The organism is Vibrio sp. 2130-1 (assembly GCF_033339515.1).
In genome coordinates this window covers 1-50,943 of record NZ_JAWOUT010000022.1, presented here as the reverse complement: position 1 = coordinate 50,943, position 50,943 = coordinate 1, and the positions used below count along the sequence as shown (strand labels likewise).

General features: G+C 44.9%; 47 protein-coding genes and 6 tRNA genes. 22 read left to right on the top strand and 31 right to left on the bottom strand.

Annotated elements, in window-relative coordinates; all coding sequences use genetic code 11:
- Positions 1-507: 507 nt before the first annotated feature.
- The 14 genes from R7Q09_RS22185 to R7Q09_RS22120 all read right to left on the bottom strand — a co-directional run bounded on the left by R7Q09_RS22185 (position 508) and on the right by R7Q09_RS22120 (position 15,128).
- Positions 508-1,662, bottom strand: coding sequence for a flagellin (locus R7Q09_RS22185; RefSeq protein WP_005382038.1), 1,155 nt, complete (start codon positions 1,660-1,662; stop codon positions 508-510).
- A gap of 427 nt (positions 1,663-2,089) precedes the next feature.
- Complete coding sequence (flgL, locus tag R7Q09_RS22180) at positions 2,090-3,283, bottom strand: flagellar hook-associated protein FlgL (RefSeq protein WP_005382037.1); 1,194 nt, start codon at positions 3,281-3,283, stop codon at positions 2,090-2,092.
- A 13-nt stretch (positions 3,284-3,296) separates the two neighbouring features.
- Entirely contained in the window at positions 3,297-5,237 is a 1,941-nt protein-coding gene (flgK, locus tag R7Q09_RS22175) for a flagellar hook-associated protein FlgK (protein ID WP_213898983.1), read from the bottom strand.
- A gap of 160 nt (positions 5,238-5,397) precedes the next feature.
- Positions 5,398-6,324 (bottom strand): flagellar assembly peptidoglycan hydrolase FlgJ, encoded by a 927-nt coding sequence (gene flgJ, locus R7Q09_RS22170; protein ID WP_053807678.1) that lies wholly within the window; start codon positions 6,322-6,324, stop codon positions 5,398-5,400.
- A 16-nt stretch (positions 6,325-6,340) separates the two neighbouring features.
- Entirely contained in the window at positions 6,341-7,432 is a 1,092-nt protein-coding gene (locus R7Q09_RS22165) for a flagellar basal body P-ring protein FlgI (protein ID WP_005393118.1), read from the bottom strand.
- A 43-nt stretch (positions 7,433-7,475) separates the two neighbouring features.
- A complete protein-coding gene (gene flgH, locus R7Q09_RS22160) occupies positions 7,476-8,255 on the bottom strand; it encodes a flagellar basal body L-ring protein FlgH (protein ID WP_005382033.1) in 780 nt (259 codons plus the stop codon).
- Between the two features lie 30 nt (positions 8,256-8,285).
- Positions 8,286-9,074, bottom strand: a complete 789-nt coding sequence (gene flgG / locus R7Q09_RS22155) for a flagellar basal-body rod protein FlgG (RefSeq protein ID WP_005382032.1) — start codon at positions 9,072-9,074, stop codon at positions 8,286-8,288.
- A gap of 18 nt (positions 9,075-9,092) precedes the next feature.
- Positions 9,093-9,842, bottom strand: a complete 750-nt coding sequence (gene flgF, locus R7Q09_RS22150) for a flagellar basal-body rod protein FlgF (RefSeq protein WP_005382031.1) — start codon at positions 9,840-9,842, stop codon at positions 9,093-9,095.
- A gap of 330 nt (positions 9,843-10,172) precedes the next feature.
- Positions 10,173-11,486, bottom strand: a complete 1,314-nt coding sequence (gene flgE, locus R7Q09_RS22145; protein WP_005382030.1) for a flagellar hook protein FlgE — start codon at positions 11,484-11,486, stop codon at positions 10,173-10,175.
- 30 nt (positions 11,487-11,516) lie between these two features.
- Positions 11,517-12,227: a flagellar hook assembly protein FlgD gene (gene flgD / locus R7Q09_RS22140; RefSeq protein WP_005382029.1), complete on the bottom strand. Its 711-nt coding sequence runs from the start codon at positions 12,225-12,227 to the stop codon at positions 11,517-11,519.
- A gap of 17 nt (positions 12,228-12,244) precedes the next feature.
- Positions 12,245-12,658: a flagellar basal body rod protein FlgC gene (gene flgC / locus R7Q09_RS22135; RefSeq protein ID WP_005393132.1), complete on the bottom strand. Its 414-nt coding sequence runs from the start codon at positions 12,656-12,658 to the stop codon at positions 12,245-12,247.
- 5 nt (positions 12,659-12,663) lie between these two features.
- Positions 12,664-13,059: a flagellar basal body rod protein FlgB gene (flgB, locus tag R7Q09_RS22130; protein ID WP_005382026.1), complete on the bottom strand. Its 396-nt coding sequence runs from the start codon at positions 13,057-13,059 to the stop codon at positions 12,664-12,666.
- Positions 13,060-13,362: 303 nt separating this feature from the next.
- Positions 13,363-14,190 carry a CheR family methyltransferase gene (locus tag R7Q09_RS22125; protein ID WP_005382024.1) on the bottom strand — a complete coding sequence of 276 codons (828 nt, stop codon included), beginning with the start codon at positions 14,188-14,190 and terminating at the stop codon, positions 13,363-13,365.
- A gap of 11 nt (positions 14,191-14,201) precedes the next feature.
- Entirely contained in the window at positions 14,202-15,128 is a 927-nt protein-coding gene (locus tag R7Q09_RS22120; protein WP_005382022.1) for a chemotaxis protein CheV, read from the bottom strand.
- Between the two features lie 76 nt (positions 15,129-15,204).
- On the opposite strand from R7Q09_RS22120, the gene flgA reads away from it, so the two are divergent.
- From flgA to R7Q09_RS22105, 3 genes are all read left to right on the top strand, one after another.
- On the top strand, positions 15,205-15,951 hold the full coding sequence (flgA, locus tag R7Q09_RS22115; protein WP_005382020.1) for a flagellar basal body P-ring formation chaperone FlgA: 747 nt from the start codon (positions 15,205-15,207) through the stop codon (positions 15,949-15,951).
- Between the two features lie 116 nt (positions 15,952-16,067).
- Positions 16,068-16,382 carry a flagellar biosynthesis anti-sigma factor FlgM gene (gene flgM / locus R7Q09_RS22110; RefSeq protein WP_005382018.1) on the top strand — a complete coding sequence of 105 codons (315 nt, stop codon included), beginning with the start codon at positions 16,068-16,070 and terminating at the stop codon, positions 16,380-16,382.
- A 27-nt stretch (positions 16,383-16,409) separates the two neighbouring features.
- Positions 16,410-16,835 carry a flagella synthesis protein FlgN gene (locus tag R7Q09_RS22105; protein ID WP_005382015.1) on the top strand — a complete coding sequence of 142 codons (426 nt, stop codon included), beginning with the start codon at positions 16,410-16,412 and terminating at the stop codon, positions 16,833-16,835.
- 103 nt (positions 16,836-16,938) lie between these two features.
- On the opposite strand, the gene flgP is transcribed toward R7Q09_RS22105, so the two are convergent.
- Both flgP and R7Q09_RS22095 read right to left on the bottom strand, forming a co-directional pair.
- Positions 16,939-17,370, bottom strand: a complete 432-nt coding sequence (flgP, locus tag R7Q09_RS22100) for an LPP20 family lipoprotein (RefSeq protein ID WP_213898982.1) — start codon at positions 17,368-17,370, stop codon at positions 16,939-16,941.
- A gap of 9 nt (positions 17,371-17,379) precedes the next feature.
- Positions 17,380-18,018, bottom strand: a complete 639-nt coding sequence (locus R7Q09_RS22095; protein WP_005382013.1) for a FlgO family outer membrane protein — start codon at positions 18,016-18,018, stop codon at positions 17,380-17,382.
- A gap of 169 nt (positions 18,019-18,187) precedes the next feature.
- Between R7Q09_RS22095 and R7Q09_RS22090 the strand changes: the two genes are divergently transcribed.
- The 3 genes from R7Q09_RS22090 (at position 18,188) to R7Q09_RS22080 (ending at position 20,359) form a co-directional block, all read left to right on the top strand.
- Positions 18,188-19,321, top strand: coding sequence for a flagellar assembly protein FlgT (locus R7Q09_RS22090; protein WP_213898981.1), 1,134 nt, complete (start codon positions 18,188-18,190; stop codon positions 19,319-19,321).
- A 175-nt stretch (positions 19,322-19,496) separates the two neighbouring features.
- Positions 19,497-19,573 (top strand) — tRNA-Arg (locus R7Q09_RS22085).
- Between the two features lie 279 nt (positions 19,574-19,852).
- On the top strand, positions 19,853-20,359 hold the full coding sequence (locus R7Q09_RS22080) for a hypothetical protein (RefSeq protein ID WP_005382011.1): 507 nt from the start codon (positions 19,853-19,855) through the stop codon (positions 20,357-20,359).
- Between the two features lie 114 nt (positions 20,360-20,473).
- Here R7Q09_RS22080 and R7Q09_RS22075 read toward each other — a convergent pair whose 3' ends face one another.
- From R7Q09_RS22075 to chiP, 4 genes are all read right to left on the bottom strand, one after another.
- Entirely contained in the window at positions 20,474-21,436 is a 963-nt protein-coding gene (locus R7Q09_RS22075; protein ID WP_005382010.1) for an OmpA family protein, read from the bottom strand.
- 642 nt (positions 21,437-22,078) lie between these two features.
- Complete coding sequence (gene gltX / locus R7Q09_RS22070) at positions 22,079-23,506, bottom strand: glutamate--tRNA ligase (RefSeq protein WP_318071206.1); 1,428 nt, start codon at positions 23,504-23,506, stop codon at positions 22,079-22,081.
- 177 nt (positions 23,507-23,683) lie between these two features.
- A complete protein-coding gene (locus R7Q09_RS22065; RefSeq protein WP_199267687.1) occupies positions 23,684-24,280 on the bottom strand; it encodes a DUF2057 domain-containing protein in 597 nt (198 codons plus the stop codon).
- A gap of 123 nt (positions 24,281-24,403) precedes the next feature.
- Positions 24,404-25,525 carry a chitoporin gene (chiP, locus tag R7Q09_RS22060; protein WP_005382007.1) on the bottom strand — a complete coding sequence of 374 codons (1,122 nt, stop codon included), beginning with the start codon at positions 25,523-25,525 and terminating at the stop codon, positions 24,404-24,406.
- Between the two features lie 478 nt (positions 25,526-26,003).
- Here chiP and R7Q09_RS22055 point away from each other — a divergent pair, with 478 nt between their 5' ends.
- Together R7Q09_RS22055 and R7Q09_RS22050 are read left to right on the top strand one after the other, a co-directional pair.
- Positions 26,004-28,700, top strand: coding sequence for a heavy metal translocating P-type ATPase (locus R7Q09_RS22055; RefSeq protein WP_262681805.1), 2,697 nt, complete (start codon positions 26,004-26,006; stop codon positions 28,698-28,700).
- Between the two features lie 21 nt (positions 28,701-28,721).
- Positions 28,722-29,171, top strand: coding sequence for a DUF411 domain-containing protein (locus R7Q09_RS22050; RefSeq protein WP_151514570.1), 450 nt, complete (start codon positions 28,722-28,724; stop codon positions 29,169-29,171).
- 65 nt (positions 29,172-29,236) lie between these two features.
- Here the strand turns inward: R7Q09_RS22050 and R7Q09_RS22045 are convergent, their stop codons facing one another.
- Together R7Q09_RS22045 and R7Q09_RS22040 are read right to left on the bottom strand one after the other, a co-directional pair.
- Positions 29,237-29,929, bottom strand: coding sequence for an oligogalacturonate-specific porin KdgM family protein (locus R7Q09_RS22045; RefSeq protein WP_005382004.1), 693 nt, complete (start codon positions 29,927-29,929; stop codon positions 29,237-29,239).
- Positions 29,930-30,368: 439 nt separating this feature from the next.
- Positions 30,369-33,020, bottom strand: a complete 2,652-nt coding sequence (locus R7Q09_RS22040) for a beta-N-acetylhexosaminidase (RefSeq protein ID WP_318071205.1) — start codon at positions 33,018-33,020, stop codon at positions 30,369-30,371.
- Positions 33,021-33,514: 494 nt separating this feature from the next.
- Here R7Q09_RS22040 and R7Q09_RS22035 point away from each other — a divergent pair, with 494 nt between their 5' ends.
- Positions 33,515-34,387, top strand: coding sequence for a TraB/GumN family protein (locus R7Q09_RS22035; protein ID WP_318071204.1), 873 nt, complete (start codon positions 33,515-33,517; stop codon positions 34,385-34,387).
- A gap of 152 nt (positions 34,388-34,539) precedes the next feature.
- Positions 34,540-34,923 carry a hypothetical protein gene (locus R7Q09_RS22030; RefSeq protein WP_005384085.1) on the top strand — a complete coding sequence of 128 codons (384 nt, stop codon included), beginning with the start codon at positions 34,540-34,542 and terminating at the stop codon, positions 34,921-34,923.
- A gap of 320 nt (positions 34,924-35,243) precedes the next feature.
- On the opposite strand, the gene R7Q09_RS22025 is transcribed toward R7Q09_RS22030, so the two are convergent.
- A tRNA-Pro gene (locus tag R7Q09_RS22025) sits at positions 35,244-35,320 on the bottom strand.
- Positions 35,321-35,579: 259 nt separating this feature from the next.
- Between R7Q09_RS22025 and R7Q09_RS22020 the strand changes: the two genes are divergently transcribed.
- The 3 genes from R7Q09_RS22020 to rluF all read left to right on the top strand — a co-directional run bounded on the left by R7Q09_RS22020 (position 35,580) and on the right by rluF (position 37,686).
- Positions 35,580-35,720: a DUF3149 domain-containing protein gene (locus R7Q09_RS22020; protein ID WP_005382236.1), complete on the top strand. Its 141-nt coding sequence runs from the start codon at positions 35,580-35,582 to the stop codon at positions 35,718-35,720.
- 132 nt (positions 35,721-35,852) lie between these two features.
- On the top strand, positions 35,853-36,434 hold the full coding sequence (gene smrA, locus R7Q09_RS22015; protein ID WP_005382233.1) for a DNA endonuclease SmrA: 582 nt from the start codon (positions 35,853-35,855) through the stop codon (positions 36,432-36,434).
- A 94-nt stretch (positions 36,435-36,528) separates the two neighbouring features.
- On the top strand, positions 36,529-37,686 hold the full coding sequence (rluF, locus tag R7Q09_RS22010) for a 23S rRNA pseudouridine(2604) synthase RluF (protein WP_262607118.1): 1,158 nt from the start codon (positions 36,529-36,531) through the stop codon (positions 37,684-37,686).
- Positions 37,687-37,750: 64 nt separating this feature from the next.
- On the opposite strand, the gene ybaK is transcribed toward rluF, so the two are convergent.
- The 8 genes from ybaK to hemA all read right to left on the bottom strand — a co-directional run bounded on the left by ybaK (position 37,751) and on the right by hemA (position 45,606).
- Entirely contained in the window at positions 37,751-38,224 is a 474-nt protein-coding gene (gene ybaK / locus R7Q09_RS22005) for a Cys-tRNA(Pro) deacylase (protein ID WP_154204786.1), read from the bottom strand.
- A 102-nt stretch (positions 38,225-38,326) separates the two neighbouring features.
- Positions 38,327-40,009: a bifunctional UDP-sugar hydrolase/5'-nucleotidase UshA gene (ushA, locus tag R7Q09_RS22000; protein ID WP_182016993.1), complete on the bottom strand. Its 1,683-nt coding sequence runs from the start codon at positions 40,007-40,009 to the stop codon at positions 38,327-38,329.
- A 220-nt stretch (positions 40,010-40,229) separates the two neighbouring features.
- Positions 40,230-41,081 (bottom strand): 3-deoxy-8-phosphooctulonate synthase, encoded by an 852-nt coding sequence (kdsA, locus tag R7Q09_RS21995; RefSeq protein WP_005384095.1) that lies wholly within the window; start codon positions 41,079-41,081, stop codon positions 40,230-40,232.
- A 53-nt stretch (positions 41,082-41,134) separates the two neighbouring features.
- On the bottom strand, positions 41,135-41,944 hold the full coding sequence (locus R7Q09_RS21990; RefSeq protein WP_005384098.1) for a SirB1 family protein: 810 nt from the start codon (positions 41,942-41,944) through the stop codon (positions 41,135-41,137).
- A 5-nt stretch (positions 41,945-41,949) separates the two neighbouring features.
- Positions 41,950-42,333: a SirB2 family protein gene (locus R7Q09_RS21985; RefSeq protein ID WP_005382225.1), complete on the bottom strand. Its 384-nt coding sequence runs from the start codon at positions 42,331-42,333 to the stop codon at positions 41,950-41,952.
- A gap of 40 nt (positions 42,334-42,373) precedes the next feature.
- The gene (gene prmC / locus R7Q09_RS21980) at positions 42,374-43,228 is read right to left on the bottom strand and encodes a peptide chain release factor N(5)-glutamine methyltransferase (RefSeq protein ID WP_042524123.1); all 855 of its coding nucleotides are present in this window, start codon (positions 43,226-43,228) and stop codon (positions 42,374-42,376) included.
- 3 nt (positions 43,229-43,231) lie between these two features.
- A complete protein-coding gene (gene prfA / locus R7Q09_RS21975) occupies positions 43,232-44,320 on the bottom strand; it encodes a peptide chain release factor 1 (protein ID WP_005382222.1) in 1,089 nt (362 codons plus the stop codon).
- Positions 44,321-44,349: 29 nt separating this feature from the next.
- Complete coding sequence (gene hemA / locus R7Q09_RS21970) at positions 44,350-45,606, bottom strand: glutamyl-tRNA reductase (RefSeq protein WP_017819987.1); 1,257 nt, start codon at positions 45,604-45,606, stop codon at positions 44,350-44,352.
- Between the two features lie 134 nt (positions 45,607-45,740).
- On the opposite strand from hemA, the gene lolB reads away from it, so the two are divergent.
- The 9 genes from lolB to R7Q09_RS21925 all read left to right on the top strand — a co-directional run bounded on the left by lolB (position 45,741) and on the right by R7Q09_RS21925 (position 50,817).
- Positions 45,741-46,379 carry a lipoprotein insertase outer membrane protein LolB gene (lolB, locus tag R7Q09_RS21965; protein WP_213867397.1) on the top strand — a complete coding sequence of 213 codons (639 nt, stop codon included), beginning with the start codon at positions 45,741-45,743 and terminating at the stop codon, positions 46,377-46,379.
- Positions 46,376-47,248, top strand: coding sequence for a 4-(cytidine 5'-diphospho)-2-C-methyl-D-erythritol kinase (gene ispE, locus R7Q09_RS21960; protein WP_021034139.1), 873 nt, complete (start codon positions 46,376-46,378; stop codon positions 47,246-47,248). The genes lolB and ispE overlap by 4 nt, the downstream gene beginning before the upstream one ends.
- Before the next feature lie 27 nt (positions 47,249-47,275).
- The gene (locus tag R7Q09_RS21955) at positions 47,276-48,220 is read left to right on the top strand and encodes a ribose-phosphate pyrophosphokinase (protein ID WP_005393176.1); all 945 of its coding nucleotides are present in this window, start codon (positions 47,276-47,278) and stop codon (positions 48,218-48,220) included.
- A 151-nt stretch (positions 48,221-48,371) separates the two neighbouring features.
- On the top strand, positions 48,372-48,962 hold the full coding sequence (gene pth, locus R7Q09_RS21950; RefSeq protein ID WP_042524127.1) for an aminoacyl-tRNA hydrolase: 591 nt from the start codon (positions 48,372-48,374) through the stop codon (positions 48,960-48,962).
- A 10-nt stretch (positions 48,963-48,972) separates the two neighbouring features.
- The gene (gene ychF, locus R7Q09_RS21945) at positions 48,973-50,064 is read left to right on the top strand and encodes a redox-regulated ATPase YchF (protein ID WP_005393178.1); all 1,092 of its coding nucleotides are present in this window, start codon (positions 48,973-48,975) and stop codon (positions 50,062-50,064) included.
- Between the two features lie 284 nt (positions 50,065-50,348).
- Positions 50,349-50,425: transfer RNA gene (locus tag R7Q09_RS21940), tRNA-Met, on the top strand.
- Positions 50,426-50,471: 46 nt separating this feature from the next.
- Positions 50,472-50,556: transfer RNA gene (locus R7Q09_RS21935), tRNA-Leu, on the top strand.
- 32 nt (positions 50,557-50,588) lie between these two features.
- A tRNA-Gln gene (locus tag R7Q09_RS21930) sits at positions 50,589-50,663 on the top strand.
- 77 nt (positions 50,664-50,740) lie between these two features.
- Positions 50,741-50,817, top strand: a tRNA-Met gene (locus R7Q09_RS21925).
- Positions 50,818-50,943 lie beyond the last annotated feature (126 nt).

Here is a 50,943-nt window from a genome sequence, read left to right as displayed (position 1 = left end):
TGGTGATTTCTCCAATTGATTTTCCGGTGTAGCGGTTTCCGACGTCTCGGAAAACCAAGTAGTTCTCTCAAAGTTACCTCTATTAACGACACCAAATTCAGAAGCTTTAGAAAAAAGTTTAAAAAAATAACATTGCGAGATTTAGCTAATAAAATTGAAGAAAAGTAAGAAAAAGTGCTCAAGTTTCCACAAATCGAGCCGAGAGGGCTAAATTGTATAGAAAACCAGCAAAAGGAAACAATTAAAGGTAAGTTCGCAGACGATAGACGTGAAAATTAGAAAAGAAAAAGCCCCTTTTCCTTTGAGAGAACTGGGGCTAGGTTGGTCGCCAGAGCCTATGTGGAGATCAAGAGAAATGAACACATTTCCGGCATACCGAGTGCAACTTTACATTGAAAATGATTGGCAGGTGAGAGATGAGAGAGCCGCTCATTCTATTGTAAAGTTGCTTGCCAAAAGCCTGCATTCCCATCCACGTCTGAATGTATTGAGTACAGGCTAAGTAAACTACTGCAATAGTGACATTGCAGAGTTTGGCAACTGTTTCGCTTGAGCAAGAATCGATGTACCTGCTTGTTGCAAAATTTGTGCTTTGGTCATTTGCGTGGTTTCTTTCGCAAAATCTGTATCTTTAATTCGGCTGTTCGATGCGTCAACGTTTTCTTGGATATTCGCCAAGTTGTTGATGCTGTGACTCAAACGGTTTTGCTTCGCACCTAAGTCTGCACGTTGCGAGTCTACGTATTTCAGTGCCGAATCCAGCACAGAAATCGCGTTTTGAGAACCTTGTACCGTGGTCATATCAATATCTTGTACTGACGTTCTGATAGGTTCATCACTCAGGCCAAGCTCAGATGCTAATCCACCAGAAATAGAAATCTCACCCTGAACGTTTGGATGCGCGACAAAAACTTGCAACTTGCCATCTTCACTTACAGACGCATTAATCATATCAGACTGACCATTAATGTAAGTGGCAAGCTCTTCGATGTCGTCGCCCGCTTTGGCATTAATGTTGATTTCTAGATCATCAACATTGCCGTCTTCGTCTTCACCCATACCTGGTAGCGTGATCTTCAAGTCAGATTTAGCTGGGTCAACGCTCCAGTTTTTATCTTTACCATTTTCAGATAAGAAGGTCACACCGCCCATGCGAGTATCGTCCGCACGAATGCTGGTGAGTCCCATGATCATGGCTTCACCTGAGCTCGCACCAATCTGGAATGCTGCTTCACCGAATGAGCCATTCAATAGACGACGACCACCAAATGAAGTGGTTTCTGCAATACGGTTTAGCTCGTCAATCAATGCCATTGACTCTTCGTTGATCGCCTGACGCTCAGCCGGAGAGTTAGTACCGTTCGATGATTGAATCGCAAGGTCACGCATTCGTTGCATGACAGAGGTTGCCTCATTCATCGCACCTTCAGCGGTTTGTGCAATCGAGATACCATCGTTCGCGTTACGCATTGCGACATCTAGGCCACGAGACTGTGCAGTTAAGCGGTTAGAGATCTGTAGACCTGCCGCATCATCTTTTGCACTGTTAATCTTATGTCCTGAAGATAAGCGCTCCATCGACGTGTTTAATTCATCAGTCGCTTTGTTTAAGTAACGCTGCGCGGTCATCGCGGAGACGTTAGTACTAACTGTTACAGCCATTTTGCTCTCCTGTTGAGTTCGCAAGCTTTTGCGAAGCGGCCAGCTTTACTCTCATTTGGATAAGCACTGACCGTAAAAGTTACTTGCTAAATCTGCCTTAAACGCAGGGTTTAGAATCTCTAAATCTGTTCTGATATTTTCAATACAATTTGTGTGCCAACTTTCGTAAATTATTTAACCACTTTTAAAAGAATCAAATAAACAATAAGTTAGCTTTATCATTAAGCTATTTCCGGTTTGTCAGACTCATCTTAGCCCAAGGGTATTGAACGCTGCCCTGTTGCCGCCCGACTTGCCTCCCGTATCATTGCCGCTTTGGGTAAAATCGTGCCGCATGACATCTCAGACTCTCAGGTTACGTCGACTTATCGCGCTTAAGGCTTTGCACATAAGGCATCAAAATCAGACAATGTGTATGAGTGTCATACTAGATGTAGTTAAACAACGTTAGATCTTTGGTCTTACCGAATGCTTGTTGCGATGCCTGTAACGCTCGCGAGTTTTCACTGAACTCGATCACGGCTTTGGAGTAATCCAAATCCTCAAAGTTGCTCTTCGCTTTTGCCAGAGACAAATTAAAGTCTTCATGATTTTGCTCTTGGATATCCAGCGTACTCAATCGAGCACCGGCATCTGTACGCGCTTTATTCAAATGGATAAAAGCAGCGTGGAATTCTTCTGTCATTTGGTGCAATTTGGCGGTCGCTGACGTATCCGAAACCGATTTGTCTGACCATGCCATTGCATCCTTGAAGGTATCGAAAATGCTGAACTCTGCCCGCTTTTCGATCTCAATGCTGTCACCAGGCGTAATTTGGCCTTTTACGTGCACTTTCAGGCCTTTGTATTCAATCCCTTTCTCTGGAGAAAACTCATCGGCATCCACTACTTTGCCGTTACGCTCTAATTGGTAACCAAATTTGCCGTTATTCATATCGACAAATGTCACGCGATACGCCGCATCATCCTTAGCGTCAACGTTAGTAGCTTTGTTTAGCAACAGCTCAGAGCCATTTTGTAGATCGTAATTCGGCTGATAGTCGCCAAATGGGTTTGGTATCTCCATAAACAGCTTGCTGCCAGGATCGTTCATTGGCATCTCAAGCATGCTGGAGACTTTCATTTTGCGCTGATAATCGTCCCCAGCGTATTGCACGCTACCGTCTTTATCGCGATAAAATGGTTGGCTTTTTGGCTTAGTGCCAGCAAACACGTAGTTACCAGATTCATCTTGCGAGTTCACCAAGTTAAGGAAGTTGTTCGCAATCTCTTCTAGCTCACGCTTCTTTGCTTGTCGGTCTTCCGCAGAAAACGCACCGTTAATCATCTCCATCGTTAAGCGCTTCGACTCGTCGGCAAAATTCTCCGCATTGGCGATATTAACTTCGTGGTTTTCTAGACGATTACGCACCAACACTATCGAGCTAAGATATTGTTGTAGCTGTTCTTGTTGCTGACTAATGTTTTGGATGTAATGCGCAGCGAGGGGGTCGTCACTAGGTTTCAGTAACTTTTTCCCTGAAGCAAGCTGCTCTTGGTTGTGGTGAACCTTATTCTCTTGACGACGCAGATCATTTTGTACGGACTGATAGTTATGGAAACTAGAAATTCGGGTTAGCACTTATCTCTTCTCCTTACCTCAGTTGTAAAATGGTATTGAAGGTATCATTCGCCGCTTGCATCACACGTGATGAAGCCATGTACGCTTGTTGAAACTTCATCATGTTGGCCGCTTCTTCATCGAGGTTAACACCAGAAATAGAAGCAACGCGCTCTTGCGCCGCTTCATGCTCTAAACGAGCGACAGAGGCTAAACGGTTTGCTGTAGAAGATTTCAGTCCAACTTCAGTATTGAGGTTATGATAAACATCGATCAAGGTACTGGATTTTCCATCCATCATCTTGTCTGTTTGGATCTTCTGCATTTTTCTCAAGTTGCCGTTACCACCTTCAGAAGGCACCAAGTTTGCGGTGAATTTATCATTCATCAGAGCGCCTTCGCTCAACTCAAACACGGTTGCATCGCCGTTTTTATACAGCGGATGGCTTTTCGGCACTGAGATTTCAATCATCGGGTTATCTTTATCTAACGGGTATGAGTATTTGTCCGATAGTAAATTACCCTTGTTATCCGTGATCTTTAACCACGGCTTATCATGCTTCTCGTCGGCTGGTTGTACGGTAACCTCAAACTCTTTAACATCCCCCGCCTCACGAATTTTAAACTTGGCGTTACCTTGTGCAAAAGTGGTTGAGGCTTCATAACTTTGTGCGGCAATAGCTTTTGCGTCATTGGTTTCCATCTTTATGATGGCTGCACCACTTCTCGTTGGGCGGAGCAATACGCGCTCACCGGCGCCAAGGCCTTCACCAATTTGCACTTTCATACCATCCAGAACAAATGACGAATCCGAACGGTCGATGTTCAACGACATTTGCTCACCTTTCGGTGTTGTCACGCTGTATTGATCGCCATCATAACGCAGCGAATATTCACCACCTTTGATCGCGGAAATATCCTCAATGTAAACCGCAACATCAGCTTGGGAGTCAGGCGCAGCAAAAACTCGAGATTTTGCCACCAGCTCAGAGTTCGCGTCGGTAAATACGTCTTTACCTATCTTACCGTTGAGATCCAGACCTTGAGATTGCAGCTGATTAATTTTGTAGGAGAAGCCCGTTGCTAAACGGCCCATTTCATCTTGCAGTTGTGGGATGTGTTTGTCGCGCATTTCAAGTAAAGCGCCGATTTTGCCATCCATATCATCAGACTTGATCGCTTTAATGCCATTCCCTTCCACCATTGCTAATCGTCTTTGATGAACATCCGGATAGCCATCGATCATTTTGAGCTGGCTTGCTTCCGTGCCAGAAACAAGAGTGTGTCCATTGCCGATATGAACATTAAACCCTTCCGCATTTTTGCGTGGGGTTACGGTAACTTTGGTGTACTCTGACAGCTCAGTAACCAGCTTTTCATGCTGATCCATCAGGTCATTATGTGGACCGGGAGTACGCATCATCAGTCGATGAATATCGCGAATTTCCAACGCAAGTTGATTAACGCGCTCAATGCCCATATCCAATTTTTTATTGGTGACATCAGATTGCAGTCGCACGGTTTCGTGGAAATCATTTAATGTATCAGAGAAGATTTTCGCCTTTTCCAATACCACTTTTCGTGCCCCTAAATCGTTCGGGGTATCTGCCATGGTTTTTACCGCATCGAACCACTCATTCAGGTTCTCGGGAATTTTCTTCGATGCCACAGAGCTCAACATGCTAGAAAGCATATCAAGATTATCTTGGGTATCCGTTTTGTTGGCATTGTTGGTCGACGACAGGTTCAGTTCATTCACGGCAAACTGATCCCACGAGCGGCGAACATTTTCCACATGCACACCCATGCCGTAGGTAGAACCACCGAACATGCGCGGATCATTCGTGCCTTGGATAACAGACTGACGGCTATAACCCTCTGTATTAACATTAGAAATGTTATGACCAGTGGTGTTTAATTGTCTCTGAGCAGTAAGCACACTTTGAGTACCTACATTCAGAAGATCTGACGCCATACATGCCCCCAAAAACGAAATATAAATCGGCAAAACCGATCACCTAGACACATTAAAAGCAAAAGATGTGCCAAGTGATAGAAAGGCGTAGATGTTCAGATAAAGTGAAGGCTTGCACTATGGCAAGCCTTCGAGAACGTCATAAATTGTCGCAGAGACATTACATACTTTCGATTTTATCCTTCACCTGCAGGACTTTATCTGCGTAATTCGGATCGGTCGCGTAACCCGCACTGTGGATACCGCGAATAAACGACTCTGAATTCCCGCGTTGCTGCAATGCTGTATCGTAACGTGGGTTGTCATTCAAAAATCGTACAAAGTCATTAAAGCTGTCTTCGTAACTTGAGTAGGAGCGAAACGCTGCCGTCTCTTTCACTGGCGTGTTATCGTGGAACTCTAAAGTTTGAGTCGTCACTTTGTCACCCTGCCAGCTTCGATCTGCTTTGATATTAAATAAGTTGTTGCTGCTGCCACGCGCGTTCTTCACGACCTTTTGTCCCCACCCCGTTTCCAAAGCGGCTTGCGCAAGTAGCAAAGATGGCTCGACACCTAGGGCTTTCGCAGCTTTCTCCGCGTATGGCTTCATCGAGTTAACAAAGGATTCTGGTGAATCGAATCGAGTGGGTTCATTGCTTGGTCGAGATAATTGACCAGATTCAATCAAGCGCTGTTCAATCTCGCGCGCTTTTTTCGGGTCAACACGACGATATTCCGCAGCATTGTTTGCCGCATCACGCATAGCCGTTTCTTTTTTGTCGTTCCCTTGCCCAGCCGTTAATTGCTTAACAATCATATCGGCCAGTCCCATTGAACCAGACGAACTCAATTCACTCGCCATCTGTTCATCCAACATTTGTCGGTAGAACTTCTCGTTTTGGCTGTTCATCATGTTGGACTCAAAGCCCTCATTGGCTTCACGCATGGATTTCAACATCATGGAGGTGAAGATCGATTCGAACTGACGAGCAGCCGCATGCAATGCTTCTTGCTCGCCATCTTTTCCCTCTTTCACTGCTTTTTGACGCAGAGTATCCAGAGAACTGATGTCATGGATAAAACCAATGTCGTTAGGATTGTTCATTATACCTACCTCCTAACCATTAAATGATGATCAACTGGCCTTCAATGGCACCAGCTTGCTTCAATGCTTGTAAAATTGCCATCAAGTCCGAAGGCGCAGCCCCGACTTGGTTCACGGCACGGACCAAATCATCCAACGTTAAGCCTGGTTCGAACTTAAACATTTTGCCTTGCTCTTCGCTGACTTCGATATCCGAGTCTGGTACGACTACGGTTTGCCCACCAGAAAAGCCGTTAGGTTGGCTAACATTCAGGTTTTCTTTGATCGCAACCGTCATGCCGCCGTGCGTTACTGCTGCTGGTTTAAGACGCACATGCTTACCAACTACGATGGTGCCCGTGCGAGAGTTAACGATGATTTTGGCTGCACCATCTGCTGGGTCGAACTCTAGGTTTTCGATTGCCGATAAGAAGGCAACACGCTGGCTGACGTCACGAGGAGCACGCACGCGCACTGATGTCGCGTCAACAGCGCTCGCCATTTGTGGGCCAAGGAAGTTGTTTACAGCATCCGCCATACGTTGAGCCGTTGTGAAGTCTGACTCAAGCAAGTTGAACGTGATGTAATCACCACGACCAAATGGGTTTGGAATTTCTCGCTCTACTGTCGCACCACTAGAGATAAGACCAACGGTTGGATTGTTACCTACGATTTTAGAACCGTCAGCGCCTTCAGCACTGAAGCCGCTCACTACTAAGTTACCTTGAGCAACCGCGTAAACTTGACCGTCGAGACCTTTGAGGAACGTTTGTAGTAGCGTACCACCACGCAAACTTTTAGCACTTCCGATGGAAGAGACAGTCACGTCCACTTGCTGACCCGGTTTAGAGAAAGGCGGCAATTCTGCCGTAACCATGACTGCGGCAACGTTTTTAATTTTTGGCTTTGTGCCCGGCGGCATCTGAATGCCGAAGTTTTGCAGCATGGCGGCGAAACTTTGCTCTGTAAACGGGTTCGCTTCACCCGTACCAGGTAAGCCTGAAACCAAACCATAACCCACGAGTTGGTTGCTTCGTACACCTGCCACTTGCGCGACGTCTTTGATACGTGCGGCTTGGGCTACGGTAGAAAACAGAGCAACGCTCATCAGTACTAAAAGGAGTTTTTTCATGCTTACTTATCTCTTGCAGTCAAATTGCCGTCAGCACGGCGTGTTATAGCGCTACATTAAAGAATCGTGCCAAGAAGCCTGGCTCTTGCATATCTTGTTGCAAACCAGTGCCAGAGTACTGAATTCTTGCGTTAGAAACGCGATTTGATGCAATGGTGTTGTCGAAATTAATATCATCCGGACGAATAGTGCCACTTAAACGTATGTACTCATCACCCGTATTTAGCGTCATCCACTTCTCACCGCGGATCACGAGGTTGCCGTTTGCCAGTACTTCGATCACCTCAACAGTGATGTAACCACTGATGCTGTTGCTCTGCTTTGCAGAAGAGTCACCTGCAAATGAGTTGGAGTTGTTTAAGTCATAAGAGAAATTATATTTTCCGCCAATTTGCAGCTCTTCTCCGCCCACTTGAAGCGGGTCCATTTGCGCTTCATTGGTTTTCGATAAATCGGCATTTGCGCTTTTCGTCGCACTGGTTGTCTCATCCAGTGTTACGGTAATAATGTCGCCAATACCACGTGGTTTAGAATCGTCGTAGAGATCGGTAATGTGCTCGGCGCTAAACAACGAACCTGTTGCAGCAGCATAATGCTCAGGTTTGTTTTTCGGATGAATTGGAGCCCAAGCAGGATCGCCAGCAACCGGATCGCTTCTACCACGTAAAGTATCTACAATACCGCTGCTCTCTTCTTTCGATTTATCGCCTTCTACTGCGTCGACCACAGTGGTTGCTTGTGTCACTTCATCCGTTTCAATCGGCTCCAACATGGCACAGCCCGACATCGTAGCAATCAAAGCGAGTAGGCAAATACGTTTCATCGTGAGCTCCTCAAATCTTGCTCTTAATCGTTACAATTGCTGGTTAACGAAGCTCATCATCTTATCGACTGACGAGATCACTTTTGAGTTCATTTCGTAAACGCGCTGGGCTTCGATCATGTTGACCAACTCTTCCGTTACATTCACATTGGACGCTTCCAGCATGGATTGACGAATTTCCCCCAAACCGTCCAAACCGGGAACACCCTCTTGTGGATCGCCACTGGCCCCCGTTGGTAAGTAAAGGTTCTGACCAATTGGCTCTAGGCCACCTGGGTTAACAAAGTCTGTAATGGTTAGCTGACCAACGACTTGGTTGTCTTGCTGACCACGGACGCGAACCGACACTTCACCATCCGTACCGACAGTAATAGAAATCGCATCTTCTGGAATCACAATTTCAGGCTCTACAGGGTAGCCAGAACCCGACGTGACTAACGTGCCTTCACCATTTAGCGTGAACTGACCGTTACGGGTATAACCGATGTTGCCGTCCGGCAATGTCACTTGGAAAAAACCGTCGCCTTCCACCATCATGTCCAGTGCGTTGGTCGTTGTCTGTGCATTGCCGTGCGTGTGCACTTTTTGCGTCGCAACCACTTTAGAACCCGCACCTAACATCAAGCCACTTGGCAGTTCCGTGTTCTGAGATGACTGGCCGCCAGGCTGGTTGATGTTCTGATAGAACAAATCTTCGAATACTGCACGGCTCTTTTTGTAGCCGACAGTAGAAGCGTTCGCCAAGTTGTTCGAAATCGTGGCAATGTTGGTTTGTTGGGCGTCTAGACCTGTTTTACTTACCCATAGTGCTGGATGCATAGTGAACCTCTAACTCTGTTAACTCATACGAAGCAGTGAATCTGAAGATTTATCCATTTCTTCAGCTGTGCTCATCATCTTGACTTGCATTTCAAACTGACGTTGTAAGTCAATCAATGCGGTCATTTCACCTACGGCATTCACGTTACTGCCTTCTATCGCTCCCGTCTGGAGGCTAACAGTCGCGTCAGCTTCGTAAGGTTGGTTTGGAGTTTTATGGCGAAATAAGCCATTGGTGTCTTTAAACAAGCTTTGGTCATTAGGCTTAACAAGCTTAATGCGATCAACCGCTTGGAATTCTTCTGCCGGGGCACCTTGAGGAAGCACAGAGATGGTGCCATCCCGACCGATTTCAATTTTGGAGAGAGGAATAGGCAAAGTAATCGGCGCATCGTTTTCACCCAGCACCAAATGACCACTTGCGTTGGTAAGCATGCCATTTTGATCGACTTTTAGGTTGCCGTTACGGGTCAACCCTTCTTTCCCTGTGTGATCGAGTACCGATATCCAGCCGCTGCCTTCAATCGTCACATCCAGATCACGCCCTGTTGTAATCACGCTACCTTGAGCAAAGTTATGCCCTGGACGCTCTGTCATGCTGAACACACGTGAAGGATGGCCTTCACCATAAGCCTGCATTGAGCGAGCCTGTGCTAAATCAGCCCGAAATCCGGTCGTGCTTACGTTAGCCAAGTTATTAGCGCGCAATTGTAGTGCCTGCATATTTTGCTTGGCGCCACTCATTGCGAGAAACAGTGCGCGATCCATAAATTACTCCAAAAAATCTCTCTGTACACGGAGTAAAAGCAATAGTTATGCCAAAATAAAAATAGACTTACTAATCAATATCTTGAATTAATAACAAACTATTAAAAGAGGTCAATAGAGGCAGAAAACTGTAACGAGAGGCAAGGTTTTGATCCATACGGCGGCAACAGCGGCAAATCGTAGATCAAAGCATGCTTAGCCTGAGTGAGGTGTATTCAGGCTAAGCATCAGATGAATGTCATGATGAAAATGAACAAAGCGGTAATTACTAAGAAGCAATCACACGCCATTGCTTACTCAAGCAGAGTATCGAATGACCCAGCTAGTGCTCTAGCGGATCTGTAAGATATTCTGTTGTAGTTGGTTGTGTACTTCTAGCGAACGTGAGTTTGCTTGGAAGTTACGCTGAGCAGAGATCAGGTCCACCAACTCCTGCGTCATATCAATGTTTGACTGTTCCAGCATACCGTTATTGATGGTGCCGAAAGAGCCTTTATTTGATTCACCCCAGATCTTGTCACCCGAGAACTGCGTTGAATCCCATTGAGTGCCGCCTTTCTTATCCAGACCTTGCTCGTTTGGAACACGTACGAGAGCAACACGACCCAATGTAACGTTTTCACCGTTTGAGTAAGTTCCCAATACGCTGCCGTTTTCATCGAAGTCAACTTTGGTTAGGAAGCCCGTTGTTGCACCGTCTTCGTCAAACTTAGTCAGTTCGAACGGAGCCGCAAACTGTGTTGCTGAGCCTAAGCCGAAGTTAAGCGTCTGCGCAGGATCGGCACCATTCATATCGACTGGTGTCGTGTTCGTCGCCGGATCGCCTAATGCCACAGACGTAATTGGCTGACCATTGTTCAAGCTCGCCAACGTACCATCGTTGTTGAACTTCATGGTATGACCCACATGGCCTGTTGGCGTTTGTGCATCACCTGCCGCAACATTTAAAGGCTTTTCACCTTCTTTATCTGTCACGGTGTAGTAAGTGTTCCACGTGTTTGGCTGAGTCTGATCTTTCAAGTAGTACGTCGTTAGCTTGTAAGACTGACCCATCGAGTCATAAATAGTCGAAGAAGTTGAACGGTTGTATGTATCTGGGTCTGAAAAATCAAACTGAGTCGGATCTTTCAAATCGCCGTTAGCTGGCAAGTTCACGCCCACTTCAATGTTTGCTGTTTGCTTTGGCTTACCAAATTCAGCAGGAATATTGATAGGTTGTGGCTCGTATGAAGAAACCTCACCAGAGCTTGGGTCCACTTGGTAACCTAATAAGAACTCGTCGTTCGCGGTCACCATGTAGTTTTCTTTATTTAAGTGAAATGCACCATTACGTGTCAGTTCATTCTGTTGTGGAGTTAGACGCTCTTTCGCTACAGCGAAGAAACCTGTCCCCGAAACACGCAGATCCATTGGGTTGTTGGTGTAAATGCTTGAGCCTTCATGGAACTGCTGCGCCACTTGGCTTGCTTGCGCACCACCACCCGGCGTGGTTTTTGCGTTAGTAAATAAAGAGTTAGAGTAAACATCAGCAAACTCAGCACGGGACTCTTTAAAGCCGTACGTGTTGGCGTTCGCAATGTTGTTACTGGTGGTGTTCAAATCCAGTTGGGCGGCGGACAAACCGCTTAAAGATACATATGACATTCCAAAATCTCCTAATCTAGCGAGCTATGACTACGCTTTGCCGACTTCCAATACTTCTGCAAGTCGAACTGGTGATTCAAAACCAGCCAGATTGAGTAATACGTTTCCGTCACCTTTGCCAAGCAATACGCTGTTTACGTTGGCATACGTCGATACTGGGAACTCTTGCGACTCCCCTTCAACTAAGCCAGACGCTTTCACTTTGTATTTGCCAGCTGGCAGTGGATTTCCGCTTTCATCTTTACCGTCCCAAAGCACACGCGTGTCGCCGGCTGGTTTCGCCCCTACCTCAAAGGTACGAACCAGTTGGCCAGCTTCATCCTCTACACGAACAAACAGATTATCGATAGATTGTGAAAGCTTAACCATTGCCGCCATTGGTGCGTCGTCCTGCTTCACACCTGCTGCTCCTGGGACCAATACGTCACGCCCTACCAAAGAGGAAGCTTGTAACGCTTGATTTGATGTCATTGACGAATTCAAACTCTCAAACTGAGTGTTCATCTTGCCAATGCCATCAACGGTCGCAAATGAAGCCATTTGCGCAATCATCTGGTCATTGCTTACCGGCTTAAAAGGGTCTTGCTGAGACAGTTGCTTCGTGAGCAATGATAAGAAGTCTTCCTGTTTTAGGTCCTGCTTACCCGTGCTCTCTTCCGCTTTCTTGTTACTCTCTTGTAGACTTTTAAGCTGGTCGATATAGGACAAGCCGCTTTGACCAACGTTGTTAATTCCGGCCATACGCTACCCCCTTATCCTTATTGACCCATCTGCAGCGTACGCAGCAGCATTTGTTTACTAGAATCAGCGACCTGCACATTAGTTTGGTATGCACGAGAAGCTGAAATCATGTTTGCCATTTCTTCCATTACATTGACGTTAGGCTTGTAGATGTAGCCTTCTTCGTTTGCAAGGGGATGGTCTGGGTTGTACTCCGCACTCAGCGGTTTATCACTTTCTACAATACCCATCACTTTCACTGGCACCGTATCACCGCCACGCATGGCGTTACTTAACTCTGCACCAAACACTGCATGACGCGCTTTGTAAGTGTCTTTCGCAGAGCTGCTGACACTGTCGGCGTTCGCCAAGTTGCTTGAGGTAGTATTCAGACGAACGGATTCAGCGCTCATTGCGGAACCTGTCACATTGAAAACGTTAAATAAGCTCATCTAAATTATTCCCCTTTGATTGCTTTGGTTAAGTTCTTGAATTTGCTGCCTAGAAAGTCGAGTGATGCTTGGTGTCTGATTTGGTTTTGCATAAACAAGTTACGCTCTAAATCCAAGTCTACCGTGTTGCCATCTCCCGTATCTGGTTGCGTAGGAAGACGATATAACTTGTCCCCAACCAACGTCGTAGTGGCAGGAATATGCCGACCATCTGTGCGACTAAGACCAATGCTTGCCCCAGATGTTGCCGCTTGCAATTCCTTCGCAAAGTCTAAACCTCTTGCTTTGTAACCAGGCGTGTTTGCTTGTGCGATGTTGGTGGAAATCACCTCTGCATTGCGCTCACGTACGCCCACCGTGTGCTGGTGGATGCCTAGTGCATTGTCAAAAGATATAGCCATGTTTGCCTCTACAATTAAGAACTGACCGTGATTGATAACCAAAAAGCAATTAGCATGCCAAAACCTAAAGCATTACACCAACCTAGTGGTTACCGTGAATTGAAATAGCAATAAGTGAGCCAAAGTAACTGGAATGTCATGTCGTATCACTTTGCTCACTTAATAAAGATACACCGTGTTGAGGGCACAAGGCAAAAACGCGCTTCAACTAATTGAGTGATACATGAAGCGCTCGGCGCAGAAAGGTAACAAACAAAAAAGCCTGACACGAAGTCAGGCTTTTCTATCAATGAAGAGATACCGCTATTTAAGCTTGTAAATGATGCCCGGATTACAGCGCACCATTTCAAATTTATCAGTCAGACCAGTTAGCGACTCTGATGCCCCTAACAGCAAGTAACCACCAGGGTTTAAACTGCTCGCCATTTGGTTAAGCACTTTAGATTTCATTTCTGGAGAAAAGTAAATCAATACGTTACGACAGAAAATGATGTCGAACTTACCCATCAGTGCGTAACTGTCCATCAGGTTTTGTGGACGAAAGTTCACCAAACGCTTGACGTTATCTTTGACTTTCATGCGACCACCGTCCGCATTTTCAAAGAAGGTGCGACGACGTTCTGGTGAAAGCCCGCGACCCAAAGCCAAGTTGTCGTACACCCCTGCACGACACATCTCGAGCATACTTGCCGAAATATCTGTGGCTGTAATGGACACGTTTGGTAACAAGCCCGGCTTGCGCTGTTGCGTTTCCAGGATCGTCATTGCAATAGAATACGGTTCTTGGCCCGATGAACTGGCAGCAGACCAGATCTTAATTGGGCGCTTGCTTGCCGCTACTTCTGGCAATAATTTGTCAGCTAAAACCGTGAACGGATAAGTATCTCGAAACCACAAGGTTTCGTTAGTCGTCATCGCATCCACAGCGGCGACTCGTAATTCTCGATTACGCCCTGTAACAACATCACGTAGCAAATCTGATAACGATGCGAGCTTAAACTTCGTCACTAAAGGACTCAGTCGGCTACGCACGAGGTATTGCTTGCTATCACCTAACACGATGCCACATTGCGATTCTAGAAAACGGCTAAAGTCACGATACTCTTGATCACTGATTGTAATAGCAGTCATTAATGTCTCTTTTATTGTGTTAATGCAGATTTAACCGCGTTACCCAACTCATCTGGGTTAAATTTCGCAATGAAGGTGTTGGCACCTACACGCTCAACCATAGCTTGGTTGAATACACCACTTAATGAAGAATGGAGGATAACATAAAGGTCTTTCAAATCGGCATGTCTGCGAATTTCAGCCGTTAAGGTATAGCCGTCCATTTCTGGCATTTCAATATCGGAAATAACCAACGAAATTTGATCGTAGATATTGCCTTCTTGAGCCATTTCAATCAACTTATTGTACGCTTCTTTGCCGTCTTTGACAGATACGACCTCAAAACCGATGGATGTAATCGCACGCTCTACCTGTTTACGCGCGACCGTCGAGTCATCAGCAATCAGTATGCGGCGTACAATAGGCTTTTCTTGTTCTGCTTGTGCGATTTCTTCGCCAATAGCGGAATCCATCGTTTCATCAACTGGCGCAATTTCTGCCAGGATTTTTTCAACGTCAAGGATTTCAACCAGCTCATTGTCAATGTTTGTAACGGCAGTCAAGTAGTGCGCTTTACCTGCGCCGTCTGGCGGTGGCAAAATCGCTTCCCAATGCATATTGATAATACGCTCAACCGATGATACCAAAAATGCTTGGATCGTACGGTTAAATTCTGCAATAACAACAAAACATTTATCTAAATCAGTGGTTGGGCGGCCACCAATTGCCAGGCTCAAATCAATAACGGACACGGTATGGCCGCGGATATGAGCGATACCTTTAACCAGAGGGTGTAGATTTGGCATTGAAGTCAGCTTAGGGCACTGTAGTACTTCTTTCACTTTGAATACGTTAATGCCGTAGCGCTGTCGGCCCATCAGTCGAAAGGTCAATAATTCCAATCGGTTCTGACCGACGAGTTGCGTACGCTGATTCACCGAGTCAAGAATCCCCGTCATATGCTCATCTCCATCTCAAACTTTTTGTTTTTAAATGATACTCTACCACTGGCAAGCACGATACCAGGGAGACAGTATGGCGTATTTCACTTTCACTTCGACACCATTGACTATGACAATATGTAGAGCGCTAATTACAAAGTACGCTAAGTCTATCGGCATTTTGCTCAGTATGTTTAGCTTTTTTGTTCATTCAGCTTCAGATAATCAGATCGAGCAAATAAAAACAGCAGCAGAACAACATATTCTTGCTACGGTTGATCAGCCTGATGGTGGCGAGCTATCTGTTAATGCGGCAGAGATCGACTCGAGAATAAAAGCAACGGATTGCCCTGTTCCGTTAGATACATCTGCCTCTTCCACCAGCAGCACGAGAAGTAACATCAATGTGTTAGTGGAATGCCAACCGGATGACTGGAAAGTCTATGTCCCTGTGAGGATCTCGGTATCAGTACCAATGATCGTCGCGACACGAACACTAGGGAGAGGAGAAATCGTCAGCGCATCGGATGTTACCACTTCCATGATCGAGCTACAGCGCTTTCGTAAAGATGGATTTTCTAGCTACGATCAAGTGGTTGGGGCAAAGCTAAAGCGTAATGTTCGCTTAGGCGATGTCGTAGAGAGAAATGATGTTTGTGTGGTATGCCGAAATGAAAAGGTCATTATCAAAGCGGTGAATTCTGGCATGACGATCACAACGCAAGGCACAGCATTGCAGGATGGTTCAGCTGGCGATCAAGTAAGAGTGAAAAATGATAAGTCACAACGTATAATAGAAGGCATAGTGACTGACATTGCGGAAATCACTGTTAATTTTTAATACCCACTGGTAGCGTGTTTAAACTGATCAATAAAAATGCAAAAAATGACTAAAGTTATTTTTGCGCTGGTCGATAGTCTGGATACCAGTATTACGATACAAGGCAAAGGTTAAACATGGCAGGTATAGATAATATACGTTCAGGGCAAATGATGACGACAACAAGTCGCGCACCTGCACGTAACGATTCCAATGCTACCAGCACGACAGAATCAAAAAAGGCGCCAGCGCAACAAGACGCAGTATCACTCAGCCAGCAAAGTAAAGCCGTCAGTAAACTCCAGAAGGATATGGCAGCTTCTCCGGCATATGACAGCGCCAAAGTTGCAGCAATCAAAGAAGCTATCACAAACGGTTCATACAAAGTCGATCCTGAAAAATTGGCTGACAACATGATTAAGTTTGAAAACGAATTGCAAGGCAAAAGCTAACTGACTTAGGCCGAAGGTAAGTATTTTATGGCAGCATTAGTCGATCTCGTTAATTTCCAGCTAGAAAATGCTAAGGCACTTTCCGCTGTTTTACGCCAAGAAACACAAGCAATCACGGCGCGTGTCTCTACCGAGATTGAGAACATTGCCAAACAGAAGATGACGCTCATTGATCAGCTCAGAACAACTGATCAGCGAATCGCCTCTCACCCGCACGTCAATCAACTTACTGAAGATGAGCACCTAAGTCAGGTTGTTGCTCAAATCCAATCGATCGTCCTCGACTGTCAACAAGTTAACCAAGTAAATGGCGAATCGCTTAGCCGCGCACAGCTGAGCTTCAATAAACTCAACAACATGCTTCAGCGAACTCATGGCAAAGTTGGCATGACCTACAATGCGGGCGGAAAAACCCACACCATCTCGACGCTTGGCACCAATATAAAAGCTTAAACGTCACTCCTACCCTCAATTCCCGCGCTCACGTAGATATAAAAAAAGCGACTCATTGTTACCAATCAGCCGCTCAAAAAGATTATCTGTCTAGTGAAATGGTTTAAAACAAGGTTTGCTGACGCTTCTCAGGTACCTGCTGAACTTCTCCATAATCACGTAGCTTATCCATCTTACGGATATCCAGACGCAGCTCAGTCACATAACTGTCTTCAACAAGATAACTACGCACAACTTCTGCACCACGAATTACACCATCGACGGCACCAGTGGTGCTTTCAACACCCAAACGCTGGTCTTGCAGCTCTGCACGTCCACTAACACGCATGCCATAAACTTGCTCTGCTAGCTCACGATAAGCATCAATTTTTGATGCGCGCATTGCTCGTACACGCTTTTCTTCTACTGTGCGGCCTGTTTGCTCACTGACGCTGGCGTAACCCACCGCCACTAAGATTTCATCTTGACGCATCTGTTGTAATGGCTGACACCCAACCAATATCAGTGTGGCAACAATAAATAATAACTTCTTCATGCTTCTATCCTATGGACGGAGAATCACAGTGTACGGCTGACGAATGGTAGGGTCAGAACGAATCAACACACCATCTTGTGTGCGGATGCTATTTAACGTATCTAAGTCACGCCCAATACGGTCAGCCGGAAGGAAACCTTGCGCTGTCGCTACAACTACACGGCTTTGCATGCCAACCACGCGTGCATTGACAAGCACTCCGCCCTCTTGGCGCAGCATTGTTCCGGTCAGTACATACTGAATTTGCTGCTCTTGAGCTAAATCTTGCCAATCACGACTTAAAGCAAAATCGCCCTGCTGCGTCACTTGAATAGAGCCCGTAGTTTTGAAATCAACCACTTTAAACCCTCGGCGCTGAAACTGATGGATAAAACCTTCAGAGACCGAGTTACCTAACCAGTTTGTTGCATCCATATTTTGTAGATCAACAAACGAGGTAATCGCAATCGGTGTCCGCGCTGATACTGCCACATTAGAAACCATCAGGTCTTCTGTCATGCTCTCAATGAAAAAGTCCATCGTATGACGCGGACTATCCATCAGCATGAACTGGCTTCCCGAGTAAGGTTCTTTACCATTGTAAATCGGTGAGTACGCGCACGATGTCAGAAGCGTCATCATCGATGCGGCGACAAGCCACTTTTTCATGGTTTGATTCTCCAGATAATCTTAGGTGATACCGTTCTTTATTAATTCCTTTCCAAGAAAGTGAATATTGGAACAGTCTTTGCTTTTCTTTGTTTGCCTAACGAAGAAAAACCCACCAAACTTCACTGAATTTGTTAAAGCAATATTTATACCCGAACGGTTGTAACCAATGAAAAAAATATTAAACAGTCTGTTTTCAATCACTTTAGTGATGCTTGTGCCTTTTAAGGTAATGGCATCTTGGTATGAAGTCACAGGCGTTGCCACCATCGTTTCTTCAGAAGAGACGGCAAGGCTCCATGCGTTGGAAGACGCGCTGTTCAAAGCCGTCAATTTTTCGGGCGCAGATATTGGCAGTATTAGCAACTTGATGCCGCTATTAGAAGAAAGCCGCAACGAATACCAGTTTACCAATCATGAAGTCCGTTACATTTTGGTCGAGTCTGAACGCAAACGTCGCGGTAAAGTCGAGGTAAAAATCCGCGTTGATATTTATCCATCGGCAACGGGTTGCCACACCGATCAATACAAAAAGACAATGCTGGTCGGCAATATTGAGGTCGCATCACCACAACAAGCAGTGATGGGACAAATTTATCAAGTTGGTGACGATTTTAGCCACGTAGTGAACCGCCAACTTGATCAAACCTCACGCAGCTTTGTGTCTGTTGGTACAACGGACTATTCAATAAGCAGCAACTATCCTGCTCGCACTCAAATGATCGCACAAGACAATGGCGCACAATACATCATTGGAGGGGTCATCACCGATCTCACTGCAACGGTCGAATCTCAACTATTGCAAGATGACATCATCAATCGTCAGTTTGCGTTAGAAATAAAAGTATTTGATGGTAAAACTGGCCATGAAATCTTCAACAAAGCCTACCGTGAGGTCGCGCGTTGGCCATTTGCTAAGACGAGTCAAGTGGACACTCGTAGTGCACGTTTTTGGGCATCGACCTATGGCGAGATGATGCTTCGCGTTAGTCGCAATATTATGTTGGATCTGGAGTCGGAGCTATCTTGCAAAATTACACTGCCAGAGGTTGTGGCAGTCTTCGGTAATACCGTAACGATGGATCTCGGCCGTATGCACGGCGTAAAAGAGGGAGACAAATTACAGCTTTGGCACACCGCGTCGTTTATCGACCAAAATGGATTGCCAAGAAACAAAGTCTCGCAAAGCGAAATTACATTAACGGTATCACGCATATACGAACACGAAGCGGAACTGACGATTGATCAGCCAAATTTAGCGTCTAGCGTTCAAATTGGCGACGTAATGAACAAGATCCTATAAAAGCAAACATTAAGTCTTGAGATATGCTCACTTTTGAATATCATAGGCAGCGCATCTTATTTGATTATACCAATGACCGTAGCGAATCGTTCAACGTGATGCTGATACAGATCTGGTAGATTGCTAGATTTGAACTCAGTAAAACAGTGCAATGAACTGCAACTATTGGTATTACGCCCCCATGGCACAGCTGGATAGCGCAGTCCCCTCCTAAGGGACAGGTCGTAGGTTCGAATCCTACTGGGGGCGCCATATCATAGCCTTAGCTCCCACTTGAGCTAAGGCTTTTTTGTATCTTCAATTTCAAGCCTCGCACTGCTCCCCCTAGTACATCGTGTTAGGTAATCTTCCCAGTAATCAATATGATCGGATCGGGTGTTTCGGTTACGAGATAAAACCTTCTACTGATCTGACTTCTTCCCCTTGAAATCATTTCAACAAGCCCTATTTACAGTTTTGTATTTTATTACTTTAATTATCTATGAGTTTTGCTTACCCTTTTAGCTATTAATAAAATTATTAGTTAGCACTATGTCTAAGAGCAATTTAATAACTAACACTGGACACCGCTTTATTTCTAAAGGCAAGACAGCCTTTAAGATACATATCCATACCCCCGAGGATACGGTACTACACCGCTCGGTAGGATTTGTTCGTATTGGAGAAAAGAAAGGCTTACAAAAAGCCATTAAGCTGAGAAACGAGTTAGGCCGGCAAATGTGGGGCAAATTCTGGCGACGTCTTTTGAAAGACCCTTACCTAATGACTAGGCTTCCACATAGCGTTGAGCCTAAAATCGTTCACAAGCCTAACCCTACTCTTGAAAACCCTGACAACCGAGATACGTGTTACATCGCCAAGTGGCGAGAGTTCAATGATGACGGTGAGTATAAATATAAAACGGTGGTTCGCTCTATTAGTAAGTACGGCAAACTTGCCGCCTACATGCAAACCAAAAAAGCGTTGTTAGAAGCACATAAAGATAACTTGGAGATCCTGACATTTATGGGGCGTTTAAACAGCATTGATCTTAAGTAATACCTAGCCACTTTGAACATTTCAGTCAGTTTTTAAAGAGAAATAAAAAGCCCCAAAGAGCGAACTCTTTGGGGCTTTCAGCTTCAGTCTTCTATACTACGGTCGAATAGGAGCTTATTGCTGAACTTGGTATTCAAATTCTGGAACAACGACTTCTACGCGACGGTTTTGTTGACGACCTTCACGAGTGTCGTTTGAAGCGATTGGGTTGTTTTCACCTTCGCCACGAGCTTGGATACGTGATGAATCAATACCTTTTTCAACGAGTGCGTTAGCAACAGACTCAGCACGTTTTTCAGAAACTTTTAGGTTGTAAGCTGCTGGACCAGACGTATCTGTGTAACCTACAACTTCAACGTTCGCTTGTGGGTGCTCGTTTAGGAAAGCAACTAGGTTATCAAGTTTTGCAGCGCTCTCTGGTTTTAGAGTTGTGCTGTTTAGATCGAAGCTACCTGTACCAATTGTTTGAGTTTCGAATGTTTTCGTAACTACAACTGGCTCTTCTACCACTTCTTCTACAACCACTTCTTCAACAACAACTGGCTCTTCTACGATTACTGGCTCATCGTTGCCGCCGAATTTGAAAGAAACACCTAGTGTTGCAGTGTTACCTGTCGCACGAGTTACATCGTTGCTGATGTCAGTCAGTGTTTGGTATTCCGCACGAGCTGTTACGTTTTGGCTTAGGTTGAATTCAAGACCAGCTGCGCCTAGGTAAGAGTAATCATCTTTGCCATCAAACATTACGTAAGCGCCACCCACTTTACCGTAAAGTGCGATGTCTTCAGTGATTGGTAGGCTAAATTTAGGAGCAAGAGTGATTGCTTCTACGTGGCCACCGAAAGAAGTTTGGTTAAAATCACCGATGTTGTCGAAACCCGCTTCTACTGCGAAGTATTTATTCATTTCGTAACCAACAAAAGCGCCAAGAGTAGAATCGTCTTTGTCACAAGCCTGGCCCGCTACACACGCGTCTTCCATCCATGACTTACCCATCTTACCACCAACGTATACTTCTGCTTGTGCTGCTGAAGCCATAAGTAGAGACGCTGAAATTACCGCTGCTAATTTTTTCATTATTGATTCCTCTAAAGAAGTTCTTTTGTTAGATGCCGAAATGCGCCGTCTGACTGACGTTGTATTTCAATTCTTTTTATTCATTCCTTGAGTGAGATACTTAGTCAGCTTCTTTTTATGCACATGCATTTTTTTTATGGAAGCAACTTACGTACATTTCCTGTTCAGTGATACATATCGCCATCTCGGTATCGCTGACGGGATGAACTATAACGCTAAGAAATCGCGAGAAAAATCCCAATTCTGTCAATTTATTGTCATCAAAAATCTCGACAACATGTGATCTTAAGCAAAAAAATCCCCACGCAATCACGACGCAAACGTTTGCTTTAATTTTTGGAACAACATAGCTAAAGCAAAGATTTTTCTTAAAAATGAGACAAATAAAATGGAACTTTAAGGAACATGGATAAAAATCAATCAGATATTTGATATATAATCGCTAATTTTTTATTCACGCCAACGATATTTGGATTAAAAAATCTTATCCATATTGAGGTAAATTACAGGTGAAACCATCTCTTCATTCACCAATATGAGAGAAAGTTTCTCGTTATCTAAATTGAAGATACAAAAAAGCCGCGGTTGCTCACCGCGGCTTTGTGACTATTTATTCAAAAGAACGTTCAGTTCAAAAAGCAATTATGCGTTTGCTTCACGCTCAGCAATGAACTCAAGCGCCATCTTAATGCGAGCAATACAACGCTCTTTTCCAACCAGCTCCATTACTGCATCGACAGAAGGAGACTGACCGCCGCCTGTTACAGCAACACGTAATGGCATACCGATTTTGCCCATGCCGATTTCCAACTCTTCACATACTGCTGCGATAACGCCATCTTTGATGTTCGCTGTCGTCCACTCAGTTAGTGCTTCCACTTTCGCTAATGCAAGTTCTAGAGGCTCTTTAGCCACGCCACGTAGATGTTTCTTCGCTGCGCCCGCTTCAAACTCAGAGAAATCTTCATAGAAGTAACGGATTTGCTCAGCTAGCTCAACTAGCGTGTTGCAACGCTCACCCACTAGCTTGATCACGTCAGTGATAGCAGGACCATTCGTTACGTCTAGTTTTTGTTGATCTAGATGCCATTGTAGATGCTCAGCAACGTACGCAGGATCTGAGTTCTTGATGTAGTGGTTGTTCAACCATTGCAGTTTGTCAGTGTTAAAAGCAGACGCTGACTTAGATACTGCGTTTAGGCTAAATAGATTGATCATCTCTTCTTGAGAGAAGATTTCTTGGTCACCATGAGACCAACCAAGGCGCACTAGGTAGTTGTTTAGTGCCGCAGGCAGGTAACCCATATCGCGGTATTGCATGACTGATACAGCGCCGTGACGTTTAGACAGTTTCGCGCCGTCATCACCCAGGATCATTGCACAGTGTGCAAATGTAGGTACTGGCGCACCTAGTGCTTCGTAGATGTTGATTTGACGAGGGGTGTTGTTGATGTGGTCTTCGCCACGAACAACGTGAGTGATACCCATGTCCCAGTCATCCACTACTACACAGAAGTTGTAAGTAGGTGAACCGTCAGTACGACGAATGATTAGGTCATCCATTTGATCGTTGCGGATTTCAATGCGACCACGGATTTGATCATCAAATACTACGCTGCCTTCTTTCGGGTTACGGAAACGGATAACACATGGATCGCCATCTTTTGCCGCTTCGTTTGCTGCTTTGATTTTTGGATGGTTAGCATCGTAGCGAGGCATTTCTTTATTTACTTCTTGCTCTGCACGGATTTCATCTAGCAGCTCTTTAGACGCGTAACATTTGTAAGCTTTGTCTTCAGCAAGAAGCTTATCAACCATTTCGTTGTAACGGTCAAAACGTTGAGTTTGGTAGTAAGGACCTTCATCCCACTCCAAGCCTAGCCATTCCATGCCTTCAAGAATTGCATCAACCGCTTCCTGAGAGTTACGCTCAAGGTCTGTATCTTCGATACGTAGAACGAATTCACCACCTTGGTTTTTAGCGTATAGCCAAGAGTAAAGTGCAGTACGCGCACCACCAACGTGTAGATAGCCAGTTGGGCTAGGAGCAAAACGAGTTTTAACCGTCATTTGAGTTCCTTAGGGGTAATGAGCAACGAGAGATCTCTCGTTGTAATGTCAAGGATAAAAGTGGCGACATTTTACCACCGTAAGTCAATTCTACAATCGGTTTGACAACAGAAATAAAAACAGGGCAGAACCAAAAAGGCACAGCCCTACTATTTACTGTTAAAGCACAAGACAAAATTACTTCAGGTTACGCATTGCCCATTGCATAAATTCTTGCTGCTCTTCACGGCTCAATTCATTAAACGATGCTTTGATTGTTTTGGTTTCCGCTGGAGAAGACGCAATGCTTGCCTTGGTCGATTCTTTATTCATTGCGTTGTTATAGTCGGCAACTTCTCGTTCGTAATCACGAAAACCTTGCAAACCACCTTTACGAAGTTGAACCATAGAGAATGCCACTTCTTTTCCGTTTTTGTCTTTCAATACCACTTTAGGATCGAGTTCGAAGGCTCTCGCCTCTTCAATAGTACGGAATGTTTGATAAGTCATAGAAAGCTCGGTGTCTTTTTCTGCATCAAACTCTAATACAAGTGGCTGCGAATCGAATTTACGGCGCTTTCCATCTTCAAATACGATTTGTCCAACCGTTACCGCTAATTGGTTTTCCCCATCCTTTAACTCGATGCTGTTGTTCTTGGATATCCACTCAGGGTAGACGAACTCGCCGTTGAGAACGCGAGGAACTAATTCAGATTGCAGAGTGAGTTGAGCAGCAAAAGCTGGCGCCGAAAGCATTGCGCAAAGTCCGAGAAGTGTCGTTGTTTTTTTCATCATGGTTTCTCACTTTATACCAATTTAGATAAGCCTCTAAAACTTACAGGCCAGTCATTTCAAAGGCTTATTTGAATAAGTATCAAGATAAAAAGGGCGTTTCCGCCCTTTTAGCTGCTTCTTTAGCTAGAAGTAGTATTCAACACCTACAGAGAACTCGTCGTAGTCAGCAGACTTCCAACGTGCTTCTGTTGGTTTATCTAATTGAGACGCACCGTCGCCAAAGTCTAGAGTACGAGCACGTACGTACAGCACTGCCGATGGGTCTACGAAATACATAACTTGTGCTGATAACACATCGTCCGCTGTATCGTTAATTTTCTTACCATCACGCTCGAGATCAAAGTTAGCGGCGTAAGCCAGTTTGTATTGCCAATCACCCGTGGTGTACATGATAGCGGCAGACATTGCATCTTGCTTTTCACTCACACCATTGCTTGCGTCCGCTTCCATGTATTTGTATTGCGCAAAGAAAGAGATCCCGTTATCAAACCAGCCTTGTGCCCCTACCAAGTACGTGTTGTTTTCCCACGTTTGGCTTTCCATCTTGATATTACGGTTACCTTCATATGCCGCATCTAACTGGATAGGACCAATTTTGTAGTGTGCTGCGATACCACCCCAGTAGTCATCCCCTTCACCTAGACCTGCTTTATCACCTGCACCAGCTGCGATATCTAGGGAGAATTTGTCAGCAAACATTGGAGAGTCCCAGCGGATAGTGTTTGATTGACGGTCTTGGTACTTGGCGCCACCAATAGCACCACCCCAGTCGTATACATCGCCGAGACCAGGGTTAGATGCTGGCCAGTCAACCAATTCGTACATAGGTGTCAAAACGCGACCCAGACGAATTTGACCCCAAGATGCACTTTCAAAACCGACGAATGTGTCACGTTCACCAAGACCTGCGCCCTCGCCACCAAAGCTAGGGTCTACATAACCGCCTTCGATTTGCCAAATAAAAGTAGGGTCGAAGTTAGCAAATTGTTTTTTACCACGGAAACCAATACGAGATTCGTTGTTTAGCTGCATGCCACCCAAATCATCGTCCGTTGCTTTGCTACCAGAATCGTAATCGCGGTACGCGGCCTGCATCGCGATGATTCCGTAAACTTCATAAGAAAATGAATCTTTGGTTAGAAACTCTTTTGCTGCGTCACTGTTTGCACCATCAGCAAATGCAGCACCACTGAACATCATGCCGGTAATTGCCGTGGCAAGTAGGCTTTTCTTTAGGTAAGACATTATAAACCCCTATATTTTTAGTTTTTTCCATTTTCAAATTCACTAACTAGGACATGGCAGGAACTTGAAACAGTGTTTGGACGGGGCAAATATGACAAACTTTTTTCGCACTAAAAAACTTTCCCTACAGCAATCTGAGCGACTTCAAAATGAGAAGATCAAAAATAAAATAAATCAATAAAAAACAATTAGTTAACATCAAATATAAAAAATAAAAAACGTTAAAAGTACGTTTTGACACTGAACTGACATTGAGAGCATCTAAAAAACGTGAGCGACTTCATTCATCTTTTAGGTGTTTTAACGGAACTTTATATTCAAAGAGAAAAAACCTTGAGATCACTCGCAAGTAAAATGACCGTGCACTTGTGGGATTCGAGAGATTTTGACGAAATTGTTGTGAGTAGCAAATGGGTATTGACCTTACCCTTGCAGGAAGGTTTAAGCTCATAGCATCACTACTATTGAGGTGCAGATTATGTATCAGTTAGTTATACCTTTATCAGGGCTCAACTGCATGGGCTGTGCGAGAAAAGTTGAGAATGCTTTACATGCGAATCACGATGTGGAGATCCTCAATTTGTCCCCGACGCAAGTAGAGGTCAAAACCGAGTCTTCTCTTAAAGAGCTCGTCTCGTCGATTGAATCTCTTGGTTACCAAGCAGGAAATCACTACGAACTAAACCTTTCAGGCTTAAGCTGTGGCGGTTGCGTCAAAAAACTTTCATCTTTATTAGAATCTAATCAAGACGTTATTTCTTTTGAGGCTTCAACAACGCACTTAGAGATTCGTACCCTCCTCTCCGAGCAACAAGTGATCGACTTAATAGCAACACTCGGCTATACCGCCAACCTTGATTCTGTTGAAGTAGAGAACGAAAGCTCACCAGAGACCGAACAGGTAGAAAAGCAAAGCAATATTAAAGATACGCAGGTGCCACCAGCGAGTATTCAATTGCAAATGCTGATTCAAGGCATGACGTGTGCGAGTTGCGTATCTTCAGTAGAGAAAGCACTTACTAACGTAGAAGGCGTTGAGAAAGCACAGGTCAACCTTGCAGAACAAAGCGCACTAGTATTCGCAAGCCAAGACTCTGATGACCTCCTTAACGCAATTGTTGAATCGGTAAAACAAGCCGGTTACCAAGCAGAGATCCTACAAGACGCCGCAACCCAGCAAGAAAAGCAAGCACAGCAACAACGTCAGCAACAAAAACGCTTTAAACTGGATGCTATTGCTGGCCTTGTCGTCGGTGCCCCTTTAATGATTTGGGGCGTAGCTGGCGGCAATATGATGATTCGCAACACCAACGACCAATTAGCTTGGGGCGCGATCGGTATCGTATGTTTACTCCTTCTTGCCACAGCAGGGAAACACTTCTTCAGTAACGCTTGGTTAGCAGCTACTCACAAGCGCGCCACCATGGACACGTTAGTCGCGCTCGGTACTGGCGCAGCGTGGTTCTATTCGATGCTTGTGGTGATTTTCCCAGACTGGTTCCCTCTTGCTTCACGCCACGTGTACTTTGAAGCGAGTGCAATGATCATCGGCTTAATTTCTCTTGGGCACTATATAGAAGCAAAAGCCAAAGCAAACACAACACGTTCCTTACAAGCGTTGATTAACCTGCAACCTCAGCAAGCTACGGTAATTACGGAACAAGGCGACCAACAAATCGCGGTTGAGCAAATCACGTTAGGCATGAAACTGCGTATCAAACCAGGCGAGAAAGTGCCTGTTGATGGTGTTGTGATTCAAGGTGAATCATACATTGATGAGTCGATGCTCACTGGTGAACCAGTACCAGTATTAAAAGCGCAAGAGGCTCAAGTGTCTGCTGGGACATTAAATACCGATGGTGGATTAGTCATTGAGGCAACGGGCATTGGCGCAAATACCATGCTGGCTCGTATCATCCGCATGGTGCGCACAGCGCAAAGCAGTAAGCCAGCCATCGCGAAACTGGCAGACCAGATTTCATCGGTGTTTGTCCCTGTCGTTGTTGGCATAGCAATACTGGCCGCGCTCGTTTGGTTTGCCGTTGGTCCAGAGCCAAAAGCGAGTTATATGCTGGTGGTCACCACAACCGTCCTGATCATCGCCTGCCCTTGCGCTCTAGGCTTAGCAACCCCACTTTCTGTCACGGTGGGAGTGGGTAAAGCCGCAGAGCTCGGCATTCTGATCAAAGACGCCGACGCCCTTCAATTGGCAAGCAAAGTCGACACGGTTGTATTCGACAAAACTGGCACGCTTACCCAAGGTAAACCTAGCGTTCAGCAAGTGTTTACTCACGCCACCAGCCAAGAAGATCTATTGGCTTTAGCGTATGCGGCAGAGCGTCAGTCTGAGCACCCACTGGCAAAAGCGGTATGTGATTACGCCAAACGACACGACGCAAAGGATGTCTCATTAGACAAGTTTGAGAACGTTCGCGGGCGCGGCATTTGGGCGACGTATCAAGATAAACCGCTGCTCATTGGTTCGCTTCAATTTATGCAAGCAGAGAACGTCGAGACCAGCGCACTAAAACCCGCCATCGATGAATGCGCAAAAAATGCGTGGACTCCGGTAGCTGTGGCATTGAACGGCGAACTGATCGGTCTGATCGCCATTGCCGACCCGATCAAATCAGATGCGAAACAAGCGCTCTCTGCATTAAAATCGCAAGGCATCAAAACGGTAATGCTGACGGGCGATAACCAACACGTTGCCAATGCTATCGGCCAAGAACTTGGTATTGATGAAGTGATTGCCCAAGTAATGCCAGATGAGAAAGCTCAGCACATTGAGCAACTTCAATCTCAAGGACATGTCGTGGCAATGGTGGGGGATGGCATTAACGACGCCCCTGCTCTCGCGTTATCCAACCTAGGTATTGCCATGGGTAGCGGCAGTGATGTCGCCATTGAAAGTTCGCAAATGACCATCCTGAACACGTCACCAATGGCGGTAGTACATGCGATTGAACTCTCTCGCGCTACACTTAAAAACATGAAGCAAAACCTATTTGGTGCCTTTGTTTACAACTCGTTGGGTATTCCAGTTGCCGCTGGCGTGCTTTACCCAGCGTTTGGATTTTTGCTCAGTCCTGTTGTCGCAGGAGCGGCAATGGCACTGTCTTCAATTACTGTCGTTAGTAATGCAAATCGACTACGACTGTTTTCAGTAAAGTAACCACTTCTTTTTGAGGGTATTATGAAGTTGAAACTATTGACCTTTGCAATGCTTGCGACCGTGTCCGCCAACGTATTGGCAGCCGATGTCATTAACCATAAATCGCCATACTGTGGCTGTTGTGGAGAATGGACAAAACACATGGAAGAGAACGGCTTTACGGTCGAAGAAAAATTGCACGATGACATGAACGCCATCAAACGCGATCTAGGCATCAAGAATGAACAGCTTTACTCTTGCCACACGGCAGAGATCAACGGCTATCTGTTTGAAGGTCACATTCCAGCCGAAGACATTAAAGCGTTTTTGAAAAATCCACCACGTAACGCAAAAGGCCTATCAGTACCGGGCATGCCAATGGGCTCCCCTGGTATGGAATATGGCGACAAAAAAGACAGCTACACCGTTTACGCCTTTAACGAAAAAGGCCAAGTGTTCGAATATAGCCACCACGAAGGCAACGGCAAATAAAAACAAAGCCCAGCGAGACAAACCGCTGGGCTTTTTCTTAATGGACAGTTAAGACAAATATAAAATTAGAAGCCGTAAGAGGCACCAAATACAAAAGCATTATTCACTAGGCTGTCACCACTCGCGTTTTCTGCACCGTGTGCTTGACTACGGAACTCAAAGTAAGGTTGAACACCTTTACGAGTCCACGTTGCACGAAGCTCGTGGTCCATGGTTTCCGCTTCAATCATGTAGACGTTGTTGTAGCTTAGCGTCACATCCTCATTCATCACGTAACCGATGCGGTTGTCCATGCGGTAATCTGTATCCGCATCTGCGTCTGTCGCATCAATGTGCGCACGAGTACGGTTACTTAAGGAGATGCCGTTATCGAAGTTGTAACCGATCTTAACCAATGGACGGTACTGTACATTCTCGCCAGCAGAGAACAGGTGTTGGTAACCAGCGGCAACCCATAAATGATCGGTAATATTAAATGACTGCTCACCACCCACAGTGATTGCTGGTGTTGTGTTACCTGCGCCACCGTTTTCTGTTTCCAGTTTACCCAACTGAATACCATCAAATTCGGTGTAAACCGTAAAGCCGCCGAATTGGTTATCAAAAGTATGACCAGCTTCCAGTGTAGACGTAACGTCCGAACCATGAATTCGACCATCATCGTGGAATTGAACATTACCTGTTACGTAAGAAGAACCAGCAAAAGCGCTAGAAGCGAAAGCGAGAGAAAGAGCACTCAGTGCAAAAATGTTTTTCATAATTACTGCCTTTATTTATTCACGTTATGCGATAGTTTTAGAGGGCATCTCTTCCCTTTTATCGCAAACTTTGGAATGTGCCTCCTTGGCGTTCGCAATATTGTTTCAATTAATTCGCGATGGAAAATAAAACATTTTAAAAAGTGATCTTGTTCAAACCGACGCTCAACAACCCTGATAAAAACATGGAAAATACAGGCACTTATCGTATTTTTATAAAATTATTCAAAAAATAGAAGTGTGATCGTAAACAGATAATTTATTGATATTCAGCATATTAAGTCGATCCAGTTCACAATAACCTTGACCATTACAACCCAAAACTTATTTATCAATGAAAAATAATTAGACATCGATCACGCTTAATTTCCTTAAAAAATAAAGAAAGCCCCAACATGATGTTGAGGCTTTGCCAAAAAATTAACTTACAAGAATTGAGTTATTTCACGCTGGTCACTCGACTTGCTTTCTCACCGGTTGCTGACACGGAACGGATAAACACTTCACCTTTCACATTTGGACGAGCATTATCTGCGTAAGTTAGCCAGTTCTTGCCGTCTAGAGAGTATTGAAGCGTCACCCCTGGGAACTGAACGTTCATTGCTAGCTTGCCATCTTCTACTTTCGCACCTGGTACAGGCAGGCGGTAGTCGATACCTGATTTTTCTAGCTTAGCCAGTTCACGTTGGCCAAGTACGTTCGCAAAGCGGTTGTAGTCTTGGTTTAGCGCGACTTTGTCTACTAGGTTAGAGTTTTGCGAGTATTCAACACCCACTTTGTAGTCGTTTTCCCAATCAGCACGGTGCCATGCACGCTCAGCGGCTGCTAGTACGCGAGGGAATACCATGTACTCGTATTGCTCGTCGTTACGTACTGTCTCAGACCACAGCTGTGCTGATAGACCATAGAAAGGTTTCGCTTCGATTTCACCTTTACCAGTGAAGCCGTTACCATCGCGGTCTACAGAGGTTTCTGCGTTCTGAGGCATGTTCTCTGGTGCAAAACCAAACATCTTACGAGTATCTGTTGCACGCGTCGCCCAGTAGTAACCACGCTCTTTCGGGTCAACTTCGTACGGCATGTCCATGTATACGTAGTCTGGGTTAGAAACGATAACGTCGTAACCTTTCTTAGACCATTCGTACACTGATGATGTGCCACCCCAGTAAAGAACGTCCCAGAAGTTAACACGCGTGTTTTCTGTTGCGAACGCTTTCTCACCTTCACTGTACTTAAGGCCATCTTGCCAAGCTTGGAAGTTTGGAATGCCTTTCTCTGCCACCATCTTCGACACTTCTTCTGCAAAGTGGCTTGGTAGATGAGCAAAATCGCTTACCGTACCGTCTGCAATTAACGCCTGACATTGTGGTGACTGTGCGAATGGCTTGTCTTGCTTAGACAAATCAATGTTACCCTTCCAGCTTACTTTGTCTTCTGCGTTGATGTCTTGCAGACCAGCGCCTAGCTTGATGTTCTTCGCTTCGTCACCACCAAAGTGCCATGTTGTTAGCGGCGTGCCCGCTTCTTGGTGCATTGCTGCTACTTCTGAAATCACTTTATCAACAAAGCGAGTTGAAGATTCCATACATGGGTTGATGAAGCTTTGCTTGTTGTAGAACTGAACCGTCGTTACGTTCGATGTATCTTGAGGATCCATCAGGCGATACTCGTTCGCTTCTGCTTCTTTACCTTCTTCCATTAGACGGTCGTAACGTGCTTCCATTGATACCACTGCTGCACGAGCGTGTGCTGGCATATCGATTTCAGGAATCACTTCGATGTTACGCGCTTTCGCGTACTTCAAGATGTCCACGTAGTCTGCTTTGCTGAAGAAGCCAGAACCAAAGTTGTCTGTCGTTGCGCCTGAGCCAAGCTGAGGCAGTAAACAGCTTTTCTCTTCCAAATCGAAACAACGGTTAGCACCCACTTCAGTCAGCTCAGGCAGACCCGGGATTTCTAAACGCCAGCCTTCATCATCCGTTAGGTGAAGGTGTAGTTTGTTCATCTTGTACGCGGCCATTTGGTCAAGCGTTGCAAGAATCGCGTCTTTAGAGTGGAAGTTACGAGCCACGTCCACCATCACACCACGGTAATCAAAACGCGGCGCATCTTTAATAGACAGTTGTGGTAGAGAATCAGCATTTTGGCTATCTACCAGGCCAAAGATAGATTGTACTGCGTAGAAAACACCTGCTTGGTCAAACGCTTTAATCGCAATACCGTCGCCTTTGATGCTCATTTCGTAAGCACCAGATTTTGCCAATTCACCGGTGAAGTCTGCAGGAACAACAGTGATGCTTACAGGAAGATCACCACGAACATCCACACCTACCACTTCTGCACGACCTTGAATTGCTGCGTATTGAGTCGCATCGAATGCGTCTTTAGGCAGCGCAATACCCGCCGCGATATCTACCGTACCTTTACCTGCTTCAACAGACATTGGCGTTGGTAGTAACGTGGTTGATACGTCTTGTTTTGCTAGATCTTCGTTCTTCTCGAAACGAGACACAGCGCTCGCAAATACGTTGTTGTCATCTGGCGTACGTTTTAGGTTGTTACCCTCAAGGCCAGTCACGAAAGATGCAACGTCTTCTGTGTTAAGAGAAGCGATCATCTTAGGCTCTGCATTTGGTGCAGCAACGAAAGCGCCTGGCATGAAGTCAGTTTCAAATAGCTGCCAGTATTCAGCAACAAGAGGAAGCACAACCTCTTCACCCGCAGCAAAACCATCAAACTTATCTGTTGGTTCTAGTTTGTGTAGATCACCCGTTACGCGAGAGATTTTGAACTGTTCGTTTTCAACATCCAGAATCAGACGAATGCTGTGGAAGTAAATAGCCCAATCTTTTGAGTCAACCGCTTCACCTTGGTTAACCAGCGTCATGTTTACCTTGTTACAAGACGCCCACTCAGCCCCTAAGTCCTGACAAGCAAGACCTTCGTTTGCACCGTGGTTAGTCAACACTTGGTATTGAATATCAAGATTATTAGCCAACGAATTTACAACTTGTTGTTCAGAGCTTTTCAGCGCAGAGCAACCTGCTAATGTAGTGATAACAGAAACAGCAATCAGACTAGGTTTAAACATCTTACTTCCCCAAAAAAGTCAGTGGTTCAAAACGACAATGATAAAAATCTCGGCCCCTCAAATGCGAGGTACCTAACCGTTACATTCAACATACAACCTGTTATTTCTAAGCGTAAAATAAATAGAAATAGGAAGTGATCCAGTTCAAAAAATGACACTCAGCAAAAACAATAAAAACCTAATTTTCATGGAGTTACAATACACGTCAAAATCGAACAACTTGTTTTGACGAGTTTGCTGCGATCTAGGTCACTTATATTCATGAGTTACGACTGATTTTGTAAGATTTGGATCACGCCTAATTATTTTGTGAACCATTAGTAAGCGAATTACCTATTTACCTTTCGTGAAGTGACTCTCATTTATTCGTCGTCAAAACTCGTCAATATTTTTAGAAATGACGATTTTGTCGAATACCCCACTGGAGAAATTGCACTTAACCTCACGCTATTTTGCGTATAAAGTTTAAAGGTATCTTATCTGAGGACCATTCTATGTTTCGTCTCTTGACGCTCATATCATCTCTACTTGTTACTTTGACTCCTTTTTCCTCTTATGCAGAGCCACAGCATTGGTTAGCGAAAAAAGGGGAAACCGAACTTATGATTATTGGCTCGGTACATGTGGGGGATAAAACGATGTACCCACTCCCTAGAACGGTCATCCAGCATTTAAGCCAAAGCGCAGGGTTGATTATTGAAGCAGACGTCAGGAATTCTGAAGGCTTGGTTTACCCACAAACAACCATTCTTTCTAAAGATGTTTTAGACAGAGCTCAACGTCGCCACTTAATTGAAATTGCCCAAGATTTAGGTTTGCCAGAAACTCAACTCCTAAATTCCCCACCTTGGATGGCGGCATTCACCATCCAACTCGCTTTAGTCAACAAACTGGGGTATGTCTCTGATAAAGGGGTCGACATGCACTTAATAGGACTCGCTGATAAAAAGCAAATCCCGGTCATTCCACTAGAGTCCGTGCAATTCCAAATCGATTTAATCGCAGGTCAATCAGAAGGCGGTAAAGAGATGCTCCTCTCATCAATTGAAGAATATGATGGCGGAGAAGAGTTGGTTCAATGCTTGATAGAGAGTTGGAAGAGTGGTGATGGTAGCATGTTGGTCGAAGCCTCTTTGACCGATCATCCAACAGAAGAGTTTAACCAAGCCTTTTTATACGAGCGTAATCGAGATTGGGCTAAAAAACTCGACACTGGCAGTGTTCTACCTCAACAATCGGGTCGCTACACCGTTGTTGTTGGTGGCTTGCATTTAGTAGGTAAAGATAACCTGATTGAACTGCTTAAAAATCGGGGATTTAACATCAAACCACTGGGTAAGACGCGCCAAGCAAATTGTGATATCTAGTGATTGTTTGAAAAATGCCATTTAAATACAATTATTTAAATACAACCATTTAAAATTCATTCAAACTTTCTTATTAAAACGCCGTTAAGCTAAGTGGATACAAAACAACTCATATGAAATTTAAATATTTATTCCTATACACGATGGGAATTATGCTCACTTCTTCGCTGTCTTATGCTAAACCGCCATGCAACGTAGAAGCTTTTCAAGCTATTGATATAACTCCGGAAGTAAAAGGCGGTGTTTTAGATAAAGAGAGTGGTCAATTTCTTATTACCGAAAAACCAATGATGCGTTGCGCGAACATCACGTTTTCAACAGCCCACACTCGAAATCGCGTTGCACATATGATGAACCAAGGCTTTGAAGCGGTTTACTATGATGGAAATACAAGCAAATCTCACTCAGTAACGTTTGATGAAGACGATTTAAAAGCGGGTTACGTCAAGATTGGGCCAAATCACCCAAAGACCGCTTATGTCTGTTTCACTACTTCTGAAACTCCTATCAATACTATCTCGTGTGACATCAAGTAATAAATTTACTCGCTCTAAAAAATGAAAAGGCCCTACATTTCTGTAGAGCCTTCCTCTCAATACGTGTCGGTGAAGAGCCATGTTCTAACTTCAAGCGAACCCCATTTGGTTCGATACTATTGAAGTCTAAAATTACTAGCGCCAAAAACGACGAAAGCCTGCTCATTGAGCAGGCTTTCTAAAAGTGATCGGTGAAGTAGGGATTCGACGCGACTAGGCTTCCAGAGGACTGGCATTCCAGACCCCGATCCTCTGGTTCCAAATAAATATCACCAAATACGAAAAAGGCTCTACATTTCTGTAGAGCCTTTTTCTCAATATGGTCGGTGAAGAGGGATTCGAACCCCCGACCCTCTGGTCCCAAACCAGATGCGCTACCAAGCTGCGCTATTCACCGAGATGTTTAACTGAGGAATTGTCCCCGTCAACGAATGCGTATATTACGGATTCTGAACTGTGGCGCAAGTGCTTTTTACAAAAAAACCTTAGGTCTTAATTCGTTTGATGAATAACTGAACACTAGCACGTAAAATGTGACTGATAACTCACAACAAAATACAGTTTATTAACCTTAGCAACATAATTGATCCAGATCAGTGTGCAACAAGACACCGCCATTTAGTTTATTCCTGTCGGGAACATCTTGGAGGAAACGTATGGACTTTTGGCTTGATCTCCTATTTGGTAATGCAGTGGGTCTATCGTCAATGATAGTAATTTTTGGGGCAATTGGTCTGATGTTATTTTACGGCGGTTTCTTCATATACAAGATCATGAACGACAAATCTCCTCACTAGATCTCGCTTAGCTCTAGAAACGCTTTGCACCGGAGTCGGTTACTTGCCTACTCCGGTTTTTTATTTGATCTCAATGCACCACTCATTGATATAATCCTATTATTCTTCCCTGTTCTTAATGAGATTACTGCTATGTCTCACGACGACGATTTTGATCTATTTCAACAGATGATGGGCGATGTAAAGCCAATCACTCAAGACACCACCGAACACAAAAAAGTACACCAAGTAACAGAAGCACAGCTCGCAAAACGCGAAGCAGCAATCTGGTTAACGGAAGATGACCCAGAATACCTATCACTTGATCACGCTGAAATGCTCAAGCCAGAGGACTTTGTTGAGTTCAAACGTGATGGTGTACAGGACGGGGTTTACCGCAAACTTCGCCTTGGTAAGTATCCAATCCAAGCTCGCTTGGATTTGCACCGTAAAACATTGAAAGAAGCACGTGATGAAGTCGTGACGTTTTTAAAGCAATGCCTATCAATGGACATTAGAACGGTCGTTATCGTCCATGGTCGAGGAGAACGCTCAAATCCACCTGCAATGATGAAAAGCTTTGTTAGCAGTTGGCTACGACAAATAAAGGAAGTCCAATGCGTCCATAGTGCGCAACGCTTTCACGGTGGAACTGGAGCCGTTTACGTCCTACTTAGAAAAAGTGCGGAAAAGAAATTAGAAACCCGCGAACGTCACCAAAAACGGTTAGGCTAAATTTCACCCTAATGCTAGAATGCCCGCCCTTATTCTTCCTTCCCCTTAAAGGAAGGGAGCTTCATTCGCCGTTGTGAAACGTTAGGAGACAAAAATGTCACAAGACAACGCTAAACGATTAAATAAATTCATCAGTGAAACGGGGTTTTGCTCACGCCGTGAAGCAGACAGACTAATTGAGCAAGGCCGTGTCACCATTAATGGCAACAAACCTGAAATGGGGACAAAAGTGCTACCTGGTGATGATGTTTGTGTGGATGGTAAGCCAGTGGCAGAAAAAGAGAAGCCGATTTATATCGCTCTCAATAAACCAACAGGCATCACCTGTACAACTGAGAGAGACGTCCCTGGAAACATCGTTGATTTCATCGGCCACCAAAAACGTATCTTTCCGATCGGCCGCTTAGACAAACCCTCTGATGGTCTGATCTTTTTGACCAACGATGGCGACATCGTGAACAAAATCCTTCGCGCAGGCAACAGCCACGAAAAAGAGTACGTCGTACGCGTGGACAAGCCAATTACAGGCGAGTTTCTCAAACAGATGTCGAGTGGCGTTAAGATTCTCGACACAGTCACCCTACCTTGTAAGGTAACAAAAGAGACTAAATTCTCTTTCCGTATTGTGCTCACTCAAGGACTTAACCGTCAGATCCGTCGCATGTGTGAAGCGCTGGGCTATGAAGTATTCAAGCTGCGTCGCGTTCGCATCATGAATATCTCTCTTGATGGTATTCCGAATGGAAAATGGCGTTATCTAAGTGACGAAGAAGTGGCAGAGATCCTAGCAATGTGTGAAGGCTCGGTAGGTACAGAAGAAGCATCAAAAACAGACTCTAGAGGTCGCAACATTCGTAAAGCGACCGACGCGAAGCTGTTTGATAGCCGTGAAGAAAACCAAGATTCTACTGCTCGTCGTAACCAGAAGACACGAACTTTCCGTGGTAACAATGCTGATGAATTCCGTCATGCACCAAACTCGAAAAAAGGTCAACAAAAGCGTCGTCAGCGTGATGATGAAGGCGGACGTCCAGCTAAAGAACATTACAAAGCGAAATCACAAGGTGAACGCAGCAGACCGCAAGGCGAGCATGGTAAATCGCACCGTAAACCAGATGCATCGAGCAATACGCATTCAGCAAACAAGCCTCAATCACCGAGTAAGCCTAAGCAGCATTACATGAACCCAAATGCCGCGAAACCAAGCAAACCAGCTAAACGCACTGGTGGTACATTGAGTCTGAAGAAGTAACGCTTCACTGACAGGCAAGATCAAAAAAGGACGCTCATGAGCGTCCTTTTTATTTGTCATGAGTTTACAAACAAAGAGGTGCAAACTGACCGCGAGTTAAGCTCAGCAAATCTCTCGGGGCTAACTCAATTTCTAAACCACGTTTACCAGCACTCACACAGATTGTGTCTTGCTCTACTGCGCTTTCGTGCAAAAAAGTAGGTAAGGCTTTCTTCTGCCCTAGTGGGCTAATTCCACCAACGACATAACCTGTGGTCTTTTGCGCGATTTCCGGATCAGCCATATCGGCCTTTTTGCCCTTCGCTGCTTTCGCCGCCAGTTTTAGGTTTAGCTTTTGATCAACAGGGATAATCGCAACCGCAAGGTTCTTTGGCTCCCCGTTCAAGCAGAACAATAAGGTTTTAAATACTGTTTTCGGATCCTGCCCCAGTACTTCAGCAGCCTCCAAGCCATAACTATCGGCTCTAGGGTCATGCTCATACTGATGAATCGTGTGTGGAATTTTTTTCTTTTTCGCAAGATTAATGGCCGGAGTCATCAAGATTCTCCTCATAAAAACAAAAAGCGCAGACTGAATTGGATCTGCGCTTTTAGTTAATGATATCAGCGAGTTTGAGTCAATCGCTTTTTCTCTGTTGGGTTACTGATCAATCGCCGTATCAACTAAATACGTGATTTCACCTGAAGGGGCATACTCATTAACATCAATAGGGCTGTGTGTTTCTAAATAATCCTTCAGAACCTCAGCATCGGTAAAACCTGTATTTACATACCCTGGATGATCGTCGATTTTAGGGTAACCATCTCCACCAGCAGCATTATAGCTTGGTACGGTAAAGCGGTAATTACCATCTAAGCGAAGTTGCTTATTACCAATGAACACATTGGTTACCTCACCATTATTGATACTCATCGCAATGCCGGCAAACTGTGCATAAGCACCAGAGTCAACAGGCTTAGTTGCAACGACATTTAGATAATCTAATACCTCTTTACCCGTCATATCAACGTAAGAAACCATATTGCCAAATGGCTGAACAGTGAGCACGTCTTTATAAGTAATATCACCCGCAGCAATCGAATCTCGAACACCACCAGAATTCATTACGGCGAAATCTGCTTTCGCACGTTCCATGTGAGCCGTTGCAATTAATCGACCTAAGTTTGTTTGCTGGTAACGAACCACATTGCGGTCACCCTCAAGCTTACCGTTAGATTCTGCAATCTTCACGTTTAGCTTGCCCTGACCTTTTTCTTGATAAGGACGAAGAAACTCAAGCATCATTTCGTCTTGTTTAATCTCTTCTTGGATAAAGACTCGTTGTGACTGACCATCAACTTTAACTTTCTTTTTCAAGTTTACAGGGATCAGATCGTAGCTCACCATCGAGAGTTCGCCATTACGAAACTCGTAATCGGCGCGTCCCACATATTTCCCCCACTCATGTGCCTGAACAATAAAGGTACCATTTTGTTTATCGGGCTGACATTCATCACCTGGTTTAAAGTTCTTTTTGATAACGTTTGGCCCTTCCATACAAACAGGCTCTTGTGAGTGTCCTCCAACGATCATGTCGAGATCGCCGTCATTCAAATAACGAGCTAACGCCACATCGCCGGGAGCATTGATGCCTCTATTACCATTTTCATAGTGTCCCATATGCGTGACAGCAAAAATCAGATCTGGATACTCTGTTTCTTTCAGTTCTGCAATCAGCTTCTTGGCTTCTTCTTTTGGGTCACGGAAGTCAATTTGTTCAATGAATTCAGGGTTGCCAAGTTTCGCTGTGTCTTCGGTTGTAAGGCCAATGACCGCAATTTTAATGCCCTGCTTGTTAAACATCGCGTATGGTTGGAATAAACGCTTGCCAGTATTTTTATCGTAAATATTGGCAGACAACATCGGAAAGTTTGCCCACTCTTGCTGCTTGAATAGCACGTCCAATGGATTATCAAACTCATGATTACCTAGAGCCATCGCATCGTAACCAATTTTGCTCATGCCTTTAAAATCCGGCTCGGCATCTTGTAAATCAGACTCAGGTACTCCTGTGTTGATGTCGCCACCAGAAAGCAGTAACACGCTGCCCCCCTCATCCTGTATTTCTTCGCGCAAATCATCGATTAACGTTTTACGCGCCGCCATGCCATATTCACCGTATCGATTTTGCCAAAAGCGACCATGATGATCGTTAGTGTGCAACACGGTCAATTTATAGGTTGTATCGGCATTCCATTCTGGTGCAGGTTGCGTAGCACACCCAGCTAACGAGGCCAAGATAGCGGCACTCAAAACAGTTTTGATCATCAGACGCTGATTCATTTATTTACCTTTTTCTTATTGGGATTACTGACGCACATTTTAGGAATTCGATCTATTTGAAAACCACGTGCACCCTAACACATTGATTTAATAATTATGATGCATTGTTTAGCAATAACAAATTCATCAGTAACAAGTTTGAGAATTTACAGTTTTTCAGATAAAAAAATAGCCAACACTCGGTTGGCTATAGTATTTGTTACCACCAGTCATCTGGCGTTTACTTGATATCGATATCTGCAAAGCTCTTGATTAGATCATCAAGCGATTTCATTTGTGCTAAGAATGGCTCTAACTTGTCTAGAGGCAGTGCAGATGGGCCATCACAACGCGCTTGGTCTGGGTTTGGGTGCGCTTCGATAAATAGACCTGCGATGCCTGTCGCTAGACCCGCTTTTGCAAGCTCAACTGTCTGCTCACGACGGCCGCCAGATGCTGCGCCTGATGGGTCACGCATTTGTAGTGAGTGCGTTACGTCAAAGATGATTGGGCTACCTTTTGAAGCATTTTTCATCACACCAAAACCAAGCATATCTACAACTAGGTTATCGTAACCGTGGCAAGAACCGCGCTCACATAGGATGATCTTGTCGTTACCGCATTCTGCGAACTTCTCAACGATGTTACCCACTTGACCAGGGCTCATAAATTGAGGTTTCTTCACGTTGATAACCGCACCTGTTTTAGCCATAGCTTCAACAAGGTCAGTTTGACGAGCTAGGAATGCAGGAAGCTGAATAACGTCTACCACGTCAGCGACAGGTTGAGCTTGCGCTTCAGTGTGAACGTCCGTGATGATCTTTACACCAAAAGTGTCTTTCAGCTCCTGAAAGATTTTCATACCTTCTTCCAGACCTGGACCACGGTATGAATGAACAGAACTGCGGTTTGCTTTGTCAAACGACGCCTTAAATACGTAAGGAATACCAAGTTTTTCCGTTACTTTTACGTAGTGCTCACAGATCTGCATCGCAAGATCACGAGACTCAAGAACGTTCATACCTGCAAATAGGGTGAATGGCTTGTCGTTAGCAACCTGAATGTCGCCGATATTAACGATTTTCTGTTCCATTTTGATTCTCTTTTTCTGTCCACGATACACCACCGTTCGGCACATCGATAAAATTAGTGAAGTGTGACGTGCGTTTCACTCATCACATTAACTTGTGATTTTAGTAGCTCGGAAGCCGGATCGTCAGGGCATTGGTCAATAAAGTACTGAAAATCTGATACCGCTACTTGAGGGCACTCTAGCTGTTGGAAAATAAAACCACGGTCACGAATTTCGTATGGGTCATCTGGCACAAATGTTAGAGCAAGATTTGTACAACGTAATGCCAGCGTATAATGCTCTTCACGCAACATCGCACTTTTAATCAACGCCAACCAGCGACCAATAATTGTTGGGTTGTCAGCTTCCTCAAAATGTTCAGGCTTTAGCTGAGCTAGCGGTCCTTCTTGGCCAATAAGCCAAGCTTGAAGAATCCTTTCACCTACATACTCACCATTAAATGGGTTGATGTAGTCTGGCTTCTTATGCATCCAGTCGACTTTTAACAGGAACTGAGTAGGGAAAGTAACTCCCTTCAACGGGAACCCCAGCTTTTTGCCTAGGTATAACAAAATCGAACCTAAGCTCACAGGAATACCTTTTCTGCGCTCCAACACTTTATCGATGAAGCTGTTGTCCGAAATAAAGTATTCCTGCTCGTCGCCTTTAAACCCCCACTCGTGGAAAAACAGTCGTAGGAATGCATCAAATCGTTGCTCTTCATCGGTTTCATGAACAAGCGTGGCTTCTGCATCTTTGTAAAGACGCTCTAACTCTTGTTTCGCCCAATGTACTTTGGTTTCTGGGTTAATCGCTTTGTTTAGCTCAAGCGCACCTTCCACCAACGGTATATTGTCAAAATCTTCGTCAAAAAACTCTAACATGACGTCTATCCAAATAACGTAGGGCTCTTAGACACAGCAATGTTTGCAGCCATGACCAACCAACCTAATGCGCCGAAAAAGCCAAATATCTTCAGTAGGTTGTTTTTCGCAAGTTTCAATGAGAAGAATCCAAGCGCAATGTACGCCAGTACGCAGGTGATTTTGTTTGTTAACCACGGTGCGGCATCGGTAAACGGGATGAAACCAGTAATGAAAATAAGCGCGATACCTGACACTAGCAATGCAGTATCAACGATGTGGGGAAACACTTTCAAAAAGCGATTATTTCGCTTCGGTGAGTTCATCATCATTAACACGAATCGGATCGATAGTAGCGTCGCACTGAGAGCGATCGTCACTAAGTGTATGTGTTTTAGAGCTACGTACATTTTTCTTCTCTTTTTAGTTAGTGTTTGCTGACTTCCATGATTAACTGGCCAGACAACCAAGCGTTACTCGATCGTTACCGCCATAATCTTTTTCCGTAGCGACCTGTTGGTAACCAAAGCCACGCATTATCTCACGCACCGCCTCACCTTGATCATAACCATGTTCAAATGCCAGCCAACCGCCCACTTCAAGATACTGACGAGCAAGATCCGAGATATGACGAATATCAGCTAAGCCATTCTCTTTAGCAACTAATGCAGATTTTGGCTCAAAGCGCACATCACCTTGGGATAAATGTGGATCTTTTTCATCAATATATGGCGGGTTGGAGACAATTAAAGCAAACTTCGTACCTTCTGTAATAGGCTCAAACCAACTGCCTTGAGCAAAGGTCACATTTTTGATGTTTAGCTGCTCAGCATTGTACTCTGCAAGTGCTTTCGCTTCTTGCTTAAGGTCTACGCCCATCACTTGACGTTTTGGCATTTCAGATGCGAGTGCGATAGCAATTGCCCCCGTCCCCGTTCCAAGATCTAAAATAGGCCCAGTTTGCTCGTAGGTCTTATCGAGTGCAACCTCGACCAAACGTTCTGTATCCGGTCTTGGGATCAAGGTAGAGGGAGAAACTTTGAACGGTAAAGACCAAAACTCTCGCTCACCAATAATATAAGCGACGGGTTCACCAGTTAAACGTCGTTCAAGTAGAGCGTCGAATTTTGCTTGTTGCTCTGCTTCTAATGCTTTTTCTGGCCAGGTCAGTAGATAAGTTCGTGGTTTGCCAAGGACATGGCAAAGGAGTACAGCTGCATCGAGAGAAGGCGACTCTTTGCCGCCTTCTGCCAGTTTCGCCGTCGCACTTTTCAGTGCTTGCTCAATCGATTGAACTTGGCTCATCGATTAGCCGTTCTCTGCGAGCGCCGCAAGTTGGTCTGCTTGGTGCTCTTGAATCACAGGATCAATCAAGCTCTGCAGGTCACCTTCCATCACTTCGTTCAAACGATAGATGGTTAGGTTGATACGGTGATCAGACACACGACCTTGTGGGTAGTTGTATGTACGAATACGGTCACTACGGTCACCAGAACCTAGAAGGTTACGACGTGTATCAGACACTTCTGCGGCACGACGCTCTTCTTCCGCTTGAACGATACGAGCAGCAAGAACCGCCATTGCTTTCGCTTTGTTCTTGTGCTGTGAACGCTCATCCTGACACTCTACTACCGTACCCGTTGGTAAGTGGGTAATACGAATTGCAGAATCCGTGGTGTTAACGTGCTGACCACCCGCGCCAGATGCACGGAACGTATCGATTTTCAGGTCTGCTGCTTTGATTTCAGGCAGATCCGCTTCAGGGATTTCCGCCATTACTGCTACTGTACAAGCAGAAGTATGCACACGGCCTTGAGATTCAGTTGCAGGAACACGCTGTACACGGTGACCGCCTGACTCAAATTTCAACACGCCGTATGCACCGTCGCCGCTTACTTTCGCGATCATCTCTTTGTAACCACCGTGCTCTGCCTCGTTTGAAGACATGACTTCGATGCGCCAGCCACGCTTTTCTGCGTACTTGCTGTACATACGGAATAGATCACCCGCGAAGATACCCGCTTCGTCGCCACCCGCACCTGCACGAATTTCTAGGAAACAGTTACGATCATCGTTCGGATCTTTTGGCAGAAGAAGAATCTGTAACTCATCAGTAAGACGCTCAATCGTCGCTTTCGCTTCTTTGATTTCTTCTTGCGCCATTTCACGCATTTCTTCGTCGTCTTCGTTTGCCATCTCTTCAGCGGCGACAAGATCTTCTTGTGCTTGTTGATAAGCTTGGAAGCACTTGGTTACTTCTTCTAGCTGAGAGTACTCTCTTGATAGAGCACGGAATTTGTCCTGATTTCCAATTACATCAGGATCACCAAGAAGATGTTGAACTTCTTCGTAACGTTCTACTAGCGTTTCTAGCTTAGTCAGAATAGAGGCTTTCATAGTGTCGTTTTCTTAATAAAAAGCGTGAGTTATAGATCATCCAAGCCAAGTGTTTGGCGGATAATCGTTAATTTTGCTGGTTCGCCTTGCTCTGCTGCACTTTGCAATGCGCGAGTTGGAGCGTGAATCAGTTTGTTGGTGAGTTTATTACTCAGCTCGCGCAGCACTTTCTCCGGATCTGCGCCTGCCGCTAAAGATTGCAAACTTTTGCTCAGTAACTCTTCACGAATTTCGTTGGCTGATTTGCGATAGTCGCGAATACTATCGACGGCTTGCAGTGAACGCAACCATGTCATAAATGCAGCGCTTTCTTCACTAACAATCGCTTCAGCTTGAATCGCTTCGACTTTACGCTGCTCAATGTTGCTGTCGATGATAGATTGCAAGTCATCAACAGAATACAGATATGCGTCGTTCAGTTCACCGACTTCCGACTCTACATCTCGCGGCACCGCAATATCGACTAACAAGATAGGTTGATGTCGGCGCTGCTTTAGAGCCGTTTCGACCATACCTTTGCCAATAATAGGCAATGGGCTCGCCGTTGAGCTAATCACAATGTCCGCTTTCGCCAAATGTTCAGGAATTTCGTTCAAACTGATCACTTCTGCGCCAAATTGGTCCGCTAAGCCTTGCGCGCGCTCTTTAGTGCGGTTCGCGACAATCATTTTTGTGCAACCGTTGGACGCTAAATGCTTCGCGACCAATTCAATCGTCTCACCCGCACCAACTAAAAGCACGGTTGAATCTGATAACGACTCAAAAATATGTTTTGCCAGTGTACATGCCGCATAAGCCACGGACACGGCATTACCACCAATATCTGTCTCTGTTCTCACCCGTTTGGCGACTGAGAACGTCTTTTGAAACAGTTTATCAATCGAGGCATCGACAGCTTGATGATCTCGCGAGTCAGAAAATGCTTGCTTTACCTGCCCCAAAATTTGAGGCTCACCCAACACCAGAGAGTCAAGACCGCACGATACGCGCATCAAATGCTTTATTGCAGCTTGTTCTTCATGAACATACAAACTCGGCATTAAATCTTCGCGGCTCACTTGATGAAATTGAGCAAGCCAATCGATCAACTTGCTTCGCGCTCCTTGCTTAACATCGCAGTACAACTCAGTTCGGTTACAGGTTGAAACAATCACACTGCCGTTAACTGCTTCGTGCTCTCTAAGTTGCTCGAGTGCAGGGCCGAGTTTATCCGGACCAAACGCCACCTTCTCTCGCAAGTCGACAGACGCTGTATTGTGATTAATTCCAATAGCAAGCAAGGACATCTAACGTGGTATCTCTGGGATAGGTTATAAAATAGGTCCAGAATTTTACTGTAAGCACGCATTTATTGAAAGGGTAAGCCGGATTTGTTTTCCTAAGTGCGACTTTTCAATGCTATAGTTGTGAGCGATTCCCGATGAAACTGATTAATAAGCCATCAAACATGACGTTACGCTCCTTTATTCTTTTTTTCTTGTCGAGCTTACTGCTCGCTGGTTGTTCGTCCGTTCCTGAAAGTGTTACCAGCGTTGAATGGCAAGCTCATGAGCAGCGACTCGAAACCATCCGAGATTTTCAAGCAACGGGGAAACTTGGTTATATTGGCCCAGACCAAAGACAAAATTTAAACTTCTACTGGAAACATTCTTCAGCACTAAGCCAGTTGCGTTTAACAACGATTCTCGGACAAACGGCATTAAAGCTCACCATCACCCCACAAGGCGCCACAGTAGAAACTTACGACGATCAGGTCCTTTCTTCTCGCAGTGCTAACCAGCTGATTTACCGTCTTACAGGGTTAATGATGCCCGTCGATCACATGCCTGACTGGCTATTAGGTCTACCGACCGATGCCGACAAATTCCAACTGTCTCCAACCAATACACTGCAAGCGTTAAACAAACAAATTGGTTTAAATGATTGGAGTATTGCTTATCAACGATATGGCGACGTTCAATGGCATGAACAGTCTCTCCCTCTGCCAAATAAGCTGAAACTCACCACAACTGATGTCAAAATAAATCTAGTGATCACAAAATGGAACATCACCCAATGATTGAACTTTCAACACGCTGGCCATCACCAGCGAAATTGAATCTCTTTCTATATATCAACGGCCGTACAGAGAATGGCTACCACGAGTTACAAACCTTATTCCAATTCGTCGATCACGGCGATGAGCTCACCATTCAAGCGAACCATTCTGGTGATATTACGATTTCTCCAGACATAGAAGGTGTGCCCCTTCAAGACAATTTAATTTGGAAAGCAGCAACCGCGCTTCAAACTTACTCAAACTGCCCTTTTGGCGCGCATATTGAGCTACAGAAAGTGCTGCCTATGGGTGGAGGCATTGGTGGGGGCTCATCGAATGCAGCTACAGCATTAGTGGCACTGAATTACTTATGGCAACTGAATCTAACTGACGACGAACTGGCTGAAATAGGTTTAAAACTAGGCGCAGACGTGCCCGTATTTGTGCGCGGATTTGCAGCTTTTGCTGAAGGTGTTGGTGAAAAACTCTCTCCTGCTTATCCCGAAGAAAAATGGTATTTAGTCGTCAGACCGAATGTATCTATCGCAACCGTCGACGTTTTTTGTCATCCAGATCTGACGCGAAACACCCCAAAACGAGATCTAGAAACACTTTTAAATACGCCAAGCGTAAACGATTGCGAAAAAATTGTACGAATGCTCTACCCAGAGGTTGATAAGCAACTTTCTTGGCTGCTACAATACGCGCCGTCAAGATTGACGGGGACAGGATCTTGCGTTTTTGCTGAATTTTCGAGCAAATCTGAAGCAGAAACTATCCTTGCACAACTCTCTGATAAAGTCTCGGCATTTGTCGCTCAAGGGCGCAATATTTCGCCATTAAAAGAGACTTTGGCTGAATACCAATCAGCCTCACACCGACCTATTTAAACTGGACGCAAACCCGAGGTTTCCACCGTGCCTGATATGAAGCTATTTGCTGGTAACGCAACACCTGAACTAGCCCAACGTATTGCTGATCGTCTTTACATCTCTCTTGGTGATGCATCTGTTTCTCGCTTTTCTGATGGCGAAGTTGCAGTTCAAATCAATGAGAATGTTCGTGGTAGCGATGTTTTCATCATTCAATCCACTTGTGCACCGACTAACGACAACCTAATGGAATTGGTTGTTATGATTGATGCAATGCGCCGTGCTTCAGCAGGCCGTATCACTGCAGTTATCCCTTACTTCGGCTACGCTCGCCAAGACCGTCGTGTACGTTCTGCGCGTGTGCCAATTACTGCAAAAGTTGTTGCTGATTTCCTATCTAACGTTGGTGTTGACCGCGTTCTAACTATCGACCTACACGCAGAGCAAATTCAAGGCTTCTTCGATGTACCTGTAGACAACATCTTCGGCACGCCAGTGCTACTTGAAGATATGCAGGCTCGCGGTCTAGATAACCCTGTAGTGGTATCTCCTGACCTAGGTGGCGTTGTTCGTGCTCGTGCAACAGCAAAAGCACTAGGCGACATCGACATCGCAATCGTAGATAAGCGTCGTCCACGTGCAAACGTTTCTGAAGTAATGAACCTAATCGGTGATGTTGAAGGTCGTGACTGTGTGATCGTTGATGACATGATCGACACAGGTGGCACACTATGTAAAGCAGCTGAAGCACTAAAAGAGCGCGGTGCTAAGCGTGTATTCGCTTACGCTACTCACGCAGTATTCTCAGGCAACGCTGCGGATAACATCAAGAACTCAGTTCTTGACCAAGTTATCGTAACTGACTCTATCTCTCTGTCTAAAGAGATGGCTGCAACAGGTAAAGTGACAACACTAAGCCTATCTCGCATGCTGGCTGAAGCGATTCGTCGTATCAGCAACGAAGAGTCAATCTCTGCAATGTTCAACTAACACGAACATTTCAGTTACACTGATTTCAAAAGCACCCCTCTTTGGGGTGTTTTTTTATTTGTACTGATAACTAGAAAATCCCTTGGTCGCCCACTGCGAGAATTCTGTGCTATCATACTGCGCTTTTTGAGATTCCAGAGAGATCCTAACCTTGACTCAACCAATCAAACTTCTTGTTGGTCTTGCTAATCCGGGACCAGAATACGCCAGAACTCGTCACAATGCGGGCGCTTGGGTTGTAGAAGAATTAGCACGCGTTCACAACGTTACACTGAAGAACGAACCAAAGTTTTTTGGTCTAACAGGACGCATTATGGTCAATGGCCAGGATCTCCGTTTGCTTATCCCAACCACCTTCATGAATCTATCAGGTAAATCGATCGCAGCGCTTGCGAAATTTTATCAAATTAAACCTGAAGAGATCATGGTTGCTCATGACGAGCTAGACTTACCGCCAGGTGTCGCTAAGTTTAAAAAAGGTGGGGGGCACGGTGGACACAACGGTCTGCGTGACACCATTAGCAAACTGGGCAATAACAAAGATTTTTATCGTCTTCGTATTGGCATTGGTCATCCGGGACACAAAGATAAAGTGGCGGGTTTTGTATTAGGTAAAGCGCCAGCTAAAGAGCAAGAGCTTTTAGATGCAGCAGCTGATGAGGCTGTTCGTTGTCTAGATATCCTGATTAAGGATGGCCTATCTAAAGCACAAAATCGCCTCCACACGTTCAAAGCTGAATAAGGTTACTATCATGGGTTTTAAATGTGGCATCGTTGGTCTACCTAACGTAGGTAAATCAACTCTGTTCAACGCACTAACTAAAGCGGGTATCGAAGCAGCAAACTTCCCGTTCTGTACCATTGAACCAAACACTGGTGTGGTTCCTGTGCCAGATCTACGTCTAGACGCACTAGCTAAGATCGTTAACCCACAGAGAGTTCTTCCAACGACGATGGAGTTCGTGGACATCGCTGGTCTTGTTGCTGGTGCATCACGTGGTGAAGGTTTAGGTAACAAATTCCTAGCTAACATCCGTGAAACAGACGCGATTGGCCACGTTGTACGTTGTTTTGAAAACGAAAACATTGTTCATGTTTCAGGTAAAGTTTCACCTATTGAAGATATCGAAGTGATCAACCTTGAACTTGCAATGGCTGACCTAGATTCTTGTGAGCGCGCGATTCAACGTAACGCGAAGAAGGCAAAAGGCGGCGATAAAGACGCAAAATTTGAACTAACCGTACTAGAAAAACTGTTACCAGTACTAACTGAAGGCGGCATGGCACGCACAGTTGAGCTATCTAAAGAAGAGTTAGCAGCGATCGGCTACTTAAACTTCCTAACACTGAAGCCAACTATGTACATTGCAAACGTAAACGAAGATGGCTTCGAAAATAATCCATATCTAGATGCGGTTCGTGAGTTCGCAGAAAAAGAAAACAATGTCGTTGTACCTGTATGTGCAGCTATCGAATCTGAACTATCTGAACTAGAAGATGAAGATCGCGAAGAATTCCTAGCAGATATGGGGATCGAAGAGCCGGGTCTGAACCGTGTAATTCGCTCTGGTTACGAACTACTGACTCTACACACCTACTTCACAGCAGGTGTTAAAGAAGTACGTGCTTGGACAATCCCTGTTGGTGCAACTGCGCCTCAGGCGGCAGGTAAGATCCACACTGACTTCGAGAAAGGCTTTATTCGTGCAGAAGTAGTCGGTTACGACGATTTCATCCAATTCAATGGTGAAAATGGCGCAAAAGACGCAGGTAAATGGCGTCTAGAAGGTAAAGACTACATCGTAAAAGATGGTGATGTTGTACACTTCCGCTTCAATGTTTAATTAAATGAATGAATTCTAAACACTTCATTTACACTAAAAGCCAGCTGTTAAGCTGGCTTTTTTAATACCTTAAGTAAATGAACAAAAATAAATTACGCAACTGCAAGCTAATTTATTTCCAGTTTTAGATCATAAACACGCCTCTTTGTTTAAAAAGGAAGCGAACGAGGTTTTTTCCGAAATTTATTAAAAAAAACTGTTGACGGATCTCACTCAACTTCGCATAATGCGCGCCGTTCCCAACGACAAGGCAACAAAGCGTTGAGAACAAAAAATATGGTTTTGGCTACGTAGCTCAGCTGGTTAGAGCACATCACTCATAATGATGGGGTCACAGGTTCGAATCCCGTCGTAGCCACCATTGATTAGATTGCTAGCATAAGCTATCAGTCACGTAGATTTAAGATGCGGAAGTGGCGGAATTGGTAGACGCACCAGATTTAGGTTCTGGCGCCGCAAGGTGTGAGAGTTCAAGTCTCTCCTTCCGCACCATATTTTAAATAGTCATTGTGACTATTGCCTGCAGGTCTATCGCCAAGCGGTAAGGCAGCGGCTTTTGATGCCGCCATTCCCTGGTTCGAATCCAGGTAGACCTGCCATTATTCAAGTGAGATTCCTTTATAAAAGGGGTTGTCACTGAGAGCGTGAAGGTTTATATTGTCTCGCTCCAAAAGATGGCTACGTAGCTCAGCTGGTTAGAGCACATCACTCATAATGATGGGGTCACAGGTTCGAATCCCGTCGTAGCCACCATGAACGACGTTATTTAGGTTTTTACCAATTACCTTGATAACTACAAAATAAGTTGCGGAAGTGGCGGAATTGGTAGACGCACCAGATTTAGGTTCTGGCGCCGCAAGGTGTGAGAGTTCAAGTCTC

Coding starts and splice junctions, on each gene's coding strand:
- R7Q09_RS22185 (WP_005382038.1), bottom strand. CDS start 1,662: ATGGCTGTAACAGTTAGTACTAACGTCTCCGCGATGACCGCGCAGCGT.
- flgK (WP_213898983.1), bottom strand. CDS start 5,237: ATGGCGTCAGATCTTCTGAATGTAGGTACTCAAAGTGTGCTTACTGCT.
- R7Q09_RS22165 (WP_005393118.1), bottom strand. CDS start 7,432: ATGAAAAAACTCCTTTTAGTACTGATGAGCGTTGCTCTGTTTTCTACC.
- flgH (WP_005382033.1), bottom strand. CDS start 8,255: ATGAAACGTATTTGCCTACTCGCTTTGATTGCTACGATGTCGGGCTGT.
- flgG (WP_005382032.1), bottom strand. CDS start 9,074: ATGCATCCAGCACTATGGGTAAGTAAAACAGGTCTAGACGCCCAACAA.
- flgF (WP_005382031.1), bottom strand. CDS start 9,842: ATGGATCGCGCACTGTTTCTCGCAATGAGTGGCGCCAAGCAAAATATG.
- flgE (WP_005382030.1), bottom strand. CDS start 11,486: ATGTCATATGTATCTTTAAGCGGTTTGTCCGCCGCCCAACTGGATTTG.
- flgD (WP_005382029.1), bottom strand. CDS start 12,227: ATGGCCGGAATTAACAACGTTGGTCAAAGCGGCTTGTCCTATATCGAC.
- flgC (WP_005393132.1), bottom strand. CDS start 12,658: ATGAGCTTATTTAACGTTTTCAATGTGACAGGTTCCGCAATGAGCGCT.
- flgB (WP_005382026.1), bottom strand. CDS start 13,059: ATGGCTATATCTTTTGACAATGCACTAGGCATCCACCAGCACACGGTG.
- R7Q09_RS22125 (WP_005382024.1), bottom strand. CDS start 14,190: ATGACTGCTATTACAATCAGTGATCAAGAGTATCGTGACTTTAGCCGT.
- R7Q09_RS22120 (WP_005382022.1), bottom strand. CDS start 15,128: ATGACGGGGATTCTTGACTCGGTGAATCAGCGTACGCAACTCGTCGGT.
- flgA (WP_005382020.1), top strand. CDS start 15,205: ATGGCGTATTTCACTTTCACTTCGACACCATTGACTATGACAATATGT.
- flgM (WP_005382018.1), top strand. CDS start 16,068: ATGGCAGGTATAGATAATATACGTTCAGGGCAAATGATGACGACAACA.
- R7Q09_RS22105 (WP_005382015.1), top strand. CDS start 16,410: ATGGCAGCATTAGTCGATCTCGTTAATTTCCAGCTAGAAAATGCTAAG.
- flgP (WP_213898982.1), bottom strand. CDS start 17,370: ATGAAGAAGTTATTATTTATTGTTGCCACACTGATATTGGTTGGGTGT.
- R7Q09_RS22095 (WP_005382013.1), bottom strand. CDS start 18,018: ATGAAAAAGTGGCTTGTCGCCGCATCGATGATGACGCTTCTGACATCG.
- R7Q09_RS22090 (WP_213898981.1), top strand. CDS start 18,188: ATGAAAAAAATATTAAACAGTCTGTTTTCAATCACTTTAGTGATGCTT.
- R7Q09_RS22080 (WP_005382011.1), top strand. CDS start 19,853: ATGTCTAAGAGCAATTTAATAACTAACACTGGACACCGCTTTATTTCT.
- R7Q09_RS22075 (WP_005382010.1), bottom strand. CDS start 21,436: ATGAAAAAATTAGCAGCGGTAATTTCAGCGTCTCTACTTATGGCTTCA.
- gltX (WP_318071206.1), bottom strand. CDS start 23,506: ATGACGGTTAAAACTCGTTTTGCTCCTAGCCCAACTGGCTATCTACAC.
- R7Q09_RS22065 (WP_199267687.1), bottom strand. CDS start 24,280: ATGATGAAAAAAACAACGACACTTCTCGGACTTTGCGCAATGCTTTCG.
- chiP (WP_005382007.1), bottom strand. CDS start 25,525: ATGTCTTACCTAAAGAAAAGCCTACTTGCCACGGCAATTACCGGCATG.
- R7Q09_RS22055 (WP_262681805.1), top strand. CDS start 26,004: ATGTATCAGTTAGTTATACCTTTATCAGGGCTCAACTGCATGGGCTGT.
- R7Q09_RS22050 (WP_151514570.1), top strand. CDS start 28,722: ATGAAGTTGAAACTATTGACCTTTGCAATGCTTGCGACCGTGTCCGCC.
- R7Q09_RS22045 (WP_005382004.1), bottom strand. CDS start 29,929: ATGAAAAACATTTTTGCACTGAGTGCTCTTTCTCTCGCTTTCGCTTCT.
- R7Q09_RS22040 (WP_318071205.1), bottom strand. CDS start 33,020: ATGTTTAAACCTAGTCTGATTGCTGTTTCTGTTATCACTACATTAGCA.
- R7Q09_RS22035 (WP_318071204.1), top strand. CDS start 33,515: ATGTTTCGTCTCTTGACGCTCATATCATCTCTACTTGTTACTTTGACT.
- R7Q09_RS22030 (WP_005384085.1), top strand. CDS start 34,540: ATGCTCACTTCTTCGCTGTCTTATGCTAAACCGCCATGCAACGTAGAA.
- R7Q09_RS22020 (WP_005382236.1), top strand. CDS start 35,580: ATGGACTTTTGGCTTGATCTCCTATTTGGTAATGCAGTGGGTCTATCG.
- smrA (WP_005382233.1), top strand. CDS start 35,853: ATGTCTCACGACGACGATTTTGATCTATTTCAACAGATGATGGGCGAT.
- rluF (WP_262607118.1), top strand. CDS start 36,529: ATGTCACAAGACAACGCTAAACGATTAAATAAATTCATCAGTGAAACG.
- ybaK (WP_154204786.1), bottom strand. CDS start 38,224: ATGACTCCGGCCATTAATCTTGCGAAAAAGAAAAAAATTCCACACACG.
- ushA (WP_182016993.1), bottom strand. CDS start 40,009: ATGAATCAGCGTCTGATGATCAAAACTGTTTTGAGTGCCGCTATCTTG.
- kdsA (WP_005384095.1), bottom strand. CDS start 41,081: ATGGAACAGAAAATCGTTAATATCGGCGACATTCAGGTTGCTAACGAC.
- R7Q09_RS21990 (WP_005384098.1), bottom strand. CDS start 41,944: ATGTTAGAGTTTTTTGACGAAGATTTTGACAATATACCGTTGGTGGAA.
- R7Q09_RS21985 (WP_005382225.1), bottom strand. CDS start 42,333: ATGTACGTAGCTCTAAAACACATACACTTAGTGACGATCGCTCTCAGT.
- prmC (WP_042524123.1), bottom strand. CDS start 43,228: ATGAGCCAAGTTCAATCGATTGAGCAAGCACTGAAAAGTGCGACGGCG.
- prfA (WP_005382222.1), bottom strand. CDS start 44,320: ATGAAAGCCTCTATTCTGACTAAGCTAGAAACGCTAGTAGAACGTTAC.
- hemA (WP_017819987.1), bottom strand. CDS start 45,606: ATGTCCTTGCTTGCTATTGGAATTAATCACAATACAGCGTCTGTCGAC.
- lolB (WP_213867397.1), top strand. CDS start 45,741: ATGAAACTGATTAATAAGCCATCAAACATGACGTTACGCTCCTTTATT.
- ispE (WP_021034139.1), top strand. CDS start 46,376: ATGATTGAACTTTCAACACGCTGGCCATCACCAGCGAAATTGAATCTC.
- ychF (WP_005393178.1), top strand. CDS start 48,973: ATGGGTTTTAAATGTGGCATCGTTGGTCTACCTAACGTAGGTAAATCA.